The 57671-nt window shown below is 58.6% G+C and carries 50 protein-coding genes (1 of these 50 running past the window's edge); 19 read left to right on the top strand and 31 right to left on the bottom strand.

The features are described 5' to 3' along the window. Window positions 1-693: the end of a hypothetical protein gene (locus tag LAT62_RS03290; protein WP_293378916.1), read on the top strand. 1050 nt of this gene lie to the left of the window's left edge; 693 of the gene's 1743 nt are visible here — the last part of the coding sequence; its start codon lies beyond the left edge, outside the window; it ends in the stop codon at window positions 691-693. Window positions 694-717: 24 nt separating this feature from the next. On the opposite strand, the gene LAT62_RS03285 is transcribed toward LAT62_RS03290, so the two are convergent. The 4 genes from LAT62_RS03285 to LAT62_RS03270 all read right to left on the bottom strand — a co-directional run bounded on the left by LAT62_RS03285 (window position 718) and on the right by LAT62_RS03270 (window position 3943). Then, on the bottom strand, window positions 718-1203 hold the full coding sequence (locus tag LAT62_RS03285) for a GNAT family N-acetyltransferase (protein ID WP_293378913.1): 486 nt from the start codon (window positions 1201-1203) through the stop codon (window positions 718-720). A gap of 33 nt (window positions 1204-1236) precedes the next feature. After that, the gene (locus LAT62_RS03280) at window positions 1237-1944 is read right to left on the bottom strand and encodes a hypothetical protein (RefSeq protein WP_293378910.1); all 708 of its coding nucleotides are present in this window, start codon (window positions 1942-1944) and stop codon (window positions 1237-1239) included. Window positions 1945-1951: 7 nt separating this feature from the next. After that, window positions 1952-2596 carry a SatD family protein gene (locus LAT62_RS03275; protein WP_293378907.1) on the bottom strand — a complete coding sequence of 215 codons (645 nt, stop codon included), beginning with the start codon at window positions 2594-2596 and terminating at the stop codon, window positions 1952-1954. A gap of 123 nt (window positions 2597-2719) precedes the next feature. After that, complete coding sequence (locus tag LAT62_RS03270) at window positions 2720-3943, bottom strand: FAD-dependent oxidoreductase (RefSeq protein ID WP_293378904.1); 1224 nt, start codon at window positions 3941-3943, stop codon at window positions 2720-2722. A 178-nt stretch (window positions 3944-4121) separates the two neighbouring features. On the opposite strand from LAT62_RS03270, the gene LAT62_RS03265 reads away from it, so the two are divergent. Together LAT62_RS03265 and LAT62_RS03260 are read left to right on the top strand one after the other, a co-directional pair. Further along, window positions 4122-4883, top strand: a complete 762-nt coding sequence (locus tag LAT62_RS03265) for a sulfite exporter TauE/SafE family protein (RefSeq protein WP_293378901.1) — start codon at window positions 4122-4124, stop codon at window positions 4881-4883. A gap of 140 nt (window positions 4884-5023) precedes the next feature. Next, window positions 5024-6526 carry a CoA-acylating methylmalonate-semialdehyde dehydrogenase gene (locus tag LAT62_RS03260; RefSeq protein WP_293378898.1) on the top strand — a complete coding sequence of 501 codons (1503 nt, stop codon included), beginning with the start codon at window positions 5024-5026 and terminating at the stop codon, window positions 6524-6526. Between the two features lie 162 nt (window positions 6527-6688). Here the strand turns inward: LAT62_RS03260 and LAT62_RS03255 are convergent, their stop codons facing one another. From LAT62_RS03255 to LAT62_RS03240, 4 genes are all read right to left on the bottom strand, one after another. Beyond that, on the bottom strand, window positions 6689-7432 hold the full coding sequence (locus LAT62_RS03255; RefSeq protein WP_293378895.1) for an enoyl-CoA hydratase: 744 nt from the start codon (window positions 7430-7432) through the stop codon (window positions 6689-6691). A gap of 184 nt (window positions 7433-7616) precedes the next feature. Further along, entirely contained in the window at window positions 7617-8699 is a 1083-nt protein-coding gene (hemH, locus tag LAT62_RS03250) for a ferrochelatase (protein ID WP_293378892.1), read from the bottom strand. Between the two features lie 15 nt (window positions 8700-8714). Beyond that, a complete protein-coding gene (mgtE, locus tag LAT62_RS03245; protein ID WP_293378889.1) occupies window positions 8715-10088 on the bottom strand; it encodes a magnesium transporter in 1374 nt (457 codons plus the stop codon). Between the two features lie 6 nt (window positions 10089-10094). Continuing rightward, window positions 10095-10286: a hypothetical protein gene (locus LAT62_RS03240; RefSeq protein WP_293378886.1), complete on the bottom strand. Its 192-nt coding sequence runs from the start codon at window positions 10284-10286 to the stop codon at window positions 10095-10097. A gap of 507 nt (window positions 10287-10793) precedes the next feature. Here LAT62_RS03240 and LAT62_RS03235 point away from each other — a divergent pair. Then, a complete protein-coding gene (locus LAT62_RS03235) occupies window positions 10794-11498 on the top strand; it encodes an SDR family oxidoreductase (RefSeq protein ID WP_293378883.1) in 705 nt (234 codons plus the stop codon). A gap of 31 nt (window positions 11499-11529) precedes the next feature. Here LAT62_RS03235 and LAT62_RS03230 read toward each other — a convergent pair whose 3' ends face one another. The 4 genes from LAT62_RS03230 to LAT62_RS03215 form a co-directional block, all read right to left on the bottom strand. Beyond that, window positions 11530-11955, bottom strand: coding sequence for a hypothetical protein (locus LAT62_RS03230; RefSeq protein ID WP_293378880.1), 426 nt, complete (start codon window positions 11953-11955; stop codon window positions 11530-11532). A gap of 121 nt (window positions 11956-12076) precedes the next feature. After that, the gene (locus LAT62_RS03225) at window positions 12077-13315 is read right to left on the bottom strand and encodes an MFS transporter (protein WP_293378877.1); all 1239 of its coding nucleotides are present in this window, start codon (window positions 13313-13315) and stop codon (window positions 12077-12079) included. 77 nt (window positions 13316-13392) lie between these two features. Then, on the bottom strand, window positions 13393-14364 hold the full coding sequence (locus tag LAT62_RS03220; RefSeq protein WP_293378874.1) for an asparaginase: 972 nt from the start codon (window positions 14362-14364) through the stop codon (window positions 13393-13395). Further along, entirely contained in the window at window positions 14361-14687 is a 327-nt protein-coding gene (locus tag LAT62_RS03215; RefSeq protein WP_293378871.1) for a hypothetical protein, read from the bottom strand. Before LAT62_RS03215 ends, LAT62_RS03220 begins: the two co-directional genes overlap by 4 nt. 114 nt (window positions 14688-14801) lie before the next feature. Here LAT62_RS03215 and rmuC point away from each other — a divergent pair, with 114 nt between their 5' ends. Together rmuC and LAT62_RS03205 are read left to right on the top strand one after the other, a co-directional pair. After that, window positions 14802-16187, top strand: a complete 1386-nt coding sequence (rmuC, locus tag LAT62_RS03210) for a DNA recombination protein RmuC (protein WP_293378868.1) — start codon at window positions 14802-14804, stop codon at window positions 16185-16187. After that, window positions 16184-16738: a 2-amino-4-hydroxy-6-hydroxymethyldihydropteridine diphosphokinase gene (locus tag LAT62_RS03205; RefSeq protein ID WP_293378865.1), complete on the top strand. Its 555-nt coding sequence runs from the start codon at window positions 16184-16186 to the stop codon at window positions 16736-16738. Before rmuC ends, LAT62_RS03205 begins: the two co-directional genes overlap by 4 nt. A gap of 36 nt (window positions 16739-16774) precedes the next feature. Here LAT62_RS03205 and folE read toward each other — a convergent pair whose 3' ends face one another. Both folE and bcp read right to left on the bottom strand, forming a co-directional pair. Beyond that, window positions 16775-17353, bottom strand: a complete 579-nt coding sequence (gene folE, locus LAT62_RS03200) for a GTP cyclohydrolase I FolE (RefSeq protein ID WP_293378862.1) — start codon at window positions 17351-17353, stop codon at window positions 16775-16777. A 69-nt stretch (window positions 17354-17422) separates the two neighbouring features. After that, the gene (bcp, locus tag LAT62_RS03195; protein ID WP_293378859.1) at window positions 17423-17896 is read right to left on the bottom strand and encodes a thioredoxin-dependent thiol peroxidase; all 474 of its coding nucleotides are present in this window, start codon (window positions 17894-17896) and stop codon (window positions 17423-17425) included. A gap of 187 nt (window positions 17897-18083) precedes the next feature. On the opposite strand from bcp, the gene LAT62_RS03190 reads away from it, so the two are divergent. From LAT62_RS03190 to LAT62_RS03170, 5 genes are all read left to right on the top strand, one after another. Further along, complete coding sequence (locus tag LAT62_RS03190; protein ID WP_293378856.1) at window positions 18084-19529, top strand: Wadjet anti-phage system protein JetA family protein; 1446 nt, start codon at window positions 18084-18086, stop codon at window positions 19527-19529. A gap of 4 nt (window positions 19530-19533) precedes the next feature. Next, window positions 19534-20259 carry a DUF4194 domain-containing protein gene (locus LAT62_RS03185; RefSeq protein WP_293378853.1) on the top strand — a complete coding sequence of 242 codons (726 nt, stop codon included), beginning with the start codon at window positions 19534-19536 and terminating at the stop codon, window positions 20257-20259. A gap of 3 nt (window positions 20260-20262) precedes the next feature. After that, on the top strand, window positions 20263-23925 hold the full coding sequence (locus LAT62_RS03180; protein WP_293378850.1) for an ATP-binding protein: 3663 nt from the start codon (window positions 20263-20265) through the stop codon (window positions 23923-23925). A 220-nt stretch (window positions 23926-24145) separates the two neighbouring features. Further along, entirely contained in the window at window positions 24146-25510 is a 1365-nt protein-coding gene (locus LAT62_RS03175) for a phosphomannomutase CpsG (RefSeq protein WP_293378847.1), read from the top strand. 370 nt (window positions 25511-25880) lie between these two features. Beyond that, the gene (locus tag LAT62_RS03170; protein WP_293378844.1) at window positions 25881-27410 is read left to right on the top strand and encodes a VWA domain-containing protein; all 1530 of its coding nucleotides are present in this window, start codon (window positions 25881-25883) and stop codon (window positions 27408-27410) included. A 122-nt stretch (window positions 27411-27532) separates the two neighbouring features. Here the strand turns inward: LAT62_RS03170 and LAT62_RS03165 are convergent, their stop codons facing one another. The 7 genes from LAT62_RS03165 to LAT62_RS03135 all read right to left on the bottom strand — a co-directional run bounded on the left by LAT62_RS03165 (window position 27533) and on the right by LAT62_RS03135 (window position 36868). Continuing rightward, window positions 27533-28732 carry a glycosyltransferase gene (locus LAT62_RS03165; protein WP_293378841.1) on the bottom strand — a complete coding sequence of 400 codons (1200 nt, stop codon included), beginning with the start codon at window positions 28730-28732 and terminating at the stop codon, window positions 27533-27535. Window positions 28733-28734: 2 nt separating this feature from the next. Then, window positions 28735-30432: a FecR family protein gene (locus LAT62_RS03160; protein ID WP_293378838.1), complete on the bottom strand. Its 1698-nt coding sequence runs from the start codon at window positions 30430-30432 to the stop codon at window positions 28735-28737. A gap of 17 nt (window positions 30433-30449) precedes the next feature. Further along, window positions 30450-31781 (bottom strand): surface lipoprotein assembly modifier, encoded by a 1332-nt coding sequence (locus LAT62_RS03155; RefSeq protein ID WP_293378835.1) that lies wholly within the window; start codon window positions 31779-31781, stop codon window positions 30450-30452. 40 nt (window positions 31782-31821) lie between these two features. After that, window positions 31822-33222, bottom strand: coding sequence for a lipopolysaccharide assembly protein LapB (locus LAT62_RS03150; protein WP_293378832.1), 1401 nt, complete (start codon window positions 33220-33222; stop codon window positions 31822-31824). A 73-nt stretch (window positions 33223-33295) separates the two neighbouring features. Beyond that, window positions 33296-34402 carry a hypothetical protein gene (locus tag LAT62_RS03145; protein ID WP_293378829.1) on the bottom strand — a complete coding sequence of 369 codons (1107 nt, stop codon included), beginning with the start codon at window positions 34400-34402 and terminating at the stop codon, window positions 33296-33298. A 123-nt stretch (window positions 34403-34525) separates the two neighbouring features. Then, the gene (locus LAT62_RS03140; RefSeq protein ID WP_293378826.1) at window positions 34526-36034 is read right to left on the bottom strand and encodes a FecR domain-containing protein; all 1509 of its coding nucleotides are present in this window, start codon (window positions 36032-36034) and stop codon (window positions 34526-34528) included. Between the two features lie 333 nt (window positions 36035-36367). Then, window positions 36368-36868: a hypothetical protein gene (locus LAT62_RS03135; protein WP_293378823.1), complete on the bottom strand. Its 501-nt coding sequence runs from the start codon at window positions 36866-36868 to the stop codon at window positions 36368-36370. Window positions 36869-37111: 243 nt separating this feature from the next. On the opposite strand from LAT62_RS03135, the gene LAT62_RS03130 reads away from it, so the two are divergent. Beyond that, the gene (locus tag LAT62_RS03130) at window positions 37112-37603 is read left to right on the top strand and encodes a Crp/Fnr family transcriptional regulator (RefSeq protein WP_293378820.1); all 492 of its coding nucleotides are present in this window, start codon (window positions 37112-37114) and stop codon (window positions 37601-37603) included. A 22-nt stretch (window positions 37604-37625) separates the two neighbouring features. On the opposite strand, the gene LAT62_RS03125 is transcribed toward LAT62_RS03130, so the two are convergent. The 10 genes from LAT62_RS03125 to gatC form a co-directional block, all read right to left on the bottom strand. After that, window positions 37626-38330, bottom strand: coding sequence for a HAMP domain-containing sensor histidine kinase (locus LAT62_RS03125; protein WP_293378817.1), 705 nt, complete (start codon window positions 38328-38330; stop codon window positions 37626-37628). Then, window positions 38331-39989 carry a response regulator gene (locus LAT62_RS03120; RefSeq protein WP_293378814.1) on the bottom strand — a complete coding sequence of 553 codons (1659 nt, stop codon included), beginning with the start codon at window positions 39987-39989 and terminating at the stop codon, window positions 38331-38333. It lies immediately after the preceding gene. Window positions 39990-40050: 61 nt separating this feature from the next. Further along, the gene (yfbR, locus tag LAT62_RS03115) at window positions 40051-40668 is read right to left on the bottom strand and encodes a 5'-deoxynucleotidase (RefSeq protein ID WP_293378811.1); all 618 of its coding nucleotides are present in this window, start codon (window positions 40666-40668) and stop codon (window positions 40051-40053) included. 5 nt (window positions 40669-40673) lie between these two features. Further along, the gene (locus LAT62_RS03110; protein ID WP_293378808.1) at window positions 40674-41951 is read right to left on the bottom strand and encodes a TRAP transporter large permease subunit; all 1278 of its coding nucleotides are present in this window, start codon (window positions 41949-41951) and stop codon (window positions 40674-40676) included. Further along, the gene (locus LAT62_RS03105) at window positions 41948-42508 is read right to left on the bottom strand and encodes a TRAP transporter small permease (protein WP_293378805.1); all 561 of its coding nucleotides are present in this window, start codon (window positions 42506-42508) and stop codon (window positions 41948-41950) included. Before LAT62_RS03105 ends, LAT62_RS03110 begins: the two co-directional genes overlap by 4 nt. Then, a complete protein-coding gene (gene dctP / locus LAT62_RS03100) occupies window positions 42505-43521 on the bottom strand; it encodes a TRAP transporter substrate-binding protein DctP (protein WP_293378802.1) in 1017 nt (338 codons plus the stop codon). The genes LAT62_RS03105 and dctP overlap by 4 nt, the downstream gene beginning before the upstream one ends. A gap of 22 nt (window positions 43522-43543) precedes the next feature. Further along, the gene (locus tag LAT62_RS03095) at window positions 43544-44416 is read right to left on the bottom strand and encodes a TRAP transporter TatT component family protein (RefSeq protein WP_293378799.1); all 873 of its coding nucleotides are present in this window, start codon (window positions 44414-44416) and stop codon (window positions 43544-43546) included. A 139-nt stretch (window positions 44417-44555) separates the two neighbouring features. Then, entirely contained in the window at window positions 44556-45983 is a 1428-nt protein-coding gene (gatB, locus tag LAT62_RS03090) for an Asp-tRNA(Asn)/Glu-tRNA(Gln) amidotransferase subunit GatB (protein WP_293378796.1), read from the bottom strand. Window positions 45984-45998: 15 nt separating this feature from the next. Continuing rightward, a complete protein-coding gene (gene gatA, locus LAT62_RS03085) occupies window positions 45999-47450 on the bottom strand; it encodes an Asp-tRNA(Asn)/Glu-tRNA(Gln) amidotransferase subunit GatA (protein ID WP_293378937.1) in 1452 nt (483 codons plus the stop codon). A 14-nt stretch (window positions 47451-47464) separates the two neighbouring features. After that, a complete protein-coding gene (gatC, locus tag LAT62_RS03080; RefSeq protein ID WP_293378793.1) occupies window positions 47465-47752 on the bottom strand; it encodes an Asp-tRNA(Asn)/Glu-tRNA(Gln) amidotransferase subunit GatC in 288 nt (95 codons plus the stop codon). A gap of 196 nt (window positions 47753-47948) precedes the next feature. Between gatC and LAT62_RS03075 the strand changes: the two genes are divergently transcribed. From LAT62_RS03075 to LAT62_RS03045, 7 genes are all read left to right on the top strand, one after another. Continuing rightward, a complete protein-coding gene (locus LAT62_RS03075) occupies window positions 47949-48986 on the top strand; it encodes a rod shape-determining protein (protein WP_293378790.1) in 1038 nt (345 codons plus the stop codon). Window positions 48987-49055: 69 nt separating this feature from the next. Continuing rightward, the gene (gene mreC / locus LAT62_RS03070) at window positions 49056-49916 is read left to right on the top strand and encodes a rod shape-determining protein MreC (RefSeq protein WP_293378787.1); all 861 of its coding nucleotides are present in this window, start codon (window positions 49056-49058) and stop codon (window positions 49914-49916) included. Beyond that, a complete protein-coding gene (gene mreD / locus LAT62_RS03065; protein ID WP_293378784.1) occupies window positions 49894-50385 on the top strand; it encodes a rod shape-determining protein MreD in 492 nt (163 codons plus the stop codon). The genes mreC and mreD overlap by 23 nt, the downstream gene beginning before the upstream one ends. Window positions 50386-50389: 4 nt before the next feature. After that, window positions 50390-51028 carry a nucleoside triphosphate pyrophosphatase gene (locus LAT62_RS03060; RefSeq protein ID WP_293378781.1) on the top strand — a complete coding sequence of 213 codons (639 nt, stop codon included), beginning with the start codon at window positions 50390-50392 and terminating at the stop codon, window positions 51026-51028. Continuing rightward, a complete protein-coding gene (rng, locus tag LAT62_RS03055) occupies window positions 51025-52476 on the top strand; it encodes a ribonuclease G (RefSeq protein ID WP_293378778.1) in 1452 nt (483 codons plus the stop codon). The genes LAT62_RS03060 and rng overlap by 4 nt, the downstream gene beginning before the upstream one ends. A gap of 27 nt (window positions 52477-52503) precedes the next feature. Continuing rightward, window positions 52504-56589 carry an AsmA-like C-terminal region-containing protein gene (locus LAT62_RS03050; protein WP_293378775.1) on the top strand — a complete coding sequence of 1362 codons (4086 nt, stop codon included), beginning with the start codon at window positions 52504-52506 and terminating at the stop codon, window positions 56587-56589. Beyond that, window positions 56561-57448: a carbon-nitrogen hydrolase family protein gene (locus tag LAT62_RS03045; RefSeq protein ID WP_293378772.1), complete on the top strand. Its 888-nt coding sequence runs from the start codon at window positions 56561-56563 to the stop codon at window positions 57446-57448. The genes LAT62_RS03050 and LAT62_RS03045 overlap by 29 nt, the downstream gene beginning before the upstream one ends. Window positions 57449-57671 lie beyond the last annotated feature (223 nt).

Genomic DNA, 57671 nt, shown 5'->3' with positions numbered 1-57671 from the left:
TTCGTCACGACCACGGATGACCATATCGTTTGGGCTTATAGTATCGAGGATTCCGATGACCAGATTATCGAGGTGGTGGAAAGCATCGAGAAAGCGGATACCGATCAAGTAGCCGACTATTCGTTGCCGGAAAACCTGGTGATTCGAGACGGCATCGGCAGCATCGGCGAGCCGTGGGTGCACACGTCGGGCAACAAGGTGTTTTTCAACGCAAGCTCCCGGTCTTTCCCTGACCCGGAGGGCGAGACGTTCAGAGCCTACTGGCTGGAGCCTGACGCGGACCCCGATGCACTGAATTATCGCGAGGACCAGAACTGGCGTCTGGCCCTGTCAGACCCGACCATACACCCGGCCGTGGGACTGGCTCGCCAGGAGCGCTCCGAAATATTGGTAGTGGCGCGAGACGAGGACGTCAGCGACAGCTCTGAAGAGGATTTTGCCACGGCGGTGCCGGCCAGCGAGCCCGATGCTGATGGCGTCGAGCTTGGCAAGTATGGAGCAGACGGAGGACCTATAGGTCCGTTCCTGCTGTCCTCTGCCGATTACGGTTTTGGTCCAGGCCGTTTGGCGATGCGCAGCATGACCGGTGGTGAAAATACACTCTACTGGCTGGATGTCCGGCATGAGGACTCCATGAAGCCCATTCTGCGCAATGAGGAAGGGCAGGCCCATCGGCTGCAACCTGGTTTCTGACCGGACACAGTGCCCACCGGTGCGCTATACTCCCTGCGCGAGGCGCTCCAGCGCCTCGCCATCCACTCGATAGCCAATCCATTCCGACATGGGACGGGCCCCCAGCGACTCGTAGAAGGCGATCGACGGCGTGTTCCAGTCCAGTACGCTCCACTCGAAACGGCGGCAGTCCTTGTCGAGCGCCAGTTTGGCCAGGTACTGCAGCAGTGCTTTCCCGGCCCCGTGTCCCCGGTACTCCGGGTCCACGAAAAGATCCTCGAGATAGATGCCCCGCTTGCCGGTCCAGGTTGAGAAGTTGAAAAAATAGATGGCAAAGCCCACCGGCTGGTCACCCATAAAGCAGATCACACCGTGGGTCGTTGCATCTTCGCCAAACAGCGCCTGCTGAATGTCTTCTTCGGTGGCTTCAACCTGATCCTCCGCGTTCTCATAAATGGCCAGAGCGCGAATAAAGCCCATAATAACAGGGACCTGGTCGGGACGGGCGGGGACAATGGTCAGTTCAGACATGGGAGATCGGGTTTCCTTTCAGTTCAATTCAATTCAATGTAGCCGCAGTACCACCTCTGCAATCACGATGGTCAGCAGAGTGGAGAGCAGGGTGCCAATCAGCACGTATTCGGCAAAGGGTCTTTCATCCATCTGGCGGAAACGGGCGAAGCCCTTGGCCGCAATGATCAGGGCAATGATGGTGTAGTACTGGGCAGTGACCACCACCAGATAGATGATCCAGCGCTCCAGAATACCGATGATGCGACCTGCGTTGTATTCCTGCTGGTCAATGGTCGCTGGCTCGTTCTGGTCCGAGGAGGCCTGCATGGGCTCCAGATGAAAGCGCTGAAAGACAACGCGAATCAGATAGTTGGCTTCGTTGGCGAGCAGCAGCCCGCCCAGAACCATGGCCAGATATTTGGTTGCCAGGTCGGGCAGGGCAGCCAGTGGCTCCGTGCTGGCAATGCCGATTGCAGTCCCCGGGATATAGTAGAACAGGATCAGCAGCAGGGCCGACATCAGCAGTGCCAGCAGTCGACTCAGGTTGAGGTGGCGGGCAGCCAGCAGGCGTTCCGGCAGCGCATGCAGGGCAAGAATGCACAGGGTCAGCAACACCCAGCCTGCCGACAGCTGCAGTGTTGCCAGCGCTGCCAGCAGGGTGAGTACCGCCAGCACGGCCAGCCGCCTGACCGAGGCCGGTTTGTCGGGCAGGCCCCAGCGGATCATGACCAGCAGTGTGAAAAACAGCAGAGCGCCCATATGCGGTTCAATCCTTGTGGTCGAAACTGGGTTCAAGCAGTGTATCCAGCAGGGCGAACAACGCCATGATCAGCTCCAGCTCACCATCCCGGATATTCTGATACACCGCCTGAATACTGATTTCCAGTGCCGCGGCGATATCCGCTGGCGTCTGGTCCATCAGCAGGCGGCACAGAATCTCGTAGCGGTTGGCCCGCCACTTTGCGCTCATGCTGCCGATCACCTGCAGCAGCGCGTCGGCCCAGCGCTGGTCTGCGTCAGCCAGTCCGGTGATGGCCAGCGTTCGAGCCTGTCCCTTGAGCCGCTCCATGCCGTCCCGGGCGTGGTAAAAGGCTTTGCCATCCATGCCCAGCGCCTGCTCCCGATTGATGGGTGTGGCTATCTCGCCCAGACCCAGCGAAAAGCGAACCCGCGCCGGCAGCAGTGCTTTCTGAATGTGCATCAGTTCGAACCACAGCCTGTCCGAGCGGGTGCGCACGGCCTGAAACTCATCACCCAGGGTAATGGTATAGGGTGATGCCAGCCCTTCCGGAGCAGGTTTGTTCAGCGTCAGCAGGCACTGCGCCAAGCGACGCTGCAGCTCGCCCCGATCTGCGGCGTCCCGGGAACTGATCAGATCGCCAATCACGACCAGATAGCGTTGCTGGGCCATATTAAATCACTATGGTTTACCTTCAGAAATTAAACAATAATGGTTTAAAAAAAGAAAGTAAACTATTTTGGTTTAATCGACGCACCGCACCGCACCGTGCAGGAAGCAGCTCTTGGTCTGCCGTCAGCCCGCCTGCAACAGCGGCTTCAGGGGCGCACCGGGGTCAGACAGTACCGCCGGATCCGGCTTGCTGCCACCATTGATCAGGCGTTCGCATATCTTGATGTCCCGTGCGATGGCATTGCCCGGCGCCACGCCGGCAGCGCCGGCCAAGGTGCCATCCGCGCGCAGACTGAAGTGCAGCAGCGACCGGTCATCAATCTGTCGCACGACCTCTTCGCTGCCCTGATCCGGCAAGCCGGCAATCTGCAGGCCCAGATCAAACTGGTTGGACCAGAACCAGGGCGCTTTCATGTAGGTCTCGCCCTTGCCCAGCATATTCAGTGCCGCGACTTCGCCCTGTTCCTGCGCACAACGCCAGGACTCAAGCCGCATACGATTGTTGTCATACAGAGGGTGAGGGAAGGAACAGCAGTCTCCGGCGGCAAATATATGCGGGTCTTCCGTCGCCATGCCGGCATCGACTGCGATGCCATTTTCGATCCTGAGTCCGGCCGACTCAGCCAGGCCGGTGCTGGGTGCCGCGCCGACGCCCGCGATAATCATGTCGGCCTGGATGGTCTGACCGTTCGACAGGGTCAGCATGCGCCGGTCATGACGCGTGTTGACGTCCGAGACCCGGGTGGACAGGTGGATATGAACCCCCTGGTTCTGATGTTCCTGGCGAATGATCTGCGCGATGGATGCCGGTACCGCCCGTTTCATCAGTTCATCCTGCAACTCCAGCACATGCACGATGGCACCGTGGCTGCGCAGCGAGGCGGCCACTTCGAGGCCGATAAACCCACCGCCGACCATTACCACATTCAGTCCTTCGCGCATGCGTTCCCGGATACGGTCAGAATCGTTCACCGAGCGCAGTAGCAGTATGGAGGGGTCCGGGACCTTGGGGATACGGACTCTGCGCGCACTGGCGCCGGTGGCCAGCAGCAATTTTTCATACTGCAGCGTTTCACCATCCCGGGTGATCAGTGTCCGGTCTTCGCGGCGAATGGCCTCCACCGTGACGCTGGGCCGGAAATTGATTTCCAGGGCCTCAAACTGGTTGGTTCCGCCAATACTTGTGAGTTTTCGATCCGCACCGGTGAGATAGTCCTTGGACAGGGGAGGGCGCTCATAGGGGGTATGGGGCTCTTCACCCAAAAGGGTTACAGGGCCGTCCCAGCCCTGCTGGCGCAAGGTAACGGCTGCGCGAACACCGGCTTCGCCGGCTCCTACAATCACCATGCCTGATTTCATTTGCTGGGTCCTCCGCTGACAGGTCGGTCGTTTCTGATTATGGCGCCTATTGTCACCTCTCTGGCTTTCGGATGCCACCTGAACAGTCATCATAAAATGATCCCAAAAGCCGGATTGGCTTTGTTATAGTCGGCGCTTTCGCGTGCTGTCACTGCAGGAAGTGCCGATGATCCAGGAGCCGCTGTTTTACCTCTCTGCCTTTTTTGCCGTCATGATTGCCGGTATTTCCAAGGGCGGCTTTGGAGGTGGGGTGGGAGTGATGGCGGTACCACTGATGGCCCTGGTAATACCGCCGTTCCAGGCTGCGGCCATCATGCTGCCCATTCTGTGCATCATGGATCTGGCCGGCCTGAAGGCCTTCTGGAAGAAATGGGACAACCGCAATATCCTGATCATGATTCCCGGCTCGGTACTGGGTATCCTGATCGCCTTTTTGACCTACCGTTGGGTCAGTGACGACCACCTGCGCATCCTGATCGGCGTGATCGCGGTCGTCTTCGCGTTGAACTATTACCTGAATCGGGCACCTGAGGGCAGCACCCCCGCACTCCCGAGTTGGACCAGGGGCACCTTCTGGTCAACAGTCGCCGGCTTTACCAGTTTCTCTGCCCATGCCGGCGGCCCGCCAATGAATATGTATCTGCTGCCCCAGCGACTGGACAAGACCCTGTTTGTGGGTACCACCGTGATGTTCTTTACTGTGGTCAATTACGTCAAGTTGGTGCCCTATGCGCTTCTGGGTCAGTTCGATACCACCAACCTGATGACAGCGCTGGTGCTGGGACCTCTGGCCATTTTCGGGGTTTACAGTGGTTACTGGCTGCACAAGCGCATCTCCATCTTTGTCTTCTACCGTATTTGCTACGCGTTTCTGCTGATTACCGGCGGACGGCTCTTGTACCAGGGCGTGACGAATCTCTGGTTTTGAAATAGCCTGAACGCATCTGTTGCAGATACGGGTGTTCTATAAATCAGACATTGTGTAAAATATTTTGAGTATTTAGATGCAGCCTGATTTTCAGATCTTTCAGGCTTGCAGCCTTCGCGACAGCCAGACAGGTGAAACTGATGACAACATTGGGCAACTATATCAACGGCAAGCGTATCGGCAGCGATAGCGGCCGCACCGCACCCTATTACAACCCTGCAACCGGCGAGGCTCATGGTCAGGTGGCCCTGTCTTCAGCCGACGAGACGCGCGCGGCTGTTGCCGCAGCGCAGACTGCCTTTGAAACCTGGCGCAAGGTCAGCCCGCTGAAGCGGGCGCGCATCATGTTCAAATTCAAGGAACTGATAGAGCGCGACGCCGAGAAAATTGCGACTCGTATTTCGCAGGAGCATGGCAAGGTCTACTCGGATGCGATGGGTGAACTGACCCGAGGCCTGGAAGTGGTGGAGTTCGCCTGTGGCGCCCCGCACCTGCTGAAAGGTGAGCACTCGCTGAATGTAGGTGGTGGTGTCGACAGCTACTCGCTGATGCAGCCCGTCGGTGTCTGTGCTGGTATCACGCCGTTCAACTTCCCGGCCATGGTGCCCATGTGGATGTTCCCTGTGGCGATTGCCGCGGGCAATACCTTTGTGCTGAAGCCCTCGGAAAAGGACCCAACCGTGCCCATCATGCTGGCGGAACTGCTGACCGAAGCCGGTCTGCCGGAAGGCGTGCTGAACGTGGTCAATGGCGACAAGGAAGCGGTCGACGTGCTGCTGACCGATGAACGCGTCGAAGCCGTCAGCTTTGTCGGTTCAACGCCCATTGCCGAATATATCTATCAGACCGCATCCGCGCACGGCAAGCGCGTGCAGGCGCTGGGCGGCGCCAAGAATCACATGGTCATCATGCCCGATGCCGATCCCTCACAGGTGGTCAATTCCCTGCTGGGGGCAGCCTATGGCTCCGCTGGTGAGCGTTGTATGGCGATCTCTGTTGCGGTCTGTGTCGGTGAAGAGGTTGCCGATCACCTGGTACGCGACCTGACCGCCGAAATCGACAAGATGAAAGTCGGGCCTGGCACTGGTCAAAGCCCGGAGCCGCATATGGGCCCGCTGGTCACCCGCGAGCACGCCGACAAGGTGCTGGGTTATATCGGTACCGGTGTGGAAGAGGGTGCCAGCCTGATCGTGGACGGGCGTGATTTCGTGGTGACCGGTGCCGAGCATGGCTATTTCGTCGGCCCGACACTGTTTGACCACGTCAAGCCGGGCATGCGGATCTATGAAGAGGAGATCTTCGGGCCGGTTCTGGTCGTGGTGCGCGTCGACAGCTATGACGAAGCGATCAAACTGGTCAATCGTCACGAATATGGCAATGGTACGGCCATCTTCACCCGTGATGGCGATACCGCCCGCCAGTACACCGAAGAGGTGCAGGTCGGCATGGTGGGTGTGAATGTGCCCATCCCGGTACCTATGGCGTTCCACAGCTTTGGTGGCTGGAAGCGTTCACTGTTCGGCCCGCTGCATGTGCATGGGCCGGATGGTATTCGTTTCTACACCCGCATGAAGACCATCACCGCCCGCTGGCCTACAGGCATCCGCGCTGGCGCCGAGTTCTCCATGCCGACAATGAAATAGGCTGCGGCCCACCTGTAGGCCGTGGGCCTTGGCCTCGCAAAAATCTGTAGGCTGTGGCCCTTGGCCACGTAGGGTGCTTCGGCCAGAATGCGTGAGCAAGGCTCACAGCCTACAGACGCCGCCACATTTGCAGGCCGTGGCCCTTGGCCACGCTTGCGTTGCCTATCGCTTGAAGAACGCGGCGACGCGCTGCTGGAATTCGCGGCTCTGCAGTCGTTCGGCGAACACCTCGGCTTCATTCTCGATGGCCTGCAGGGTTTCTGCCTGTGTCGGTGCCCGCATCAGACGACGCGCCGCCTGCAGGGCCTGTGGGGGCTGTTCGGCCATGCTCTGCGCCCACTCCGTGACCACAGTATCAACATCCTCAGGTGCGGTTACCCGATTGACCATACCGGCCTGCAGGGCTTCCTCTGCGCCGAAAGGCTGGCCGGTGAGTAGCCATTCGGCGGCTTTCGGGTAACCGACCAGGCGCGGCAGTATCAGTGACGAGGCAAACTCCGGCACCAAACCGAGGCTGACAAAGGGGAGTTGCAGTTTGGCCTCTGTGCCCAGGCATACCAGATCACAGTGCAGCAGCAGCGTGGTGCCTATTCCCACTGCATGGCCGTTGACGCTGGCGAGCATGGGCTTGGGAAAAACAGCCGCAGTGCGGAGAAAACGCAATACCGGTGCATTGGCAAAATCCTTCACCCCGGTCATGAAGTCCTTGAGGTCGTTGCCCGCCGTGAAACAATCGGCCTGGCCGGCAAACACCACGACGCGGACTTTATCGTCTGTTGCCGCAGCTTCCAGTTCATCCGCCAGTGTTGAGTACATGGCCTGGGTGATGGCGTTTTTCTTGTCGGGGCGATTGAAACGCAGCGTCAATACGGCGCCGTCGCGCGAGGCAAGTATGGGATCGGTCATAGTGGTTCTGCAGCCTTTCTCGGATGATCAGTTGAGCTTAATCGGGTGCGACGCGGGCGGGAAGGGCAGGAAAGGGTATTGATGACCCTGAGGCAAGAATAGGCGAGTAGGCTGTGGCCCTCGGCCACGCACGGTGCCTGGGCCCGAATGCGTGAGCAAGCCCCGAAATGTCGGACCGCACAGCCTAAACCTCGGCGCCCATCTGCATGGCTTCTTCCCTGGTCGCCGACCGATCCAGCTCAGCCAGCGGCTCCCAGCCTTTCAGGTGCTGTTCCAGCAGGGCGGTCAGCGCATCAACATGGCCCTGCTCTGCGTTCATGCAGGGAATGTACTGATAGTCCTGACCGCCAGCTTCCATGAAATACTCCCGGTTTTCCTCGCCGATTTCTTCGATGGTCTCCAGGCAGTCAGCGGCAAAGCCGGGGCAGATGACCTGTACCGATTTGACGCCCTGGCCAGGCAGTGCCTGCAGGGTATGGTCCGTGTAGGGCTTCAGCCATTCCTCGCGCCCGAAGCGGGACTGGAAGGTGGTCATGTAGTCATCCTTGCCCAGGCCCAGTCTTTCGGCCAGCAGTCGGGAGGTCTTGTGGCACTCGCAGTGGTAGGGGTCACCGCGCAACAGATACTTTTTCGGCACGCCGTGGTAGGACATCAGCAGGCGGTCTGCCCGGCCGTGCTCTTTCCAGTAGGCTTCAATATGCCGTGCCATTGCTTCAATAAAGGGCGGAAAGTCGTGATAGTGATTGATAAAGCGCATCTCAGGCAGCCAGCGGCGTCTGCTGAAATCCTGTGCAATGGCATCAAAGGTCGAGGCAGTGGTTGCACCGCTGTACTGGGGATACAGCGGCAACACCAGCAGCTTGCGCACACCCTGGTCCTCCAGCTTCTGCAGTCCGGACGCGATGGACGGGTTGCCGTAGCGCATGGCGAATTCGACCACCACCTGGTCGCCATAGCGGCCCTTCATATAGGCGCGGATGGCATCGCACTGATCCTGGGTATGAAACAGCAGGGGTGAGCCGCGCTCCGTCCAGACCGTCTGATAGGCTTTGGCGGAGCGGCGCGGGCGAATATTCAGAATGATGCCGTTCAGGATCAGCCACCAGACAGGGCGCGGCACTTCGACCACGCGGGGGTCCCATAAAAACTCTTTGAGATACCGGCGCAGGGCGCCCGGTTCGGGGGCGTCCGGGGTGCCCAGGTTGGTCAGCAATATGCCGGTCCTGGCAGCTGAGTCGTGCCGGTAATTTTCAATACCCTTGAACACAAAATCTCCTGACAATCATAGGGCCGCTGGCAGATCCAGCAGCCAGGTCGCAATACCGAAATAGATCAGTACACCACAAGCATCAATCAGCGTTGTAACCAGTGGTGCGCTGGCTGTGGCCGGGTCCCAGCCAACTCGACGCAGCAAAAAGGGCAGCGTCAGGCCGGCCAGGCTGCCGAAGACGACCACAGTCACCATGGTCATGCCGACGATCAGGGCAATCACCTCGCCACCACGGATGGCGCCGATGGGCGCGATCGCAACGGCCATGGTCAGCCCGAGTGCTGCGGCGATCAGCACTTCACGACCGAACAGTTTCAACCAGTCTGCACTACGCACTTCACGGGTTGCCAGACCACGAATGATCAGTGTCGCGGATTGGGAGCCCGCGTTGCCACCGCTGCCGATCAGCAGTGGAAGGAAGAACACCAGGGCGACCTCGGCGGCAATCGTGTCCTCGAAATGAGCGATGCCTGCCCCGGAAAAGATATTGCCAAATACCAGCAGAACCAGCCACACAACGCGGCTTTTGTAGACAGCGAACAGGCTGGCAGAGCTGAGATTCTGCTCCATGGGCTGCACGGAGGCACCTCGGTGCATGTCCTCTGTGGCTTCCATCTCGGCCACGTCCATGGCGTCATCGTAGGTCACGATACCCACGAGACGACCGCCAAGATCAATGATTGGCAGGGCCAGCAAGTCATAGCGGGCAATCTGATCGGCCACTTCTTCCTGATGCTCATCGACCGTGGCGGTGACCAGATCCGTGGTCATGACTTTTTCCAGACGACCTTCCTTGCGCGCCAGCATCAGTCGGCGCAGAGATACAGTACCGACCAGGCGGCCCATGTGGTCAATGCAATAGATGTCGTAGACAGTTTCAGCTGAAGGCGCCGTGGCGCGGATGATGTCAAAAGCCTGGGCAACCGTGGACCGGGCGGGCACGGCAACATAGTCGCTGGTCATCAAGGCACCGGCTGTCCCAGAGGCATAGCTGGCCAGCAGGCGCAGGTCCTCCCGCTCGTTGCGGGCCATCAGGCGCATAACCCTGGCTTTCAGGCTGTCGTCCAGCAGGTTGAAAAGGTCAGCCCGTTCATCGGCATTCATGTGAGAAAGCAACTCGGCCAGCATGGGCTCTGCCATGTTCAGGGCCAGTTCTTGCTGTGCCTCAAGACCGAAGTAGCCTATCGCCCGGGCGCGCTGTTCGATCGGGAGATAGGCCAGCAGTTTCTCGGTAACGTCCAGAGAGTGCTCACGCACAAACTCTGCAAAGTCGGGCGCCGGCATCTCATTGGCCAGTTCCGCCATGCGCTCGCCGTCACTGGAATCAATGGCGCTGAGCAACTGGGCTCCATGCTGGTCGAACGCAGCTTCAGCGCCATCAGTCATCAGGGATCAGTCCTTGTGGCCGGGCCTGGAGTTGTCGGAGGCCTCTGGTTTGTCGAGGACCTTGTTCAGGCCATAGTAGACGGTGACGAAAAACGAAACCGCGATAATCAGATAGGAGACATGAAACTCGAATTGCACATACATCCAGGCGACCAGAGAAGACAGCGCCGTGAGCAGGACTACCAGCCACAATTTCATTGCTTTTATTATCCTTTTGTTCCCCATACCTGCTCTGCATTAAACCACAGGTGGTGAAGAGTCGGCCAGTCATCGACTGCGTCTGCCGGTCCGGGTCTGCTGCGTTTTGGGGCAGACAGCACCAGTTTGAAACAGCGTACGACCCGGATAGGGAACTTACCTGGGCAGCAAAAATACCTCAAAAGTGGTATAAGTTTATAAGTCATTGAAAACAATAGAAAAACAAATTTTTTCAGCCTGGGTAGCTAACTGGCACGCCACCTGCATTACAGTAGGTGCACTCACCGGATTCAGGATAGAAGCCGGTTCTGATTACGGATAATCATTTGCTGGGCAATCTTTACCCGATGGCTGCATTGCAGCCATCGGGTTCTTTTTTTGCAGCGCCTCCTGTCGCCAGGCTCTCGGGCAGCCTGAATTCACTGCAATGAATTATTCGCTACCTGTCTGGTCTGTGAGCCACTTTCAGTCGTATGCTGTGCGCATAGAATCTATCAGGAGTGCGTCATGATTGTGGTCATCACCGGTGCCGGGCGTCGGCTGGGATATGAACTGGCCAGCCATTTTCTTTCAGCAGGCCACACGGTGGTTGGCTGCTATCGCACGCATTATACCGAGGTGGACGATCTGCGTCAGCGTGGCGCCGATCTGACGCAGGTTGAACTGACAGACCTGGAGGCAGTGGATAGCTGGATTCAGGGAGTTGTCACCCGTTATCCCCATATCAGCCTGTTGCTGCACAACGCCTCTGCCTTTCGGCCTGTCGGCGACGACCCGAAAGCGGAGTTGAAAGCCTTTGCAGAGTACTTTCAGGTGCACATGCAGGTACCCTTTTTGCTCAATGAACGGTGTGCCGATGCATTGCGAGCCTGTCCTGACAGCAAGGGCAACATCATCCATATCACGGATATCTTTACCGATCGACCGTCACCACGCTTTCGCACCTACTGTGCCACCAAGGCGGGACTGGGCAACATGAGTCACGCCTATGCCAGGTTGCTGGCCCCCGAGATACGGGTCAACACCATCCAACCGGGGCCTCTGGAGTTTCTGCCCGAGCACAGCGAGGAGGCCCGTGTTCAGGTATTGCAGGAAACGCCGTTGCAACGCATGGGTGGGTTTGGTCCGGTGGTGCAGACGGTAGACTATATTCTGGCCAATGATTATCTGACCGGGGCCAGTATTCCGGTCGATGGCGGGCGTTCGCTCTAAGTTGTGTCCACATCGCCTGACCAGCCTGCGGTCAGTCTTCCTCCCCGTAGCCGCGCACCGGTTGTGCCACCCACCAGCGGTCATCCCGTCCATGGCCGGTCAGTTCGCCGGGTTCACGATCGCCGCTGTAGCGATACAGCGGGCGGCTTTCATAGGCCCATTGCAGACGGCCGTCCGGGCGCGTGATCACGGAAAAACCTTCAGGCGGAAACTGCCGGTGGCGTGCTTCGGCGACATGCGGCGGGAACTGAACGGCGCATTCGCCGGTGCATGCCGAGGATTCGGGACGGTCACGGCTGTAGGTATACAACGTCATGGCGCTGTCATCGGTCCAGACCAGCCCCAGCGGGGTTTGTCTCGAGGCCAGCGGGAAGTCGTGGTCGCTGGTTTCCCAGGCCACTGCTCCCAGAGGCAACAGCAGGGTTGTCATCAGCACAAGGACGCGCGGGTAGATCATGGATACCGCCAATTGGGTAAAGCCTCTGTGTCTATTATCTGCACCGAGAGTCGATACTTGAAGTGTCTTTGCGCTTTTGTTGCCGGAAAGGCAGGGTGGCGGTCCGAACTGTCTGTTGGTTTCAGGTCCGCTGGTGGCGTTCATGTCCGCATTGCCACAAGGCCAGTGCAGCCACCGTCATCAACAGGACATTGACCAGAAACACCGAGCCATAGCCGCCAAACTCTGCCACTACGCCGCCCAGCCCGGCGCCCAGCAGGCTGCCCACCTTGATGGCATTGGTATACAGCGTCGACGCCATGCCAAGTCGATCAGGCATCAGCTTCTGGAATACACTGATGCCGACACCGGCGGCCAGCCCGATCAGCACGCCATTGAAGATCTGCAGCACGGCCAGCATGGTGACTCCGGAGAACAGGAAAATGCCCAGATAAAAGGCCGTACCCCCGGCAACCGCAATCCACAGCGGGCGCAGCAATGGCCAGCGATGCGCCATGGCCCCGCCGGCCACCATGATGGGAATCTCCAGGCCGGCGGCCAGTCCCATCAGCAGACCGGGCACGATGCCGCCAATGCCCAGCGTTTCGCGCACATACAGCGGCATATAGACGATGTACATGGTATTGGCGGCGAATACTGCCAGAATCATCAGGGCCAGCCACTTGATGCGGCGGTTGGTGGGCAGGCTGGCACCGCGGGTGGCCTGCACCTTGCCGTCCGGCAAACCGGGCAGCAACAGCAGGCAGAGGCCAAACATGATGGCGACCAGCCACATCAGGCGGGTAAAGCCGATCAATTCGAACAGCAGATAGGCCAGGGGTGGCCCGACAATCCAACTGGCGGAAAAACAGGCGCGCAGTACCGACTGAAAGAGGGCAGCCTCTTCCTCCGCCACTGCCTCGCGGGCCATGGCGAAAATCTGCGGCTGGGCGGCCGAAGACAGCCCGAACCAGATCATCCCGGCCACCAGCAGCCAGCCATATTGAGTGATGTAGCCCAAGGCCAGTGAGCCCACCATACCCACGGCAGTGGACACCCAAAGGATCAGTATGCGCCGCAGGCCCTGGTCCGAGGCTTTGGCCAGACTGTGGCTGACCAGCACCCCAGCCGCCGTATTGACCGCAAAAAAGACCCCGATCCACAGCGGCGAAATACCCAGGCCGATGGCCAGGTGTGTACTCAGAACCGGAAAGACACCGGCACCGGCCAGCCCCAGCAACAGGGCCAGTGTGAGCAGGCGCAGGCGCTGCGGCTCGAACCAGAAGGTGGTCCAGGAGCCGGCGCGGGCATCGGTCTCGGAGTAAGCGCTTTCATCCTGTTCCCAGGAAGACGACGACGAGTGCTGATCAGGTGAAGCCATAGGGTCTCTTGGTCAAAATTTGGGCGTTTGGACAGGGGCGCGATAGTCTACTGCCCGGACGCAGCAGAGACAAGGCTTCACTTGGGGGCCGGCAGTTCTTCTGTCCAGGGTGTTAACAGGTGCTGTGCCAGATCCACATTGTCCTCGAACAACGTCAGCAGCACATGCAGCTTGCCCGTCAGCGCTTCCAGGGTCATGGTTCCGGCGCCGACCAGCCCCCCTTCCCGCAAGGCAGAGGCGGCCTCGTAGCGGTGCATATCCACATTGGCGCGAAAGCACTGGCTGCGATTGATCAGCAGCGTGCCCTGATCGGTGGCATAGCCCAGCAGGTCGCGCAGTTCCTGGGTGTCAGGCGCATTGCCGCTGCCATAGGTCAGCAGAATCAATACTCTTGGCCGGGTCTCGATCAGAGCGCGCAGGCCGCGCAGCGGAGTGCCGGGCAGATAATGATAGAGCTCTACGGCCGCTTCACTGACCGGGATCATGCGTGGTTCCGATTCGGGTTCAGGCAGTTCATTGCCCAAATGCACGCCATGTGGCGCGGAAAAGGCTTTCAACCGGTCGGTGTTGGTCTTGGTGACATGAGCCCCGTGATACAGCTTGTGATCAAAGGCCAGGTAGACATCCTGCAGGTCCTCCCGGGCTGCCGACTGCAAGGCCAGCATGACGTTGTCGAGACCGTCCGTGGTTTGCTCCCAGACTGGAATCTGGCTGCCTGTCAGCACCACAGGCTTGCGCGTGCCGCGCAGCATGAACGCCAGCGCAGAACTGGTATAGGCCATGGTGTCGGTGCCATGCAGCACGACAAAGCCGTCATAATCCGCATAATGCTCAATGATATCTCTGGCGAGCTGATTCCAGTGCTGGCAGGACAACTGCGAGGAGTCCAGCAGTGGGTCATATTCCTGCCAGGTGACCTCGTGAGGAAACTCCATACGACGCAAATGCTCTCGTATGCGGCCTTCCAGATATCCGGGCTGGGGGCGCCAGCCTGTCCCGGATGGCACCATGCCGATGGTGCCGCCGGTGTAAATGATTAGCAGCTTCATGAAATCAACTGATGAATGGTGCGCAGCAGAGGTTGAATTTCCGTTGTGGTGTCCGTCCTTCTGGTGACCCGACTGAGGTTGTCGTTCAGCCAGGACAGTTGCGGAATGATCGTGCGCAGGTTTTCGCCCACCGGTTCATACTTGTAGTGGCCGTCCTGTATACTCACCTTGTGCAACTCGATCAATTCGTTGGTCAGCACGCGGCTGATGTTGAAAATGACATCTTTGTCCGCAATGTCGCTGGCTTCCCAGTACACATCGTCCAGAGCGCGAATAAACTGGTCCAGAGTCTCTGTGGCCATCAAAAGAGTGGTACTCGACATGATCAGGGTCCTGCGTTTATCGGGTTGTGGACGTGCCACGGCAAAAGCCGTCAAGCGTTCTGCTGTGATCAGAAAAGATAGCACAGCGCCGACCAATAGGGAGACTTTCCGGGCGTGAATTCTGTAACCGAACTTGTTCTGACCAATCCGCCGCTGTTTCTGGCCGCCCTGGCATTGTTCATTGTTTTGACACTGATACTGGCCACTCTGCTATGGCGCCAGGTCAGACGGCAGCAGGATCTTCAGGTGCAATTGGCTGAGCTGGATGAAGCTCGCCAGGAGCAGGCGCTGCAGCTTGCCCGCCAGGAAGAAACCGTCAATCAACAGGCGCGGCAACTGCAGCAGCAAAGCGAGACGCAGGACAGTTTGCGTCAGCAATGGCATCAGGAGCAGCAGGGTCGGCTTGACGCAGAACGCGCGCTGGAACTGGAGCGCCAGCGGCTGTCTTCAGAACGACAGCAGTGGGATGAGAAGAAGAAACTGCTCGAAGATACCGAAAAACGCCTGCAGTCCCAGTTCGAGAATCTGGCCAATCGCATTTTCGATCAGAAGCAGCAGCATTTCTCGCGCACCAGTCAGGAATCTTTGCAGAACCTGATCGCTCCCATGCGCGAGCAGCTGAAGGATTTCCGCCAGCGCGTGGAAACCGTCTATGAAAAGGACACGGAAGACCGGCGTAATCTGCGCTTTCAACTGGAACAGTTGAAGGGCATGAATGACAACCTGACCGAAGAGGCCAGACGCCTGTCCAATGCATTGAAGGGCGAGAAGAAGACCCAGGGCAACTGGGGCGAGATGCTGCTGGAGCGCATTCTGGAAGAAAGCGGGCTGCGCAAGGGGCATGAATACGATGTTCAGTTCAGCGCCAAAGGGGAGCACGGGCAACGATTGCAGCCGGATGCCATCATCCATCTGCCGGATGAGAAGGACATCATTGTCGATGCAAAGGTGTCATTGGTGGACTTCGAGCGTTACGTCAATGCGGAAGACGATGTGGAGCGCAGCGCGGCCCTGAAAGCGCATGTCGATGCCGTCAGAACCCAAATGAAAAACCTGTCGGCCAAGAATTACGAACAGATCGACAGTCTGCGCACGCTGGATTTCGTGCTGATGTTCGTCCCCGTCGAGGCGGCCTTTCTGGTGGCGGTGGAACAGGACACCATGCTGTTCCGGGATGCCTTCGAGCGCAACATTATTCTGGTCAGTCCGAGTACTTTACTCGCCGTTTTGAAAACCATTCACAATATCTGGCGTAATGAACAACAGAACCGCAACGCAGTCCAGATAGCGGACGAGGCGGGGAAACTCTATGACCAGTTTGTGTTGTTTACCGAATCGCTTAAAGACGTACAGAAACATCTGGGCAAATCGCAGGAAAGCCTGGACAAGTCGATCAAGCAATTGTCTGAAGGCCGCGGCAACGCGGTACGTCGGGTGGAAAAACTGCGCGAACTGGGTGCAAAGAACAAGAAGCAGCTTTCACTGGATGATTTGTCATGACCCAGCGCCACTACTATTTCGCCATTGGTTCCAACATTGCGCCTGAACAGCATGTCCCCCCGGTAATAGACGCCTTTGCCGGGGTGTTTGGAGAAGTGGTGCTGGGCCGGCTATTTCGCACGGAGCCGGTAGGCGTGGTGTTGGAGAAGGGCGCAGCGGTGAGCGAGCCGGTCAGTTCGCGCTTTCTCAACGCCTGTTTTGCCGTGACCGTAGATGAGATCGAGTTGACGCGGGACTGGTGCGTTACTCTGGGCAAGGTAATGGAAATTCAGCACGGCCGTCCACTGGACCAGCCAGACCGGCGGCACAGCAGCCGCACCGTGGATATAGATTACCTCTTCAGCAGCGCAGATGCCTATCAGGCGCAGGCCAGGGAACTGGAAGTCTACAGCAGCCTGGACCTGGATCGCCTGTTGAATCACTTCGAGGGGGAGGTTCCCTCGGGACTCACCAACGCCGATAACTTGCTGGAGGAGAACTCCGTCCATCTTGAAACCGGCCTGCAGCCGTTGCATTTCAAACAGCAGCAGAGCATCCGCTTTCTCTGGTAACTGACACCACGTTGGCTGGCCGCTCAGGCCAGCCAGTCAGTCCCGGCCAAAAAGACCGCCATTACCACGCGCCAGGTTCAGGAATTCGGCGCGGGTGGCTTGGGATTCGCGAAAGCTCCCCAGCATGACTGAGGTCATCATGCTGCTGTTCTGCTTCTGCACACCGCGCATCATCATGCACATGTGCTTGGCCTCCATGATAACCCCCACGCCCCGCGCTCCGGTCACCGACTCGATAGTCTGCGCCACCTGTCGGGTCAGGTTTTCCTGGATTTGCAGACGACGCGCAAACATATCCACGATGCGCGCAAACTTGGACAGGCCCAGAACCTTGCCGGCCGGCAAATAGGCAATATGTGCGCGGCCGATAAAGGGGAGCATGTGGTGCTCGCACATTGAATAGAATTCGATGTCCTGCACCACGACCATTTCATCCATGTCAGACTCGAAAATGGCCCCATTGATAATGGTGTCGAGATCCTTTGTATAGCCTTCGGTCAGAAACTGCATGGCTTTCGCCGCTCGATCGGGGGTGCCGACCAAGCCTTCGCGCTCCGGGTTTTCGCCCACGCCGCGCAGAATAGCCTCGTACTGCTCACTCAAGGGTATTGTCATCAATCGTCTCTCTTTCAGAGGGCCAAAGGATAGTGAGTCCGACCTGGCGGCTCGCGTTACCGGTGCTGGTCAGAGACCATCCAGGGCAGCCAGGACATCGTCATGATGTGTCTTGGTTTTTACTTTCGGCATCACGTGTCGGATCACTCCCTGTTCATCAATAATGTAGGTGACCCGGTGCACACCGTCGTATTCCTTGCCCATGAATTTTTTCAGGCCCCAGACACCGAAGGCGTTACACAGGGTGAGGTCTTCATCGCTCAGCAGGTCGAAATTCAGGTTTTCCTTCTCAATGAACTTGATCAGCCGCTTGGGCGCATCCGGGCTGACACCCAGTGCAACCGTGTTGCGATCGGCCAGCTCTTTCTTGCTGTCACGCAGTCCGCAGGCTTGGGTCGTGCATCCTGGTGTCATGGCCTTGGGATAGAAATACAGCACTACCTTCTTGCCTGAAAAGTCTTTCAGCGAAACCGTTTCACCCTGTTGATTCAGTGCTGAAAAATCAGGGGCCGGCGTGCCCGGCTCAAGCAGTTTTACACCCATCGATTGTCTCCTTGTTGAGTTGTCCTGAATCGGGCGGGATGGTAAAAGCTTCGCCCGGCGACGTCTATGCTGTGTATTGAATACGCATCAGACTGGTTTGCGGCTCACCGCGATTCAGGTTCAGCCTGCGCCTGTGATAAACTTCCCCGCTTGCTCGGATCTGCTCCAGGGAGGTGCCTGAATCACGATGTTTTTCGACCGCCACAATCAGTTCTTCCGGCCCTTGGTCAGCAAGTACAGGGCACAACTGGTCGAGTGCCTGACCGCACTCTATCAGCGGCTTTATGGTGCCGAAGCCGACTATGGTCAGGCGGTTACGCGACAGCAGGTGGTTGAAACCTTTCAGGAAGCCCTGGTGCGTGCCCCTGAGCTGCAGGACAGCGTGGATCAGGACCCGGGAGAACACGGCCGCTTTCGTGACAGTCGTGAGCAGGCCGGCTACCTGCTGAACCAGTTGCTGGACGCCGGCTGGCTGGATCGGCAGGTGGACGAAGCCACGCTTGAAGTCTCACTCAGTTTTACCCGTGCCGGACGCCGCTTTACCGAGGCCTTCGCCGATGAGCAGCGGCGGCAGGGCAGTGCGCATCGCTCGCGTCATCGCAATACACGCAATGTGCGCAATGCCCTGAGCAGTTTCTGCGACCATGGCGAGGTCTATGACCTGCTTGATGCCTGGGATTACTCCGAGCGCATTCTGACCGACTTTACCGATGTAATCGAAGAGCTGAACGAGCGCCGCCGCGCGCTGGTGCGAGAGATGGAAGGTGCCTTCAATGTCGACCGCGCCAGTGCCGAGTTTTTCGATTTCATGGAGCAGCGATTTCAGCCCGATATCGCCATCCGCCTGTCGGCAGACAGTGTGGAAAAATACCGCGAACAGATCAGTGATGTCATCGCCCGCATCCGCCGACAGCCGAAAGCCTTCAAGGCCGAGGCAGAGCAGCGGCTACGCGAGCTGCTGCCTGATGAGATAGAACCCGGGCAGTCGCTGCTCTGGAGTTTCCTCGATGGCATTGATCGCCGGGTGCTTAACGCCGCCGAGATCATGCTGCCGGCACTGCGCCGCTCGCTCCAGCACTTCACCAAGCGGGCGGATATCATCATCCGCCAGATGAACTATCTGTCATCACGACGCCATGCCGATGTAGCTGCCGTGGCACGTCGACTTGGCGCATTGCCTGAGGCAGAGCAAAGCCGCCGACTGGCGCTGGCCGCCGACGCCATGGCGGCGGTGCAGGTCGGGCTGCCCGACCCGGAACAGATTCGTTTGCACGAGCGGCGAGCGGTGGAAGTCACGGATTACAGCCTGGGTGAAGATGTCGAAGACGATATGGGCTCCCGGCGCAGCGTCTATATCGACCAGGTCGAGGCACAGGCGTTCTACATCAGTCAGCAGAAGCTGCAACAATATATCCTGCAGCGCCTGGCCGGCCATGATGAACTGTCGTCGGCCGAACTGCCGATTGACTCGGCGGAAGATTTCATGGCCGTGGCACACCTGATCAGTGCCGGCCAACTTGATGATTGGACAGTGGCCCCGACCGGGCGTGTGCTCAGTGATACCTATTTCAGTCAGCGTGATGAATTTGTATTGTCCCGCCGTCAGGCTGACCCGATGCGGGCAGGAGAGTAACCCCATGTTGCATGAGTTGGAGCAGCAGTTGGCTGCCAAAGATGTCACCCTGGCCGAGTTTTCCGACCTGTGCCTCAGGCTGCTGGATTACAGTGTGCTGAGCCGGGAAGACAGCCAGGTCGAGCAGCACCTGTATGACCGGTATGTGCGCTGCGAAGCCGAGGTCCGTGATTATCTGTCTGTGCTGCATATCCGTCTTTTGCATGACACGCAGTTTCAGTTTATCCGCGTCTATCCGCCCGGTGCCGAGGTGCCTGGCCAGGCCAGCGATACCGACCTGACCGTGGGCACCCCCCTGCGTCAGCGCCTCAACCAGCAGGAAGTGGCCGTGGTTCTGGTGCTGCGCACCCTGTATGACCAGGGTGTGCGCGAAGCCCGGGTGGATGAGCAGGGTGCTGTCAGCACCACGGTAGAAGACATCGGCATTTCCATGCGCAATCTGCTCGGGCGCAGTCTGCCCGAGAACCTGACTGAGCGTCGCGCCCTGTGGCGACGCCTGCGCCAGTGGCGCCTGATTCGCCACAATGACAGCGAAGATGCAGAGGCCAGCGCTGCCGATCGTCTGGTGCAGATCAGACCGGCCATTGTCAGTCTGGTCAGCGACACGGTTCTGCAGCAACTGGAGCAGCCCGAGCAGACAGCCAAGGCCGGTACAGAAGTAGCAGACGCCACTGATACCGACACCATCGAACCTCTGCCGCAGACCGAGTCCGTCACGGAGACCCCCTGATCCATGTTTCTGAAAAAATTCATCTTCATCAACTGGGGCAATATTCCGGCGCAGGAATTCGAATTCGGCCCGATCAACCTGTTCAGCGGGGGCAATGGGTCGGGCAAGACCACAGCGGCCGATGCCATCCAGACCATCATGACTGCGGCGCACGATACCCTGTTCCAGTTCAATCCGGGGCAGGAAGAGGCCACCCAGCGCGGGCGCGGCAAGCAGGTGCGTACCCTGGCCTCCTATGTGCTGGGGTGTGATGACGGTAGCTATGCGCGCCCCGAGCCATCAGTGGGCTATCTGGCGGCGGTGTTCCACCCCACCCAGGGAGAGGGCGGTGAACCCTTCACTGCGATTATTGCCCTGTCGGCCCGCATCGAAAAGAACGGCCAGCAGCAAACAGCGCGCTTGCACGATCAGCAATACTGGATTGTCCCCGGTCATGCGCTGAGTCTGAACGACTTTACCCAGCAGAAGGTGGGCGCCAAGGCCGGTCACGAAGAGATTTTGCCGCTGAAGGCGCTGGGCAAGCAGCTGCAGAAAAAGCTGGGCCACACGGTGGCCGAGAAATACGACACCAAGAAGCAGTACCTGCGCCGCCTCTATGCGGCCCTGAAAGGTCGGGACGATGCCGTCTCCGAGCGCGAAGCCATGAACGCCGCGCGCGCCTTTTCTCGCTTCATGGCCTATAAGCCGGTGCGCAGTATCCATGAGTTTGTCGCTGGCGAGATACTGGAGCCGCGTGATCTCGGTGAGGCCATCCGCAGTGTGTCCGACCTGATGAAAACCATTCATGCCATGGAAGGGGAGGCCAGTCGTCTGCATGGTGGCATCGAGCGGTTGCGCCAAGGCCAGGGGCTGGCCGATGGCTATGTCGAGCACTGGATTGAACGGCACATACTTGCCTACACACTGGCGCAGGCGCGCTATCAGCGCGACCAGCAGGCCTATGTCACGGCCAAGCAGGCACAGACCGACCTGCGGGACCAACTGGCCGAACGCACCCGCAGCCGCGAACTGGCAGAGAGCCAGCGCCAGCAGGTGCGCCAGGAGCAGGTGACGCTGGAAGCGCGCCGCATGGGTATCCATGAGCTGAAAGACAAGGCGGAACTGGAACAGCAACAGGCTTCGGCCAGCACCGCACTGCAGCAGCAGACCCAACAGTTGCTGGCCTTGGACAAGTCTCGCGTCAGCCTGGCGGACCATCTGGACCGGATCGCCAACGAGGCACCGGAAGCGACCGCGCTGCTGGCCGATGATCCGGAAGGCGCCAAGTCACTGCAGACGGCGCTGGCGGAACTGCCCGATGCGCGCAAGGCACTGGACAGCCTGGGCGATGAACTGGCCCGTCTGCTCAATCGCGACTGGGTGGATCTGGAGGCCATGGAAAACAGCCTGCAGCAGACCCTGGGGCTGGAAAACCGCATCAACCAGTGGGTCAGACACTGGCAGGAGCCAGGGCGCTACGTACCCGAACTGAGCCTGCGTGACTGGCTGGCCCGTTTGCTGGACCGGCGTCAGCAGAAAGCTCGGCAACTGGAGCGCCAACTGGCGCAGCAGGAGCAGGAGGTCAAGGCGCTGGCGCAGGCCCAGGTGTCCTATCCCGGTTTTGTACGCGAAGCACTGCACGCGATTGCCGAGGCCTTTCCGCACGCGGAACCGCAGGTGCTCTGCGAACATGTCACCGTCACCGAACCCGAATGGCAGAATGCCATTGAAGCCTATATGGGGCTGGCGCGTTTCGGCATCATCGTGGCCCCCGAGTATGAGGCAGATGCCGCCCGACTGGTGCGCAGCCTGCCGGGCCAGGGCGCCAGAGCCCGGGTGATACAGGGTGCTCGGGCGGCCGAGGATGCCGAACGGCAGACCCTGAAAGCCAGCTCGCTGGTCAGCGTGCTGGACTTCACCCATGCCACCGCGCGGGCCTATGTCAGCGCCAGTTTCGGCGCGGTCGAGCGTGTGGGCTCGGTGGATGAACTGCGTCGCACACGGCGCGGCATCTGTCTCGAAGGCGTGGGCAGTGGCGGCTACGCACTGTACCGCTGCGAGCTGCCGGAAGCGGATCTGGTCTTTGGTCAGGGCGCCCGCGAACGTGCCGCCCAGGCCCGCCAGGGCGATCTGCAGCAGCAGCGCGACAAGCTCGTGGCGCTGACGCAGGCCGTGCAGACCCTGCATGCCCTGTGGCAGGCGGTGGATGGCCTGAGCGGACTGATCGTTACCGAACCCTACCGGGCGCTGCTGCAGGCCCAGCGTGACCTGCAGAGTGCCGAACGGGCCCTGGCCGGGCTCGACATCGAGCAGTACCGGTCGCTCGACGAAGAACACGAGAGACTGCGCGTCAGAGCCGATGAACTGGACAACCAGATCCGGCAGCTCGACGCCGAGCTGGGGCGCATCGAAGAACAGCTCGCCCAGTGTGATCAACTGTGCAATCGTCTCAGCGAGGCTCAGGAAGTCACCCAGGCGGCTGTTGAAGACCATGAGAACCACCTGGAAGACCTGACTCATATCTGGCCGGAATTCGACCTGCAGGAGCAGTTGCAGGCGGCTGATGAAGAGGCCCGCACCGCCGACCCCATGGCGCTGGAGCAGCGTCATGCCAATGGCCTTAATGAACTGAACCGGCTGGCTCATGATCTGGAGCAGACGGTTGTCGAGCACAATCAGCACAGCCAGCCAGGTGATGCCATGGTGTTTGCGGCCGATTTCGGCGATGCCCACAGCCTGGACTTCTTCAGCCAGATTGCCGGGCTGAGCCATGAAATTCAGCGCATTCACAACCGCCTGAAAAACAATGTGCTGGTGGAGAAGATGGGTCAGTTGGGTCGTCTGCGCGACAGCTTCAACGATACCTTTGTCACCAACCTGTGCCATGCCATCTACCACGCCATCAATGACGGCAAGCGGGTTCTGGAAGACCTGAACCGGGAACTGGAGCACCACCGCTTCGGTGCTGATCGTGAGCGCTACTGGTTCGACTGGGCCTGGGTGCCGGAATTCCAGGAGTACTGGCAGTTCTTCGAAGAGGTGACGCAGGCACCTGGGCTGGGTGAGAAGCAGACCCTGTTCACGCTGCAGCTCAGCGCGCGTTCGGAAAAGGTGCGCGACCGCATTCTGTCCATGCTGCTGGATGACGACGAGCACAAGGCGATGCGCGAGCTGGAGCGTATTTCCGACTACCGGAACTACCGCAGCTACGACATCTACAAGCAGCCGGAAGGCAAGGAGCCGATCGCGCTCAGCCAGTATGGCACCGGTTCCGGCGGGCAGTTGGAGACACCGGCCTATATCATCCGCTCGGCAGCCATTACCAGCGCCTTCCACTTCAACGAGGGCGACACCCACCTGCGCATGGTGCTGGTGGACGAAGCCTTCTCCAAGATGGACGAGGCGCGTTCACGCGAGGTGATTCAGTACCTGACCGAGAGTCTCGGGTTGCAGTTGCTGTTCATCATGCCGACCAGCAAGTCAGGCCCCTTCATGGACCTGATTTCCAATCAGTTCGTGTTCTCCAAGATACCGCTGCTCAGCGGGCAGCGTATCGGCGAGCTGAACTCGCGCGTGCTGGTGGACCGCCAGGCGTGCAACCAGGACCAGGTGAAGGAACTGTGGGCCAACCACCGCCGCATCATCCGCCATCAGGCCGAGCTCGACTTTATGGATGCGTTTGCCTGACTTGAAACTACCGCGCACGTTTGTATACGTTGCGCAGGAGACTTGCCGCCTGGCGGCAGCACCATAATTGCCTCCGTAGGAGGCCAGCCCCCTGGCCGATTATTCAAGGGGCCTGCGGCCCCATCGCGCACGGGGTGCGCTCCTACTAGGTCTGAAAGAAAATTACGGTTAGACTAGTCGCAGTTATCGCGCCATTTGATAGAGTCAAAAGGGAGTCACCATGACCACACTCACCTGTTTCAAGGCCTACGACATCCGCGGCCAATTGGGCACGGAGCTCAATGAAGAGATCGTCTACCGCATCGGCCGCGCCTATGCCCAGTTTCTGCAGCCGAAGAAGGTCTGCGTCGGTGGTGACGTGCGCGAAACCTCCGAGGCGCTCAAACAGGCACTGGCGCGCGGCCTGATGGATTCCGGCGTGGACGTGGTCGACCTGGGCCTGATCGGTACCGAAGAAGTCTATTTCGCCACCAAGTTTCATGGCCTGGATGGCGGCATCATGGTCACCGCCAGCCACAACCCCATCGACTACAACGGCATGAAGATGGTGCGTGAAGAAAGCCGCCCCATCTCCAATGACACCGGCCTGCAGGACATTCGCAAGCTGGCCGAAGCCAATGAATTTCCGTCACCGGCGCGGCGCGGCGTCATGACCCAGATGGACAACTCACAGGCCTATGTCGATCACCTGCTGAGCTATCTGGACACCGAAGACCTGCAACCCTTCAAGCTGGTGATGAACGCCGGTAATGGCGCTGCCTGCGACACCATCAACCGCATCGAAGCGGCCATGCAGGAGCGGGGTATTCCGATCGAGTTGGTGAAAATCCACAATACCCCGGACGGTGCCTTCCCCAATGGTATCCCCAACCCGATTCTGGCCGAGCAGCAGCCGGTCACCGGCAATGCCGTGCGCGAGCACAAGGCCGACATGGGTATTGCCTGGGATGGCGACTTCGACCGCTGTTTCCTGTGGGACCACGACGGCCGCTTTATCGAAGGCTATTATGTGGTCGGCCTGCTGGCGGAAGCGTTTCTGGTCAAGAACCCGGGCTCCAACATCATCCATGACCCGCGTCTGATCTGGAATACACAAGACGTCTGCGCCAAGCATGACGGCAAGGCCATCCAGTCGCGCACCGGCCATGCCTATATCAAGGAAGTGATGGCGCAGGAAGACGCCGTCTATGGCGGCGAAATGAGCGCTCACCACTATTTCCGCGATTTCGCCTACTGCGACAGCGGCATGATCCCCTGGCTGCTGGTGGTCGACCTGTTGAGCAAGAAGAAGCAGAGCCTGTCCGAGCTGGTCAGCGAGCGCATGGAGCAGTTCCCGTCTCCGGGCGAGATCAACAGCAAGGTGGATGACGCGGATGTGGCCATTCAGCGTGTTCATGATGCCTTCAAGGCTGAAGCGATCGGTGTGGATGAGCTCGACGGCGTGTCGCTGGAATTTCCCGAGTGGCGCTTCAACCTGCGCAAATCCAATACCGAGCCGGTGGTGCGGCTGAACCTGGAAACACGCGGCGACAAGGCGCTGATGAAGGAAAAGACCGACGCCATCATCAAGATTCTGCGCGCCTGACGGCGCCTGCGTTCCCATGCGTGGCCAAGGGCCACAGCCTACAAATGTGCCTCCGCTGTAGGCTGTGAGCCTTGCTCACGCATTTTGGCCCAAGCCCCATGCGTGGCCAAGGGCCACAGCCTACAAATGTGCCTCCGTTGTAGGCCAACGACGTAAGTCGTGCCCCGGCGGCGCAGCCGCCTTCACCAAGGGACCTGCGCATCCCTGCACGTCAGCGGCACCTTGATTCAATTCAGAAGTTTCTTCCTCGATACTGCCTTTTGTAAGTGATCTGTAAGCCAGACCTGCTAGGGTGGGTTACTGACCCTTCCAGAAACCTTCTGCGCAAGGGGACATTCAAGCAGCAACAAAAATGAGGGAAGGTAATCCCATGAATATCAGCAAACTGGCTCTTATACTCGCCGGGGCTGCAGTCGTCGCAGGCTGCAACAGTTCCGGTTCTTCTTCGGACGACGCGGATGAAATCGGCGGTATTCTGATCGCGCCTGAACAATCGGCTGACGCCGACGCAAACCTCCTTGAGCGAGCCCGGCTCATGGGTCGTTCGGATGACTCGTGTGACGGCAGCGTGCCCTCTGGCTACGAACGTATTGCCAACACAGATATCAGCTTTCTGGATGATGGAGGGTCGCAGGTTGGTGAAGACATAGCCTCTGATGACTGTGGCATATTCCGCACTGAAAACAGGCCGGATGCATCCCGTCTGGTTGCCGAGCCCGAAGGCCGTCGTCCGATCAGCACTGATGTCAATATGTTCCGTCGCTCAAGTGGAGACAGCGATGACGACATGGCCATCGTCAGCACCATATCGGAAGATGCGGAGTACGAAATACGTTCTCTTTTCCGGCAGAGTGATGGCCGTCTTGGCTTCACTGTATCGGATACCGAAACCGGGCGTCCGGTGATCGGCTTGCCGAGAGATGCGTTTACGCTGACTCATGAGTCGACTGATGTCCGGCTGGCTAATGTGACTTCGGCCCGACAGAGCCGCGAGGATGCATCGATCATGCTGGTGCTGGATGCCAGCGGTTCAATGAAGCCACCAATATCCGGCATTGTTTTCGAAGATGATGACGGCAACGACTACACTCGTTATCACGTCGCGCATGAGGCGTCGCATCTCTTCCTGAATGAAAAGAGCTCAGGTGATGAAGCGGCTGTCATGATATTCGACAATGAGGTTGACATTGTTAATGATAGCCTCCTTGAGGGAATGGATCTCAGGGACAGCGATGACGAGGAGACAGAATACACTTTCTCTGAGTCAGGGTTCACCAGTCAGGAAGAGGCACTGAGATTCGCTGTTGATCTTTATCTTCCCTACAGCAGCCTCTATCACAGTCCGTTTACCAACGGCACTGACTACCAACCCGAGCCACATCCGGCAACACCTGATATTTCCATTGCGAGCTCATACAACTGGGACGGTGCTACCGCCCTGTTCGGCGCTGTGGATCAGGCGGTGGATGCGGTTGCTGCTCGTTCCAACAGCCGCAAGGCTGTAGTGACAATGGGTGATGGGGAGAATAATCGGGCACCGCATAGTTCCCAGATCCCCATTGACAATGCCAGCAGCAAAGGGATCCCGGTTTACTCGATAGCTCTGGGTGTGACAGAGGGGTCGGGTGGTTACAATGACCTGAAAGCTCTGGCCGAAGAGACCGGTGGTGATTTCGTCCATGTCGAAGATGACGGTGCCGAGACTGAGCTCCTGAATGCCTTCGAAAGCATCCAGATCGGGCTGGTCTACCAGTACCTGGCAACTCTGGCCGACAATGACGATATCCAGGCCGGGGATCAGGTTGTACTGAAGCTTGAGTACAACGACCTCGAAGCCGAGCGTGCTTTCACTGTACCTACAATCGATAGCAACGGTGATGACGATGATGATGACGACTGATTCTTTCGGTCGATAGCAGCATCGTTATGAATGGGGCGCCTTCGGGCGCCCTTTTTTGTCTCTGGGTGCAGCCCTGAGTCCGACGTTTCGGCGTAAGCCATGCTCGGCGGCGCAGCCGCCTCTCACATCAAGGCACAGATCTCGTCGGCTATCTCGGCCATGATGGCAACCCCATCCGGATACTCGCTGATGATCTGCGCCATGCGCTGTGCTCCCTGCTGCCAAGGAGCGTCTTCCAGCATTTCCTGCAGCACCGTGAACCACTGTTCGCTGGTCCAGGCAGGATTGATCAGCCGACCACAGCGCTGTTGCACCAGACGCTGGGCCAGCATCATCTGCTGGTCGAATGGTGGCAACAGCAACAGCGGTTTGCCGGCGCGCAACACCTGGGCGACAAAGGCGTTGCTGGCATAGTTCAGGCCGATATCACAGGTCTCGGCGCCCCTCTCCAAATCAAGTGGCTGGTCCACAATCCGGACCCGCTCCGATGTCCAGCTTTTGCACTGAGCTGCCGTGCTGCCTCCGACATAGACCAGTGCCCGCACCGGCAAAGCGGACAGGCTTTGCAGCACGGTATACACGGCCGGATAGTCGGCGCGCAGATAGCCCAGAATTTTAGGACCGTCGCCCGCTGGCCAGTCGGGCCAGTAGCCTGTCCCGGGACTGAGAGGAAACCCGGTATAGTGTTCACCCTGCGGTCGTTCAGGATATTCATCCAGCTCGGGCATTGTGGTCAGAAAACGCCGTGGCCCTTCCAGCAGCGCCGAGACACTGTCCAGCGCCGGCTTCTGATGATCTGCCAGCAGGTGATTGACACTGCTCAATACCGCCCGTTCAACCTCGCGTAAACGCACCCGCGGCGGCGAGGGGCGCCACCACTTGAACGGTGGCATGGGTCGGGACAGCGGAGGCACATGAAACCCAACCCCGATCGGGCAGGCGGGCAGTCCGGCCAGGCGAGCAGCCAGCATGGCCGTCGGGGCGTGGTCGGCAATCAGGCAATCCGGTTTGATCTCGCCGATTTGGTCCAGCCAGGGTTGTACCGCAGCCGGCAAGGCAGTGTGATCGTCGTAGCCCAGGCCGCGCAGCAGATCTGCATAGTTGTACTGTGGTGCTTTGGGCGGGTCACGGTCAGGACGGGCCGGTGTTTTCGGGGCCGGCTTTACCGTCCACTGGCAGGCCATGGCGTTTGCTACCTTTGGTTCCCGAGCGCTGATCATCACTCGACAACCGCGCGCCATCAGTGCCTCTGCCAGAGACTCCAGGCGACGCACATGGCCCAGATTCAGACCCAGTTCCCAGACCAGCAGGACCGTGGGCATGGTCAGTTGGCCGGGCCATCTTCGGTGGTAATCAACTGGTTGCCCAGCAGCGTATCGATGACATCGCCATCTTCAAGCTGATCCAGCGTGAAGTAGAACAGAAAGCCATCCGCCGTTTCACCGATGAACTGGCCATTGAGCAGCCCTTCGAGATCCTCGGTGTTGGTGCCGTCCGTCCAGGTGCCTTCAAGGGGCAGTTCGAACAGGAACAACGAGTCCACGCTCGTCTGCGCCGTGTCGACATTGTAGGAAATCAGGGCCGTGACAATGTCCATTTCCACACCCGCTTCTATCGCTGCGAAGTCTACGGTCAGAACCATGGTCCATTCAATCAGGTCCAGTTCACCGTTCTGCGTGCTAATGATGAAATCCGGCCCCTGAAACTGGTCATAGGTCACGGTGCCATCCAGCGCCTGTAGTTGTTCGGGCGAGGTCAGGTCTTCACTATAAAAGAAAACAAAGTCGGGTTGGTTGGGGCTGCCGCTAAAGTTGATAGAGCCACCCTCACTGACGACATCGAAAAGGCCCTTGTTGGAAGATGTCCAGCGACCCCAGTCGACCGTTGAAGTGCCATCGAGTGAGGTCCAACTGCCTACACCTACCAGGTCGGCATCGGTATCCACGATGACGCTGTTATCGTCGTCGAAGAAGGCTTCGGTGACACTGCTGTCTGAAAGCGTGAAATTGCCTTCGCTGACCTCACTCTCCCGAATCAGGCCGGAGACTGTCTGAGTATTGCCATAGGCGGTGTAGGCAAACAGCCCTGACATGACTCGCGTTACCTCAGAGGGGTCTGGCTCATCCGGCTCAGGATCATCGCCATTGCCCGGCTCTGGCGTATCGCCGTTGTCATCTTCACCAATCAGTCCTGAAGTATCGAGGCCCGGCGTGATCAGCAGGTCGCGCTCGAGAGTGAGCTCCGATGGGTCATCCTCCAGTTCATCCGGCGCTTCGGAAAAGTCTTCCTGCCCTACGAGGTCGTCGTCCTCTCCATCGCCATTTTCGCCCCCTTCACTGCCGTTCAGAACACCTGGTGGAGGCCGAGGGATTGGCAGTGCAGGCGTATTCTGATCTGCCACGCCGAAAAACTGACCGGACTCGAAGTCCGCAGTGCCCGTCAGGTTGGTAACCGTAATGGCACCGTCGTTGACGCGGCCATACAGGCCTTCACTACCACCTGCCTCGATGCAGGCGGCCGCACAATATTGCAGTGCATAGTCGGTGCCGCGGATACCGATGCTGGCCGGTGCCGTATCCATCTGATAGCGATCACCGGCTTCCTGACCGATGCGGCCGCTGATGGTGCGCAGCGCACCGCGGGAGAACTCCAGCACCGCACTGCCTGGGGTCTCCTCGGTCGCTTCGGCATAGGCCTCGATATAGAGTTCGGAGTCGGGGCGCAGATCGAGCAGACCGTCGTCCACAAAGCGGATCTGCGCGCGTCCGTTGGCACCGGTGACCAAGGTGTCACCCACCAGAACGTCACTGCGCCGTTGCAGGCGACGCTCGGTTGCATCGGGGCGGATGGCAATGACTTCGCCAACGACAGAGACCACACGGCCCACCAGTTCTTCAGCCACAGTGGAGGCCGGCAGGGCGGCCAGCAGCCAGGTCACCAGCAACCAATGGCGCAGTTGTCGTCGATAGCCGGCGGCCGCAGTAGCAGCGCTGGCGGGAGTCGGAGCAGGATAGGGTATCATCAGGGTCGATCCTCCACTCAGAGCCGGTACTGGGCCTGAAGCTCAGCCACTGCGCGGTCGTAGGTATACAGGTCAAGGTTGCTGCGGTTGGTTCGATACTCCGCGCGCGGCGTCACCTGAACGCGTGGCATGGGCTGCCAGTCGGCTGCCAGGCTGAATTGCAGAAAGTCATCCACCCGTCGGTCGTTGTCGAACAGCGGATTGCGCCCACTGTATCGACTGTGGCGATACTGCACAGCGCTGGAAAGCCGCCAGGAAGGGTTGAGCTGCAGCCGACCCTGCACATTCAAACCGGTCTGCCAGCGATCCGTATTGGCCTCGGCGGCGGTGGTGGATCGACGCGCATCGACAACACCGGCAAACACCGAGGCATTGACCAGAGGAGACAGCGGGGCTCGCCAGGCATGAACCAGACCGACTGACCCGGATGCCAGATTGGCATCACTGTCGGGGCTGTCATCATGGCTCAGGTTGGCCAGTTCCAGGCCATAGGTAGCGAGCATGAACGGCGACAGTGACTGGTTCAGGCTGGCTGAGATACCCAGCAGATCCTGAAACGCATCGCCATCCAGATAGAAGCGCTGCGCCCGCAGCGCCACCTGTGGCACGATGCCGTCTCCCTGCCAGCGCCCACCCACGCGAGTGCCCAGACGCAGGGTATCGAAATCCGATTCATCCGGCTGCCGCCGCGCTGCCGCCTCGATCTGGCCAAACACCGTCCAGCGCTCGCCGACCGGATGGTCCACACGGCCATCACCGCGCAGGGTCAGAAACAGGTCGTCTTTTGCCTGGCTGTCGGCATCCAGTTGCAGATCGGCATCGAGTCCACCCAGTGTCACGCTGATCTGGTCACTGGAGGTGGCACTGTTCACATTGGTGTCATACCCGAGGCCGATACCCACTGACCCGCTGAATCGCGTTTCGCGACGAGCCGAGCGCTGCTCGATGCGTTGCAGATAGCGGTCTATGATCACGGATACAGTGGGGGGCGGGTCCTGCGCCTGCACCATTTCAAAATGGTAGGCAGCGCGGTCGAGGTCTCCGGCGAGAAAGTGGCCCCTGGCCAGTTCCAGGCGGGCACGGGCGAAACCCGGCCTCTGCATGACCACCCGTTCCAGCGCGAAAACCCCCTCGCTGAAATGGCCGGTTTCGATGGCGGCCATGCCATAGTACAGATCGAACTCTATCTCGCCTTCCCGATCAAACCGATGGTCCAGCGCCAACGCCCAGGCCTCGTCAAAGCGCTGCTGGTTGACCAACTGAGCGAGATCGCCGGTCACCGCGAATGCAGAGGAACCGAGCAGGCCTCCACAAAGAAACAGACAGAGCATCTGCTTTCGAATTGTCATCTTTGCTGCCTCGGCAGGGCGGGGCGACGGCCCCGAACAATCACCAGATATAGGCGGCGGTCAACTGCACTACGGGGCCGCTGTTATCATAAAGATCCAGGTTGCTGCGGGTAATTCGATAGCCCACGCTGGCCTGGGTGTACAGCCAGGGTTCCGGCAGCCAGATCGCATTGGGCAATACCGTGAAGCTGATATCGCGCCGCCGGTCTTCGTCACCAATTACCTGGTTGAACGGGTTGTCTTCCAGCCACTGGGTAATGGACAGGGACGGCGTTACGCCCAGCGTCCATTGCGGGTCCAGTACATACTGAAAGCGGTATTCCAAAGTGGTGTTGAACAGGTCACTGCGTTCTGCAGTAGTGTTCTCCGCATTTGATCCGGAGCGCAGGTTGTAATAGTGCTGCGCGGTGATCGTGCCCCGGTGACGCATCTGCCCGCCGTTGAACTGGGCACCGGCCGTAACCCGATTGATCCACTGTTCGTTGATCGGGCCATCCAGCGAGAAAATGGGCTCATAACGCAGAAAGCCCTGCACCGACTCGGCCAGCTCACGGTTGCCCTCGATACGGCCACGCAGTGACTGGCTCAGCAGGCGCACTTCCACCCCGGTGCTGAAGCCCCAGGTGGTGCGAGTGTAGTTGCGGAAGGCGCGCAGACCCAGATCAGGGTCGGCGAAATCCAGATCGCCGTTGGCTTCCAGACCACCGGACACCCGAATGCCCACACCATTGGTCACAAAGTTGCTGCGCCGGAATTCGCGTCGTACATCCACCTGACCGATAAGCCGGTAATCGCTGGCGTCATCAATACTGAAGCTGCCACCACCGAAGTCGACATCATTGCCATAGCTGCGACTCTGGTAGAGGCCCGTCAGGCTGGCGGTGCCGCGCCAGGCACCGGCCTCGTCACGCTCCCGCTGTTCGATGGCAGTCAGGTAGCGATTGATATTGGCCTGGACACTGGGGGGCGGACTGGAGGCCTGGACGCGCTGAAACTGGCTGCGGGCATCGTCCCAGCGGCGCAGTTCATAATAGGCCCGACCCAGTTCCAGCCGCGCGCGGCTGTTGGCGGGTTGCATGATGACCACACGCTCCAGCGGATAAACTGCGGCGGCAGGGTCATTATTGGCCAGGTTGACCAGGCCATATTGAAGGTCAAATGCCGGATCGCCTTCGTATTCGGCGCGCAGGTCTTCAGCGACCAGTGTCGCCTCACGCCAGCGGTTCTCTCGGGTGAGCTGCTGCAGACCTTCGAGGTTGCGCAGTTCCGGATCAACGCCGCTGATGGAGGTGGGCGCAGTGCTCAGGGTCGACTGACCCATTACAGGCGCCGCCCAAAGCAGCGCCAGAAAAACAAGGCCGAAAAGGGCGCACCGGCCCAGCGCGTGCGCTGGCCGGTGGCCAAACTCGGTGGGTGGTGCATTTGTGATGAGTAATTTCATGCAACGGCTTCTTTTTTATGTTCATAACAGGCCCCTCCATGGGCGCGTCTCTTCCCTTGGGTACTGCAAGTTATCAGTTACAGCTGGCCTGGCCGTTGTTCATCTGGGCCCAGGAGCTCTGGCCCTGACATACCTGTGATTGGTCGGACCGGCCGGTGATGGTTACTTGTTCACTCTCTGGGTCCGGGGAGTCGATCAAATTCGGGAAGGTATACACCAGCTCATTGTTACCACTGCGGATTTTCATTTCTCCCGCATGGGGGTAGCCAGGATCCTGAAAAGCGGCAAAGTCCTGAGTTGTTTCGATGGTCAGGCTGCCAGTCAGCTCGGAACTGTCGAAAGTGAAATCGACGGAACCCTCAGTCAATGGATTGCTGGCATTCGACTCATCAAGAGAAACCGAGAAACCGAAATTGTAGAAACCGAACCAGTCACCTTCTACATTTACGAAGAAATAGGGGCCTGAAACAGAGCTGCTGGTTGTTTTGGCAGCACAGTCCTCATCGGCAGAGAAGGTAACATCAGCTGCTATAAATACCGATTCAACTCGGTTGCCGCTGCCATCGTAAAATCTATACCAGAGGTCATCGGCTTTGAATGTGGCGCTGATACTTTCGTCCGTGCATGTGTCCGAAATGGCGTTATCAAGGTTGCCGCTGGATGCAGCTACACTCAGACCGCCAGTGATCCGAATTTCGCCCTCGCTCCCCAAATCTGTCCTACAGTTGCTGAAGTCCAGGCTGACCAATGTGTCTGTTTGGCTGTAGCTAGCGCTGCCAGTCTCACATAGCTGTTCGAACATGTCCCCAAAATTGGGCTCTTCTCCATTGCGTGCATACAGATTGCGTTGACGTTGCTCATTGACCAGTTCGATCTGCGTCATCAGCTCGGTGAAAAGGACGCCTGCGTTGTTCGAGGGCTGACTGCTCCGAGCTTCGAGTGTTGTAGCAACTATTGGTAAGTCGCCGACACTTGATCCTCCGGGCAGATCACCGCCAAGACTCCCGGCAAAAAGTTGGCTCAGCTCGGCGGCATCAGTACTGGGATTAAGTTCCATTCCACTGCGTGCCGATGTTCTTTTTTCAGGGGAGTTTGAACCGCCGGAGCCGGAGTCACTGTTACAGCCGACAATGGCTACTAAAACGGCCCCAGAAAGAGACATTAGCGCCAATTTGTTCATTGTATCTTCCTCTTGATATGCACAGGGTCCTTCGACCCGATTTCCATAGGGTGCTATCGTAAGGCCTGATCGATAGCGTTATAAAACGTGTTGTCCAGTCTGGTGCCGTGAGGCGAGACTGAGTTATGGGCCCTCTGGGGCAATAATAATGCCGCTCGCAGAATGTCCGTCGGGATCATCTGCACTAGCTGAGAATGTCCCGAGAAAGTAGTAGCCATTGTCAAACCGAAATACGCCACTTACATCTCCTGTCAGGTCATATTCTTCGGGTCCTAATTCCCAGGTCCCGGCAAAATCGTCGATATTCAGCGTGCCGGCATCAATAAGTTGGCCGCCGCCAGAAGTCATGCTCCAGCTCAAATCGCCAGTATTGATTTCCAGAGTTCCAAATTGCACTTCTCCTGTGCTGCTGATGCCCATCTCCAGAAGGCTATTGCTCAGTAACTGTGTCCCATCCATCATGGTGCCCATGAATTCGCCAGACTGAGAGCTGAAAAATATCTCCTCAGTAAAGCCGTCAATCGAAGTATCCGCCGGCACCTGCATGACCCAGAGCTGATCAAGCTCTTCATAGTCATCCCTGACAGCGACTTCCAGCCCGCTGTCCCAGTAACCCCAGAACCAACCCTGTGTATTGCCTTCAGAGTCGCAAAAGATTTCTGGATCTTGTAAGCCTTCGCCACAGAAAACTATTTCCAACTCTGGGTCGTCCGAGAATCGAATGACCTGAAACGCCTCTTCATAGCCGTCAGACAGGTCCGGATAGTCGGGGTAGAGCAGGGCATAGATGCCGTCTTCCGGAGTGTTGGCGAATAGACCGAACTGGGAACCGAAAGAGCCAGAAGCTGCCGTCAGAAACACCTGTGACTCGACGGCAGCCTCTACAATAGCCTCCGGCAGCCGGGCATCGGTCAGCCCGTTCTCATCGACATCGCTTTCCGAGACGCTGTCATCGCGCAGATCGGCCAGGCTGACATCACCTGTGATAGTCTCGTCGTCCGGGGTGGTCGAAGGCGCCGGTGCGGACGAGGCGGTGTCACCTTCGTTGTCTGCCGTGCCTTCATCAGACTCTTCATCGTCGTCTTCTTCGCGCACCAGTTGTTCATCCAGCAGGGCCTGACGAAGCTGTGGTGGTGGCGTCAGCAGTCCCTGCGGGGGCAAGTTGTCCTGCGCCTGGCCGTGGCGAAAGGCTTCATCGGTGCCGAGCGGAATAGAGCCGCCATCCGAACCCAGATTTATCGCACCGGAATTGATGGAGGTGTAGGTGGTGTTCGAGCCTTCTTCATAGAGAGCGGCATAGCCGGTGCCGCGAATACCGATGGAGGCATTGCTGGTGCGCAGCTGGTAGGCGTCTTCATCACTGTCCCCAAAGCGCCCGGTCAGTGTGCTCAGGGTGCCGCCAACCAGTTCCATCAGTACGCGGGATTCTTCGTCATCCAGATCGTCCTGATAGATTTCGAGCACTATGTCGGTGTTGCTGCGCAGGTCGAGCAGAGCGTCATCTACCATGCGCACCTGCAGGCGGCTGTCCGGGCCGGTGCTCAGCTGGTCGCCAAGCATGACCTCGCTGCGGCGCGCCAGCTCGCGCTCGGTGCCGTCTTCGCCGACAGCGATCACATCACCACGGCTCATGATAACGGTGCCAATGCTGGTAGCCTGTGCGAGGGGAATCAGGAACACAACCAGCATTGGCAGAAGGGTTTTGCACAGCATGCCGGAGCGACAGCCGCTCGGCTGGGGGACAGGAGAGCTCCCTGATCGATGGGTGAGCGGCAAGACGACATCCTCCAGAAAACACAATTCTTACTGTTTTTATTGCGGCTCTGCCTTGCGGCTTGGGGTGCAATACCTGTATCTAAGCACAGAGCGCTTACAATTGACTTACATTTTAAGGTGAATTTGTAATTTTTTGCATCGTTTTCATTGCTCAGGGCATCAGCGCTAGTGCTGATGCCCTGATGCGTTTCAGTCGGTACACTCCGCGGCACGGAAGTTGGCCGGATCAATGTTGACTTTGGGACCGTATTCCTCTTCCCAACCGTTGCCATAGTCCATGATCAGGCGGTTGTTCTCGAAGCGAGCCTCGAACTCGGCGAAAGACATATCGCTGTAGAAGGTGTTGCCACCCCGATGTTCTATCTCGTCCCATTCCCAAATGTCGTAGCAGTTTGGCCCCTGATGATAGCTGTCGCCCTGGTAGTCATGTTCCCAGACGGTGCCATCGGCGGCGATTTCAATATAGATCTCGTCGATAATGCCGCCACCTTCATCATAGAAGTCTTCATAGACGCCGACGATATCGCTCAGGCTGGTGATGTTGCCACTTACATTGATTGTGGCACCACCACTGACGCCTCCACCTCCACCGCCGCCACTTGAATTGCCATTGCTGCTGTCATCACAAGCCGTCAGCAGACACAGTGCGGCCCCGAGCAAACCAATTGGTAAACCCTGTTTCATGTTCATCGTTTTGTTCTCTGTTCCATTAGGTAGGTGCCGGTTCGCATGATCGACGACGCCGGTACGTCGGGCGGGGATCAGTCATTTGGCTATTCGATTACAGCACCGGCGACTTACAGATGACTTACAGTTTTGACGTATTTCGGATTTTTTTTGCGGTGATCGCAGTATTTTGTGAAAACTGTCCGCTTTACGGGCAATTCAGGTGCTAGACTTTCGGCAATCAGCAGCGGGAAGAGGCGCATCATCATGCAGGTTGTCGATCACCTGAGTCGTGAAAAGCAGTTGGAGATATTGGCCAAGGCGGACTTTTTCTCCCGGTTTTCCGATGACGAGAAGAAGATTCTGCTGATGCATGGCCCTGAGCTGCTGGCGTTCAAGGAGGGTGAATGGATCATCATGGAGGGTGACGACAAGGACTCTTCTCTGTATGTGGTGCTCAACGGGCTGCTGAGTGTCTGGAGCGAAGGTGAAAAGGTGGCCGATATTGGCCGAGGCCATTGCTTTGGTGAGGTGTCCTTCTTGCGTCCTATACCCCGTACCGGCTCGGTACGCTGTGAATCCAGGGCGGCAATATTCCGTCTGAAGCGCGAGCATATGAACCGATTGCCGGTCACCGCGCGGGAAAAAATAAAAGACAACCTGATTGCCATACTGCTGAACCGGGTTACACAGGGCGTTCAAACCGGGGAACCCGCCAGTGCACCCGATGGGAAGGACCTGTGGGAAACCAAATCCTAGAATTCGACACTGCTCTGAGCCACTAAGGCAGCCAAAGAGCAAACCGGGCCCCGCCACCTTCCTTGTTGACGAGTTCGATGCGACCCGTCTCGCCCGTGTCCGAGTTATGGTGCAGGCGGGCTATGCCATCGGCAAAATAGATACCCAGCCCGGTGCTGCTGGTTCTGACACGCAGACTGGCATCCGGCTCAAGACAGTTGAGCAGGGCATCGGGATAACCACTGCCGTTGTCGTCAATGGCAATGCACAACTGATCGTTTTCCACGCGGGCAGATAGCCCGATCCAGTCTTTGGTGTAGCGGATGGCATTGGTCAGTATGTTGGTCAGTACATGATCGGCCAGGCTGGCATCCATGACCCAGGTCAGCTCTTCGTCTTCGCAGTCGATGTCGAGAGTGATCTTCTGCTGTTCCAGATTGCCTGCATAGCGGGTAGCGGCCTCTTCCAGCACATCCATGACCAGCGTCTCTTCCAGACTGGGGTGCAGCAACTGGTTGTCGATGCGATAGACCCCCAGCATATGGCTCAGCCCGCTGTTGATGCGGTTGCTTTCCAGCAATATGCGGTTCAACTTGTCGGCAGACCCGGGGTCGGTATCGCGCAGGGTGGCGGTAACTTCTTCAATCTGCGCGCTGATCAGGCCCAGGGAGTTTTTGACATCATGGACAGTGGAGGCCAGAACGGCCGTCATGTCGAGCGGGTCTGCAGGCTTCTGTGGGTCGGCCATTCAACTGTTCTCCTTGAGCAGGTCCAGGCGCTTGCACAGCGCCTGGTAGCGGTCGTACTGATAGTGGTCCTGCGGCAGATAGGTCAGACGCCGCAGATAATGCTCCATGTTGTAGATATGCTCGGCTTCCGGCTCGGCGCGATACAGCTTGAAATAACCCTGCACGATATTGAGGATGAGTCCGGGATGCCGCGGTGAATACTCGAGAGCACGGGTAAAATGTTTCAGTGCATCCCGGAACTTGCCATCCCGGTAGGCCTCGTTGCCGGCCTTGTTGTGCGTAGCCGCGCGCTTGCGGGATTTTTCCGACACCGGTTCGCTTTGCAGCATCAGCAGTTTCTGCTGGAAGGGCAGGTCGGTTTCATGCTGCTTGCGCAGCGCATCGACCCAATCGTCGCCCTGTTTCTGTTTTTCGAAGCGATAGAATTCACTGGCGACTTCCAGGGCGAAGGGCTGCCTGATGTCTTCGATATGACGCATGGACAGGTCGAACACCTTGTCGATCTCGACATCACGCGCTGTTTCGAGGCCCTGAATGTCCAGTGATTCCGCCTGAATCAGACGACTCTTGATCTGCAGGGGCACATTTTCCGGAAACCGCTGGGTCAGCCGCTGTGCGACCTGCTGCGCCTGTCGCGAGGCATTGCGCAGATCCTTGTCGGCGCCGCGGCGGGCTGCCGTGTTCAAGGTGTCGGCGAGGTTGATGTAGTTGTCCGGTGTATCGTGGCGGGTATTGCTGGCCAGGGTGAGTGCTTCCCGATAGGCCTTGGTGGAGATCACATAGTCATGCTGCTCCTTGCTGATCTCGGCCAGACGGCGCTGACGCTCGAGACGACGCGGTGACACTCTGACCGCATTCAGCAGCGCCTGCTGGGCTTTCTCTGTCTGCCCCAGTTCCATATAGCAATCGGCCAGACTGTCATAGGCCGCGACATTGTTGGGGTTGGTATTGACCACCTCCATCAGCAGGGCAATGGCAGGATTGTAGCGGCCATGGTGCATCTGGATGCGGGCTTTTTCATACAGGGCCCAGTCTTGCTGGCGTTTCTCCAGCACTTCATCCAGCAACTGTTCGGCGCGCGTCAACTGCTTTTGTTGAATAAGGGCATTGATCAGTATGCGTCTGGCCCAGGCCCGGTAACGCGGCTGGGTTTCGATGACCCCTTCACAGGCGGCCAGCAGGGCGCTGTGATCATCGGTGTCCATGGCGCTCAGCAGGGGTTCGAGTTCGTTGATCCGCCGCACCAGCTTTTCCAGGCGCAGCTTGAAAGTATCGAAAGCAAACGGCTTGGCGAGGTAGTCGTCAGGCTGGTATTCCACTGCCCCCATCACCATGTCACGCGATGTTTCTGCCGTGATGATGATCCACTGTGTCATGCGGGTTATGGCGCCGGTGGTACGCATTTCCTCAAGCAGTTGCTGGCCGTCCTGGCCCGGGCCGAGGTTGAAATCACAGATGACCATGTCGAACTGGCGGTCTTTCAGCAGTTTTTTGGCCTGCACGGCGTTGGCGGCTTCAAAGATGTTTTCGATGCCGAGTTGGGTCAGCATGGTGCGCACGGATTTGCGGGCGCTGGGGAAATCATCCACCACCAGAAAAGTCATCTTGTAGAGCGGTTTGAGCTTCTTCGATTTTTCTGCAGGCAATGTTTCAGTCAAGGGTGCAGCTCGCGGTTCGGTGAGTCAGGGTCAGTGTAGGCATTGGGTGGCGGTATTGCCGCTATTTTTTCAGTCCAATGGAGCGATCATGGTAGTTGAGCATGTCATCCAGGGTCAGGGTATAGGCTTCCACGAAATGGCTCATGAAATAGTCGACCTCCGGAGCGCCGGTATCCCGGATGCGGTTTTCTATCTGCGTGAAGGCACTCGAAAATTCGGTGTTGCCGGCCCTGATTTCGGCCTCGCATTTCAGATAGGCACTGATCAGGTCCGCATACTTGACGATGCGCTGCTGTTCTTCCGGGATATTTTCGTGCAGCAGCAGGTTTCTGAAGTCGGGCTGCAGTGATTCGGGCAGCATGCCGAGAATATCCCGTTCGGCTTCTTCTTCGATGGCCTTGTAGGCCTGGGTGATGGTCGGAGAGTGATACTTGATGGGCGTCGGCATATCACCGGTGATCACTTCACTGACATCATGATACAGGCCCAGCACGGCAATACGCTCGGCATCCAGATTGCCGTCAAAATGGCGATTGCTGATCACCGCAAGCGCGTGGGCAATGGTGGCCACCTGCCAACTGTGCTCCATCACGTTTTCTTCCACCACGTTGCGTTTCAGGCCCCAGCGTCTGATCCAGCGCAAACGGTTCAAGTAGGCGAAAAAATGACTCAGTTTCATAAGCGTCAGCGTACCAGAACGAGACTGAACCAGGGTACATAGGTAACCAGGAGCACTACAGCCAGCAAAACCAGCAGGAACGGCCAGGTAGCCCGGTACAGCTCGGTAATGGGTTTCTTGAACCGGTAGCTGGCAATAAACAGGTTCATGCCTACCGGCGGAGTAAAGTAGCCGATCTGCATATTGGCGACGAAAATAATGGCCAGATGAATGGGGTCGATACCGAACTGCATGGCAATCGGCAGAATCAGCGGGGCCATGATCACGATGGCGGCAAAGATATCGAGAAAGGCCCCCAGAACCAGCAACAGCAGATTGAGCAGCAGCAGAAACAGCAGTGGGCTGTCGACATGGGTGCTGATCAGCTCAAACAGCATCTCCGGGATGCCCAGGTCGATCAGCAGATTGGTAAAGGCCATGGCCGCACCCAGAATCAGCAGAATGCCGCCGACCATGATCATGCTTTCCCGCATGGCGCGGACCAGTGCTTTCCAGCCTACTTCGCGATACACCAGCGTCTCGATGATCAGGACATACAGGGCGGTGATCGCAGCCGCCTCCGATAGCACCAGTACACCACTGAAGATACCGCCCAGGATGATGACTGGAATCAGCAATTCCCAGAAGGACTCCTTGAGCGCCTGAATGGCCTCGCGGGCCGCAAAGGGCGTCAGCTCAATGGGCTGTGCCCGATTGGCCCAGAGACCATAGCCATACAGCGCGAATATCATCAGCAATGCGGGAATCAGTCCAGCCAGGAACAGGTCGACGATATCCACTCCGGGAATGTTCATCTGCTGGGCAACAATACCGAACAGAATCAGCGGAATGGCGGGCGGCAACAGAATGCCCAGGCTGCCCGACGTTGTGACCAGCCCGAGGCTGAAACTGTCGTCATGATGGCTTTCTTTCAACGCCGGGTAGAGCAGTGCACCCAGAGCGATGATGGTGACCCCTGAGCCCCCGGTGAGCATAGTGAAAAAGGCACAGGCCAGCAGCGCAATCAGAATCATGCCACCCGGCATCCAGCCCAGAATGGCGCGGGAGGTCCTCACAACCCGTTGCGCGGTATTGGCTTCGCTGAGCAGGTAACCGGCAAAGGCAAATAGCGGCAGGGCGACCAGCACGGTTGAGTCGGTGAGCCGATACAGTTCTATGCCGATGACGATCAGATCCAGATCAGACAGCGAAAAACCGACACCGGCCACAGTCAGCAGAACAAGAAACAGCGGCATGCCAAGGACAGCAATAATCAGAACGCCGAACCAGATGGCCATATTCATGGAGCCGGATTCCTCTTGTCCGTGGCCTGAATAGCATCCTCAGTGGGCAGGGCAATGGGCACCAGAACCGGAAACAGCACCATCCAGGCATAGCGCAACGCCATGATGCCAAAGGCTATCGGCATGATGATCTGTACCACCCAAACCGGTATGGAAGCCACGGTGGCCGCACTCCAGGCACGCTCGTCTTCCACCAGACGCCAGGTATGCCAGCTCAACAGGGCCAGAAGCACGCTGCTGCAAAGCGCAATAAAGCGTTTCACCAGCCGGCCCAGCCAGAGCGGGAAAAACTGCGAAGCCAGATCAATCTTGATGTGATTGTCTAGCCGGGTGCCTACCATGGCACCGAGCAGGGCTATCCAGAGAACAGCAGCACGGTTTAACGGATCTATCCAGGGCAACGTATAGCCCATCACATTGCGCAACATAATCTGGTAGACGGCCAGCACCATCATGCCGAGCAGCACCAGCACCAGGGCGCCGTCTTCCAACCGATATACCCAGCGCTGAACAATGCGCAGCAACGCGCGCGCTGTGTGCAGGTGAGATGAGTTCATCGACTGTTCTGGCGGAAGTCTTCCAATGCCTCGATCAGCCGGTCATGCCATTCACGGCTGAACTGCCCCTCGCGAATCAGCGCCGTGTGCGCTTCGTCAGCCTTATCTCGCACCGCCGCTCTTTCATCATCGGACAGTTCCACTTTTTCGAGGCCCTGGTTGAGCAGCGCATCGAAGGCGGCTCGGTTGTTCTGGCGGGCATTGTCATCTATGCGCCGTGTGGTTTCGCCCAGCACACGATTGACGACTTCCTGGTCTTCGGCAGACAGGCGAGACATATAGCGATCATGGATGTAGAGGGTGGCAAAGGTATAGATCAGCGGCATGTCGGTGACATAATCGACGCGGGAGAACCACTGTAGTGTCAAGGCTGCGGTAGGAGGAGCCATAATGGTGTCAACCACCCCGGTTTGCAGCGAGGTCAGCACTTCCGAAATGTTCAGGGTTGTGGGCGATACGCCAAAGGAACGTGCCACCTGGATGGAAAAGTCGTCGTTTGCCGGCAGCCACACCCGGGCCTGCCGCAGATCTTCTACTGAGCGCATGGGCTGCTTGCTCATGACATAGGCAAAACCACCGTCGATAAAGCCGAAGGTATGCAGCCCCTGGTCACGCAGACCCTGTGCCATGTCGTCTTCGAAAACGTCGCGCAGGTGGTCGACTTCTTCATAACTCTCGATGATAAACGGTACATTCAGAATCTGAACATCCTGGAAAGAGCTCGCCAGCGCGCCAGTCTGCACCAGTGCACCATGCACCTGGCCGGCCCGTATGCGCCGCTCGACCGCCAGATCATCGCCCATGACACCACCCGGGAACAGGCGCAGAGAGACGCGCCCGTCGGTTTCGGCGCTGAGCTGTTCGCTGGCCTGACGCAGTGCCCGCACTTCGCTGGTGCCGTCAGGCAGCAGGGTCGATATGCGCAACTCCATGGCCAGCAGGCCAGCGGACGTCAGGAGCAGGCTGATGAACAGTGCCGTACTTGCAACAAAGGTCGGTAGATTCTTTTTCATGCCGGAGTCTCCTCGTCCATGGTCAGAAGAAATAATCATTACTGGTCGCCAGCAGCTCCCTGGCCAGCGATTGCGCATAAGCGTTTTGCAGTGTCAATTGGCCCTGACTGGGGTCTGCCGCCAGAACCTGCTCCAGCAGGTCGTCATGCAGCTCCTGATCAAACATCAGGCGGGCGTACTCCTGAGCATAGAACACTTTGACGATCAGGTTGCGTCCGCGTGACAATGTGATGGCTCTTTCGAAGTATTCGCGTGCCACTTCCGGCTGCCCGCCCAGAGCCGGTGGCAGAATGCTGGCAATTACGCCCAGGTAGAGTTCTCCCATGGCATGATTATAGCCAGGGTAGAGTTTGACCTGCTGTTCCAGCAGACGCTGTGCCTTGGGCAACTGCGCCACCGCATTCCAGTCATCGCTGTGCGCCTGGATATAGCCGGCCCAGATGGAGCCCAGCAAATAAAGCATCGGGGCATCACGTTCGCGGTCTATGCCGTCAATTGTCTGCTCGGCGACACTGACCCGTTGTTCGCGAATGTCGCACAATGACCTGATTTCCCGACACGCTGCGCGGGTTGCCAGGTCGAGCGCCTTGGCGCTGTAGCGCTTCTGGCGCTCTTCGCTTTCCATGAAGACACCGGCATAGGCACTGTTGAGTTCCGCTGCAGTGCTCAATACCCGGACGTTTCGAGGGTAGGTTCGGACCAGGCCATCCATGGTGAGCAGATAGGTCGGAAGGCCGTCTTCGACCAGTTCAAGGTCGTCACTGCTGAGGATCTCGGCAGACAGATTTGAAGGAATGCGGAATGTCGCGCACCCGGTCACAAACAGAAGCAGGATCAGAGCTAACCCGAATCGTTGCAGCACATTCGCCTTCCTGAATGCTCGTCTATCATCCATGCTGTCCCACCGGCAGTCCATTGTGGACGGCTTGCACCGTCTGGTGTGACTACTATCCCTGATTCACTGTGAAATAACCCGGCCACTTCCAGGCCGGGTTGTGGTTTCAGTCTACAGTGAACCGAGGGTCCTGTCGTCGTTATAGTTTCTTCTTCAGCAGATCGTTGACCACACCGGGGTTTGCCTGCCCCTTGGAGGCTTTCATGACCTGGCCGACAAAAAAGCCGAACAGCTTGTCTTTGCCACCCCGGTACTGTTCTACCTGCCCGGGGTTGTTGGCGATGACCTCATCGATCATGGCTTCTATAGCGGACGTATCACTGACCTGCTTGAGGCCTTTCTTTTCTATGATGGTGTCCGGATCACTGCCGTCCTCCACCATGCCCTCAAACACGGCCTTGGCCATCTTCGATGAGATTGTATTGTCGGTTATACGAACAATCAGCTGTCCCAGATTCTCTGCGGATACCGGGCTTTCGCTGATCGGCGTGTTGGACTTGTTCAGCACCGCTGCCAGTTCCACCATGACCCAGTTCGCCGACAGCTTGGGTTCCTGGCTCTTGCTGGCCACAGCTTCGAAAAAGTAGGCCATGTCCTGAGTGCTTGCCAACACGGCGGCATCATATTCACTCAGCCCGTACTCGGACTGGAATCTGGCCTTCTTGGCATCCGGCAGCTCGGGCAACTCGCTGCGCACTGCTTCGATGTAGCTGTCGTCTATCTCCACCGGCAGCAAATCGGGCTCCGGGAAGTAACGGTAGTCGTTGGCCACTTCCTTGGAGCGCATGCTGCGGGTTTCATCCAGCTCCGCATCATACAGTCGGGTCTCCTGCACTACGGTGCCGCCATCTTCGATCAAGGCAATCTGGCGTTCTACTTCGTGATTGATCGCGCGCTCCACAAAGCGGAACGAGTTGACGTTCTTGATTTCACAGCGCATGCCGAACTCTTTCTGCCCCTTGGGGCGAATAGAGACGTTGGCATCACAGCGCATCGAGCCTTCGGCCATATTACCGTCTGAAACGCCGATGTAGGTGACAATACTGTGAATTTTTTTCAGGTAGGCCACCGCCTCTTTGGCGCTGCGGATATCCGGCTCGGAAACGATCTCAAGCAACGGTGTGCCGGCGCGATTCAGGTCGATGCCGGTCATGCCATGGAAATCTTCATGCAGTGACTTGCCGGCATCTTCCTCGAGGTGCGCCCGGGTGACGCCCACCAGCTTGGTGGTGCCGTCATCCATCATGATCTCGACCTGACCCTTGCCCACGATGGGGTGGTCCATCTGGGTGATCTGATAGCCTTTGGGCAGGTCAGGATAGAAGTAGTTCTTCCGGTCAAAAGCCGAATGCTGCCCGATATTAGCATCTATCGCCAGACCGAAAGAGACGGCCTTGCGCAGGGCGTTTTCATTGAATACCGGCAGCGTCCCGGGCATGCCCAGATCAATGCCGCAGGCCTGTGTATTGGGTGCCGCACCAAAGCGGGTGCTGGCACCAGAGAATATCTTGGTGTTGGTCGAGAGCTGGACGTGTACCTCCAGCCCGATCACGGTTTCCCATTCCATGTTCGTCGCTACCTCTTAACCGAATGCCGGAGTCTGTTGATGCCAGTCAGTGACCTGCTGGTACTGGTGTGCCACATTGAGCAGTTGCGCCTCGGCAAAGTAGTTGCCGATCAGTTGCAGGCCGACGGGCAGGCCGTCGACCTGACCGCAGGGCACGGACATGCCCGGCAGGCCGGCCAGATTGACCGACAGGGTGTAGATGTCTTCCAGATACATGGAGACCGGGTCATTGCTCTTGTCGCCCAGTTTCCAGGCCGGTGAAGGCGTGGTGGGACCGGCAATGACGTCGACTTCTGCGAACGCACTCTGGAAGTCGTCCTTGATCAGACGCCGCAACTGCTGCGCCTTGTTGTAGTAGGCGTCATAGTAGCCGGCGCTCAGGGCGTAGGTGCCGATCATGATGCGGCGCTTGACCTCTTCGCCAAAGCCTTCGGCCCGGGTGCGGGTATACATGTCCAGGAGGTCCTTGGGGGCCTCGCAACGATAGCCGTAGCGCACGCCATCATAGCGCGAGAGGTTGGTGGAGGCTTCTGCCGGCGCAATGATGTAGTAGGCCGGAATGGACAGCCGGGTGCGCGGCAGGCTGATGCGCTTGACGGTGGCACCGAGTTTTTCCAGCTCTTTCACGCCAGCCTCGACCCGGGCAGCGATGTCGCTGTTCAGGCCTTCGCCGAAGTATTCCTCGGGCAGACCGATGCGCAAACCGTCGAGTGGCTTGTCGAGATCGGCGGTATAGTCCGGAACTGCAATGTCCTTGCTGGTGGAGTCCTTGTGATCGAACCCGGCCATGCCGTTGAGCAGCAGGGCCGCGTCTTCCGCTGTGCGGGCAATGGGTCCACCCTGGTCGAGCGAGGAACCATAGGCAATCATGCCCCAGCGCGACACCCGGCCATAAGTCGGCTTGAGGCCGGTCAGGTTGCACAGGGCCGCAGGCTGGCGAATGGAGCCGCCGGTGTCGGTGCCAGTGGCGACCGGGGCCTGGCCGGCGGCAACGGCTGCTGCCGAGCCCCCTGACGACCCCCCGGGAATCACCTCGGTGTTCCAGGGGTTGCGTGTCGGACCATAGAAGGAGCTCTCGGTAGAGGAGCCCATGGCGAACTCATCCAGATTGGTCTTGCCCAGCATGACCATTCCGGCGGTGCGTAATTTATCCGTAACGGTCGACTCGTAGGGCGCCGTAAAATTGTCGAGCATTTTTGACCCGCAGGAGGTTCTCACTCCCTGGGTGCAGAAAATGTCCTTGTGTGCAATCGGAATGCCGGTCAGCGGGCCCGCCTTGCCCTGAGCGCGCAGCGCGTCGGCCTCTTTGGCCTCGGCGCGCGCCTGGTCGGCGGTGACGGTAATGAAGGCATTCAGGTCACCGTCGGTAGCGGCAATGCGTTGCAGATAAGCGTCGGTCAGTTCAGCGCTGGTGAACTCTGCCTTGGCCAGTCCTTCGGATAACTGCTTGAGCGTACTGTTGATCATCAGGGAATCCGTGTTCATTCAATGACTTTGGGAACGAGATACAGGCCAGCATCGGTGGCCGGAGCTATGCTCTGAAAATGTTCGCGCTGGTTGTCTTCAGTGACATTGTCGGCGCGCAGACGCTGCACCGAATCGAGCGGATTGGCAAGGGGCGTGACGCCAGATGTATCGATGGCCTGCATTTCATCGACCAGATCCAGGATGCTGGACAGGGCATCGACATAGCGCGGAACATCCTGCTCGTCGATTTTCAGGCGTGCCAGCATGGCAATATTCTCCACTTCCGAGCGGTCAAGGCTCATGCGCTTCTCCAAGGTTGACTATCGGGCGGGCCCGTAACCGGCAAAAACCGAACACGGGCAGGATCAGAAAGGCGCTAAGGTACCATATTTGTGCCTTGCTCAAAATCCCCGCCACTGATACATTGCAGCCTGATCAAGGCGCGTGCACAGCGGTTATCACGGCGCCTTCACGGTTTTGGTTAACGGACGGGAATACATGTTTAAGAAACTCAGAGGTTTATTCTCCAGTGATCTGTCAATCGATCTGGGAACTGCGAATACCCTGATATATGTGCGCGATCGGGATATCGTGCTGAATGAGCCCTCGGTGGTAGCGGTTCGAGTGCGCGGCAATCAGAAAGAGGTTGCTGCGGTGGGCACTGAAGCGAAGCGGATGCTGGGCCGTACTCCAGGCTCCATTACCGCCATTCGCCCTCTGAAAGACGGCGTCATTGCCGACTTTCAGGTGACTGAAAAGATGTTGCAGCACTTCATTGCCAAGGTGCATGAAGGCTCATTCTTTACACCCAGCCCGCGGGTACTGATCTGTGTACCCTGCAAGTCGACTCAGGTGGAGCGCAAAGCGATCCGCGAGTCTGCCTATGGCGCTGGTGCCCGTCAGGTGATTCTGATTGAAGAGCCCATGGCGGCAGCGATTGGTGCGGGTCTGCCCGTCGATGAAGCACGCGGTTCCATGGTGGTTGATATCGGCGGTGGTACCACCGAGATCGCCATCATCTCGCTGAATGGTGTGGTATACGCCGAATCGGTACGGGTCGGCGGTGACCGGTTTGATGAGGCCATTGTGTCCTACATTCGCCGTCACTACGGCAGCCTGATTGGTGAGGCGACCGCAGAGCGGATCAAGATGGAAATCGGCTGCGCTTTTCCTGGCGACGAGCGTCGCGAGTTTGAAGTCCGGGGCCGTAATCTGGCCGAAGGCATTCCGCGCAGCTTTACCCTGAACAGCGATGAAGTGATTGATGCACTTCAGGAGTCCCTGTCTGCCATCGTGCAGGCAGTCAAGAGCGCACTGGAACAGACACCGCCGGAACTGGCTGCAGATATTGCAGAGCGGGGCATGGTGCTGACCGGTGGTGGAGCTTTGTTGCGGGATATCGACAAGCTGCTCAGCGAAGAGACCGGGTTGCCGGTACTGGTCGCTGAAGACCCACTGACCTGTGTTGCCCGTGGCGGCGGCCGGGCTCTGGAAATGATGGACGACAAGATTTTCGAATTGGCTCACGACGGCTGAAGTGGAGTTATTACTGAACTCCGGAGTGGTTGACCGTGAGTCCTTCGTTGCCGCAGGCACTGGTCATTCATGAGCACCTCCCTGTTTCAGGAAAGGCGTGTATACGGTAAGCGGTTTCTCTGGATTCTGCTGCTTGCAGGCGCGCTATTGCTCGCCGATTGGCGGTTTGCCCAGCTTGAGTATGTGCGGCAAGGCGTTTCGGCGACTCTGGCGCCTATTCGTCTGGTCGCCAGTATTCCTTCTTCCATTGCCGACTGGGCCTCACGCTCAGTCGCCAGCCGTGCTTCGCTGATTGAAGAGAATGCGCAATTGAGGGCACAGCTGTTCGTGCTCGAACGGCGCTCACAGCAGATGATCTCCCTGGAAATCGAAAACCGACGCCTGCGTCAGTTGCTGAATGCCACTGAAGTGCTCGAAGACCGGTTTATTTCTGCGGAACTGATCGGTGTCGACCCTGATCCCTTTACGCATCATGTCATTCTGAACCGCGGTACACGCGACAATGTGTATGTCGGCCAGCCGGTGATCGATGCCAACGGGCTGGTCGGGCAGGTGATAGAGGTGGACCCCTTTACCTCACGGGTCTTGCTGATTGGTGATGCCAACCATGCGGTGCCGGTTCAGGTGAACCGCAATGGTGTGCGTACTACGGTCACTGGAACCGGTGACCTGACAGAGCTCAGCCTGATGTTCGTCCCCGAAACCGCCGATATTCAGGAGGGTGATCTGTTGGTCACCAGCGGGCTGGGCGGGCGCTTCCCGATGGGTTATCCGGTGGCGGAAGTCAGCCGGGTAGAACGCATTCCGGGTGCACAGTTCTCCGAAGTTCGGGCCAGGCCGCTTGCGGAACTGGATCGGACTCGACATGTGCTGCTCGTTGATACTCAGAACAACAACAGGAATCGGCGTGGAGATACCCAAGGCGAATAACCTCTGGGTGCCTTATGCCACCCTTGTACTGGCCATCCTGCTGAGTACCTTTGGCTTACCCGGCTGGGCGGCCTATGCAGCCCCTGAGTGGGTGGCTCTGGTGGTGATCTACTGGGTGCTCGCCATTCCCTATCGGTTCGGTATCTTGTTTGCCTTTCTGGTCGGTGTGGTCATGGATGTTCATGGTGGCAAGCCACTGGGCATGCAGGGCGTTGCCATGGCTTTTGTCGCCTTCACGGCACTGGCACTGCACCAGCGGATACGGATCTACCCACCGGTGCAGCAGGCGGGCATGATACTGCTGATCATTGGTGCCTATCTGGTTATCAAGCAGGCGCTGCGGGCGCTGTTCGGGGCTGGGTTTGCGCCCGGTGGTCTTTATCTTCTGCCAGCCCTCAGCAGTGCGCTGCTGTGGCCTTTGATTTACCTGACCCTTCGTGGTCTGCGTATCCGATACCGGGTAAAATAGAAAGATGACACTGATTCTGGGTTCTGCCTCTCCCCGGCGTAAAGAGCTGCTGGAACTCTTGGGAATACCTTTTGCCGTCCAGGCAGGTCATATTGATGAGACGCCGCTGGCGGCAGAAAGCCCTGCCATTTATGTTGACCGCATGGCCATCGAGAAGGCGCGGCACGTACAGCAATTGCTCGATGCACCGCACGATACCTGGGTACTGGGCGCCGATACCACCGTGGTCAAGGACGGGCAGATTCTTGGCAAGCCCCTGGATCAGGCGGATGCGCACCGTATGCTGCGGGCCCTGTCGGGCGCTGAGCATGACGTGCTGACTGCCGTTGCCCTGTGCAGCCCGGATGGCTTGGTGCGCCACCGGCAAAGCGCTACCCGGGTCTGGTTTCACCCTCTCAGTGTTGATGACATTGCGGCCTACTGGGCGACCGGCGAACCGGCCGACAAGGCAGGGGCTTATGGTATACAGGGTGCAGGTGCCCGCTTTGTGCAGCGCATCGATGGCAATTATCATGCAGTCATGGGATTGCCGATTGATCTGACCGCACAGTTGCTGCAGGAAGCCGGTTTCGATCTGCTGTCCGCCGGTTCACCCCGGAACACTCACGACAATGGATCACACAAAGGACAACGCCTGACATGAATGCTGAGATACTGGTCAATGTGACACCGATGGAAGCCCGTGTCGCCCTGGTGGAAAACGGGGTAGCCCAGGAAGTGTTCATCGAACGGACCCAGTCACGTGGCATTGTCGGCAACATCTATCAGGGCAAGGTGGTGCGTGTGCTACCGGGCATGCAGGCGGCGTTTGTTGATGTCGGGCTCGAACGGGCGGCCTTCATCCATGCCGGTGACATTGCCCCAGGCAGTGAGACCATTCCCGGTATCGCTGAGCTGGTGCGGGAAGGCCAGCCACTGATGGTGCAGGTGGTGAAAGACCCTATCGGCACCAAAGGCGCTCGCCTGACTACCCAGTTTTCAGTGCCCTCACGTTATCTGGTGTATATGCCGGATGCCGACCATGTCGGCATCAGCCAGCGCATCGAAGGGGAGGAAGAGCGGGAGCGATTGCGCCATCTGGTCAGCAGTTTGCAGCAGGAACTGGACATCAACAGCGGCGGGTTCATTCTGCGCACCGCGGCCGAAGGGGCCGGCGAGGCGGAATTGCGGGCCGATATGGCCTACTTGAAGCGTTTGTGGGCTGCCCTGCAGGAAAAGACCCGTGATCGGACGCCCCCGCACATCGTTTATGAAGACCTGCCGTTGTTTCTGCGCGTCGCCAGAGACATGGTGCGCACTGATGTGGAGAAAATCCGCGTTGACTCGCGCGAGACCTATGCTCGAACGATTGAGTTTGTGCGCAAGTACAACCCGGAAGTCGAGCCGGTTTTCGAATATTATCCTGGCGAACGACCGATTTTCGATCTGTTCGGCGTAGAAGAAGAACTGGAACGGGCCCTGTCGCGCAAGGTGGACCTCAAAAGCGGAGGCTATGTCATCTTCGATCAGACAGAGGCCATGTCGACCATTGACGTCAATACGGGCGGCTATGTCGGGCACCGCAACCTGGAAGAAACGATTTTCAAGACCAACCTGGAAGCCGTTGCCACCATCGTGCGGCAACTGAGGCTGCGCAACCTGGGCGGGATCATCATCATTGATTTTATCGATATGGCAGATCCGGAACATCGTCGCCAGGTACTGCGGATGCTGGAGAAAACACTGGAGCGGGATCATGCAAAAACCAAGGTGACCGGCGTGTCCGAGTTGGGCCTGGTGGAAATGACCCGCAAACGAACACGCGAGAGTCTCGAACATCTGCTCACCGACATCTGCCCCGCTTGCGGCGGGCGGGGCAGGATGAAAACGGCGCAGACGGTGTGTTACGAGATATTCCGCGAAATCATGCGCGAGGAACGCGCATACGATAACCGCAGCTATATGGTGTTGGCGTCACAGTCTGTGGTTGATCGACTGCTGGATGAGGAATCTGCCGCAGTAGCCGATCTGGAGGAATTCATTGGCAAACCGCTCAAATTTCAAGTGGAATCACTGTATCAGACTGACCAGTTTGATGTGGTTCTGCTTTGATCCACGCGGGTGGAGGGCCGAGTCAGTATGAGCGCCCGCACCACGCTGTTCAACCTGCGCCGCGCCGTGTGGCGTTCGATGGCGCTTTTGGCGCTGCTGATGGTGGTCTATGTGATTGCCGGGCGGCAGCTTGCGCCCATGGTCGAGCGTACCACACCTACCCTCGAGAGCTATTTTTCCGAGCTGCTTGAACAGCCCGTGTCCATTGCCGGTATTCAGGGCGAGTGGCGCGGGTTCGGGCCGGTATTCACAGTGCGAGGGCTGTCGATTGGTGATTCGTTTGAGCTGACCAGCGTGACGCTGGAGCCGGCACTGCTGACGTCGCTGGCCAAGCAGAATGTCATTTTCAACCGTTTTCAGGTCAATGGCGGCCGCGTCGAGGCCGTTCAGGACGGTGACCGGTGGCAGGTGCCTGCCTTCGCCATCCTGGAGCGGGATGTACAATTGCGAGAGGTATTCGAAACCGCCTACAATCAGTTGCTGGAGCAGGACGCCATTCGTCTGCGTGACATGGTGCTCACGCTGACCAGTGACGATGAGAGCCTTGATATTCTGCTGGCGGACGCCCTTATCATTGGCACTCACGAATACCACGAGCTCAGTGGCGAGCTGATTTTCGATCCTGAAGGTCAGGCAGTCACTGCCGGCTTGCAGATAGAAGCCCGCGACACTCGCAACAACCCGGATGTGTATGCCTATCTACGCCATGACACGCTCGATCTTTCCCCTTTCCGTGGAGCCCTGCCGGATCTCCCCGACTTTGAACTGAATCAGCTCGAGCTGGCGGCCAACTGGTGGCTGCGCTGGCGTGATGGTCGCCTGCAATATCTGCAGGCTGACCTTCAGCAGGCCAATCTGCGGTTCCGGGCGCCCAATGATGAGGCCGAGCAGAGCCTGCAGGACTTGTCTGCCGCATTGCACTGGGAGCCGGGTGGCGAAGACGAGCACCGAGTCCGGTTGCGTGACATCAGTTTCAGCTACAACGATCAGACCTGGTTGCCGTCCAGTCATGATATTGCACTGAGCCCGGACGGCCTGACCGTGGACACCAGCCAACTGTCCGTGGTGACTCTGGGTGCCATGGTGGAGCCCTGGCTGCCGGTGGACCTGTTCACGCGGCACAGTATCCGAGGGCAGGTCAATGATCTGGCCCTCCATATACCGCGCATAGAGGGTGACTGGGACCTGGAGGGCCTGAGCGCCTCTGGTCTTATTCGCAATGGCGAGTTTGGGCATCTCGGGCAGATCCCGGGTTTTGATCAGGTCGATGCCCGATTCAGCGCCGGGCTGCGCCAGGGGGTGGTGTCTGTGGAGCCGGGCCCGCTGCAGGTCAGGTTGCCCAATTCGCTGCCCGAACCCATTTTGATGGACGTCCGTGCAGGCTCCGTCGCCTGGCATCTGTCAGAAGATCTGAAACTTCAGATCGCCAGCTCCGAAGTTGATTTCGACTGGCGGGACAGTGGTCGGGTACTGGGGCGGTTTGCCTTTTCCACGGCCATGGACCCGGAACGAGAGTCGGCTGCTGAGACCATTCTGTCCTTGGCCCTGGCCGGAGAACGGCTGCACACCGAAAGCCTGTTCAGTGGCCTGCCGATTCAATTGCCGGCCAATATTCTCGACTGGATGCACACTCGTTTGCAGGATGTTGAAGGCGGCCCCTGGGCAATCGCCATGCCCAACATCTTTGCCGATGACCTGCGTACGCGTATCGGCAAGATTGGCGCTGACGTCGCCTCGGCCACCATCGAAATCGATGAAAACTGGCCCGAGTTCGAGCAGGTTGGAGGTAATTTCTTTCTTGACCACAATGGCATCAATGCGCGCCTGGACACCGGCCAGTATGCGGAACTGACCCTGGATCAGGGCCGCCTTCGTTTGCCCTTCGTCGAAAACACCTCGGTTTTTGTTTCCGGTTACAGCGAAGCAGAGGGTCGCGATGCCTGGCAACTGGTCACGGATTCTCCAGTGCGCGACATGGTGCCGCCGGAAATACTGAACTGGCAATTGGATGGCCGGGTTTCCGGTGATTTGGATCTGCGCATCCCCCTCTTTGACGCGCCGGTGGAACTGGAGCTGGCCATGACGGTTCAGGACAGCGAACTGGTCATGCCGACGCAGAATCTTCGCTTCAACGAGATCAATGGCCCTCTGTTTCTGTCCACCCAGCGTGGACTGCGCTCACCTGGCCTGCAGGCTGAGCTGTTCGGCGGGCCACTGGCAGCGTCCATGCAGACTGAAGTACTGCCAGATGGCGCCTGGCGACTTTATTTTCCCGGTCAAGGGTTGATACCACTGGCTGAACTGGGCCTCTGGCTGCAGGACCCCTGGCTGGCCAGCCAGTCGGCCAGTATCGACTATCAGGGTGAATTGTCGGTGCAGGAAGGGAGCATAGATTTGCAGGCCAGCTCTGACCTGCGCGGCCTGGCACTCGACTTTCCGGAGCCCCTGGGCAAGCAGGCCGCTGAGGGTCGGCCGCTGGACCTGCAATTGACCCTGAGAGAGGGCGATCATCGTATCCGCGCAAACTATGACGACGCGCTTGATATCGACTTGCGCGCCGGCGCTGACTGGATTCCGAGAGCCGGCGCCATTCAGTTGGGTGATGGGGAGCCGGGGTCTGTGCCCGACAATCATATTCAACTTGGCGCTCAACTCCCCGAAATCAATGTACAGGCCTGGGCCGAGGCCTGGGCGCAGATACAGCCCCTGTATGCGCTGCCCGGCCCGCTGGCTGCGGCCACTTTGCCGCAGGCAGAAGGGGAGGGTATCGAGCCCGAAGTTGAGGGGCCTCCAGTGCCAGTCGAGATTGTCGATCTCGCTCCAGAGTTACTCGCGCCCTCTGGCCTTCGTGCCCTGCTTGATGCACTTGCAGATACCCGTCTGCATGAGATACGGGCGCAGACGGACAGTCTGCTCCTTGGCGATTATCAAGCCGACGGTGGCACCATGACGCTGGAGAGAGAGGCAGAGCAATGGGTCGCCCGTGTCGATTCACGGCGTGTCGGTGGCACACTGTCAGTGCCTGACCAGCAGGGTGAACCAACCCTGCTGGCTCTGGATTTTTTGCACCTGGGCGACCTGGTCCGGGTCATTCTTCCTGCGGTTGTGGAAGATGCCACTGCATTGGACGACGAGCCACTGTTACTCGCCGACGTGCGCCGTCGTCGTGATCCATACCAGTATGACCCGGACCAGGACTGGCTGGCACAGCTTGACCCGACCTGGTTGCCCCACATGGAAATCGAGATCGACAATCTGACTTACAATGCGGAATCTTTCGGCGAGTGGGCGTTTGCCCTGAGTCCGCGCGCCGAAGGGTTGCGTGTGGACCGGATCAACGGAGACGTCCGGGGTGTCAATCTTAACGGCTACATGGAATGGCAGACCCCCCTTACCGGGCAGCATAGCTCCAGCATGAATTTACGTGCCTCGACCGGTGACCTGGCGGATGTATTGGTGGCCTCGGGTCTGACACCGGTGATCACCAGCAACCGTGCCCAGGGCTCGGCAGAACTGAGTTGGCAGGGCAGTCCGCTGGCCTTTGACGGCCGTGGTGTGCGGGGCCAGGTTGGCTTCGATGTGCGTGACGGCAACCTGCGCGAACTGGAAGATTTTGATGCCATCCGGGTGATCGGTCTGCTCAATGTCACCCGCATTTTCCGTCGCCTGGCCCTGGATTTTCGGGACGTGTTCTCGGCTGGTATTTCCTACGATCGTATTCGCGGTGATCTGCTGGTAGAAGAGGGTCTGGTCAGTGTGGGCGAGCGCTTGTCGCTGGATGGCAGTGGTGCCCGCATGTTCTTCGGTGGTGATTACGATATGCTGCAGGATGAACTGGATGCCGAGGGCGTCGTCATCGCCCGGGTCAGCAATACTGCAGGTCTGCTGGCGCTGGGGGCCGGCTTCTCGCCACCCGTGGCATTGATGGTCATATTCGGTGAGCGGGCTTTCGAGCGCGAACTGGAGCGCCTGTTCAGCGTGCGCACCGAGATCAGCGGGCCGCTTGCCCGGCCGGACGTCAGAGCCAGCCGGCTCTTTGACAGTGATATCAGGGGCAATGAAGCAACCCTGGAGGAGAGAATGCGTGAGCTCTTCGGACCTGATGCCCGATAAATCTGCCAGCCCGACGGCGGAGCAGAACCCGATACTGACCGTTGCCGGTGTGCAGATGACCAGTGGCGGCACCGTTGAAGACAGCCTGGCGGACGCCGCGCAGGGCATAGAGCAGGCTGTGGCCCAGCAGGCCCGTCTGGTGGTGCTGCCGGAGAATTTTGGCACTCTGGGTACAGGCGCTTTCGACACGGTGGCGCAGCAGGAAGCGGCCGGCGATGCAGGCTCGATCAGTGACTGGGCCAGCCAACAGGCCAGAGAACATGGCATCTATCTGGTGGCCGGCACGGTGCCGATTCACGATGAGAAGACCGGTAAAAGCCTGGCCGCCAGTCGGGTGTTTGGGCCCGACGGCCGTCAGATCGCGCGCTATGACAAGATTCATCTGTTCGACGTGGATGTGGGCGACGCCTATGGCAGCTACCGGGAGTCGGACCATTACGCGCCGGGGTCTTCGGTGGTAACCTGGGATATTCCGGCCGATGATGGAGAGCCGCTTCGCGTCGGCCTGACGGTCTGCTATGACCTGCGTTTTCCGGAACTCTATGATGCCCTGCGCCAGCAGGGTGCCGAGCTGATACTGGTGCCTTCCGCCTTTACCCACAGCACCGGCCAGGCGCACTGGGGTTTGCTGCTGCGTGCCCGAGCGGTGGAGCAGGGCTGCTATGTGCTGGGCGTCAATCAGTGCGGCTGGCATGACAGCAAGCGCCGCACCTGGGGCCACAGCCAGTTGATAGACCCCTGGGGCGACGCCCGGGCCGCCCTGGCCTCCGAACCCGACGTGCTCATCGGCCGCATCAGCCGCGACTACCTCAAACGCATCCGCACCCAACTCCCCACCCACCAACACCACCGCCTGTAGGCCGATGAGGCCACCTCCATTGTAGGCGCCGGCCTTGGCCGCGCTCGGCGGCGCCCGGAACCGTACCCCATGCGCGGCTCCAGGCCCTGCACCCCCTCCGTAGGAGCCCACCCCGTGGGCGATACTCTGCATTGGACTTGTTGCCTGAGGCCAAACCGGGCCAGCAGACCGCGAACAGTGGTGCCTTGTTTCCGCCGCTCACTGGTCCCGGTCGGGCGGGCCA

The organism is Natronospirillum sp., from assembly GCF_022565775.1.
Lineage (GTDB): Bacteria > Pseudomonadota > Gammaproteobacteria > Pseudomonadales > Natronospirillaceae > Natronospirillum.
Note: the sequence above shows the minus strand (reverse complement) of the source record. Positions and strands in the feature narration are given on the sequence as shown.

Excerpts from the sequence above, each read along its gene's own strand:
- LAT62_RS03285 (WP_293378913.1), bottom strand. The coding sequence starts at position 1,203 with ATGTCTGAACTGACCATTGTCCCCGCCCGTCCCGACCAGGTCCCTGTT.
- LAT62_RS03280 (WP_293378910.1), bottom strand. The coding sequence starts at position 1,944 with ATGGGCGCTCTGCTGTTTTTCACACTGCTGGTCATGATCCGCTGGGGC.
- LAT62_RS03275 (WP_293378907.1), bottom strand. The coding sequence starts at position 2,596 with ATGGCCCAGCAACGCTATCTGGTCGTGATTGGCGATCTGATCAGTTCC.
- LAT62_RS03270 (WP_293378904.1), bottom strand. The coding sequence starts at position 3,943 with ATGGTGATTGTAGGAGCCGGCGAAGCCGGTGTTCGCGCAGCCGTTACC.
- LAT62_RS03265 (WP_293378901.1), top strand. The coding sequence starts at position 4,122 with ATGATCCAGGAGCCGCTGTTTTACCTCTCTGCCTTTTTTGCCGTCATG.
- LAT62_RS03260 (WP_293378898.1), top strand. The coding sequence starts at position 5,024 with ATGACAACATTGGGCAACTATATCAACGGCAAGCGTATCGGCAGCGAT.
- LAT62_RS03255 (WP_293378895.1), bottom strand. The coding sequence starts at position 7,432 with ATGACCGATCCCATACTTGCCTCGCGCGACGGCGCCGTATTGACGCTG.
- mgtE (WP_293378889.1), bottom strand. The coding sequence starts at position 10,088 with ATGACTGATGGCGCTGAAGCTGCGTTCGACCAGCATGGAGCCCAGTTG.
- LAT62_RS03240 (WP_293378886.1), bottom strand. The coding sequence starts at position 10,286 with ATGAAATTGTGGCTGGTAGTCCTGCTCACGGCGCTGTCTTCTCTGGTC.
- LAT62_RS03235 (WP_293378883.1), top strand. The coding sequence starts at position 10,794 with ATGATTGTGGTCATCACCGGTGCCGGGCGTCGGCTGGGATATGAACTG.
- LAT62_RS03230 (WP_293378880.1), bottom strand. The coding sequence starts at position 11,955 with ATGATCTACCCGCGCGTCCTTGTGCTGATGACAACCCTGCTGTTGCCT.
- LAT62_RS03225 (WP_293378877.1), bottom strand. The coding sequence starts at position 13,315 with ATGGCTTCACCTGATCAGCACTCGTCGTCGTCTTCCTGGGAACAGGAT.
- LAT62_RS03220 (WP_293378874.1), bottom strand. The coding sequence starts at position 14,364 with ATGAAGCTGCTAATCATTTACACCGGCGGCACCATCGGCATGGTGCCA.
- LAT62_RS03215 (WP_293378871.1), bottom strand. The coding sequence starts at position 14,687 with ATGTCGAGTACCACTCTTTTGATGGCCACAGAGACTCTGGACCAGTTT.
- LAT62_RS03205 (WP_293378865.1), top strand. The coding sequence starts at position 16,184 with ATGACCCAGCGCCACTACTATTTCGCCATTGGTTCCAACATTGCGCCT.
- folE (WP_293378862.1), bottom strand. The coding sequence starts at position 17,353 with ATGACAATACCCTTGAGTGAGCAGTACGAGGCTATTCTGCGCGGCGTG.
- bcp (WP_293378859.1), bottom strand. The coding sequence starts at position 17,896 with ATGGGTGTAAAACTGCTTGAGCCGGGCACGCCGGCCCCTGATTTTTCA.
- LAT62_RS03190 (WP_293378856.1), top strand. The coding sequence starts at position 18,084 with ATGTTTTTCGACCGCCACAATCAGTTCTTCCGGCCCTTGGTCAGCAAG.
- LAT62_RS03185 (WP_293378853.1), top strand. The coding sequence starts at position 19,534 with ATGTTGCATGAGTTGGAGCAGCAGTTGGCTGCCAAAGATGTCACCCTG.
- LAT62_RS03180 (WP_293378850.1), top strand. The coding sequence starts at position 20,263 with ATGTTTCTGAAAAAATTCATCTTCATCAACTGGGGCAATATTCCGGCG.
- LAT62_RS03175 (WP_293378847.1), top strand. The coding sequence starts at position 24,146 with ATGACCACACTCACCTGTTTCAAGGCCTACGACATCCGCGGCCAATTG.
- LAT62_RS03170 (WP_293378844.1), top strand. The coding sequence starts at position 25,881 with ATGAATATCAGCAAACTGGCTCTTATACTCGCCGGGGCTGCAGTCGTC.
- LAT62_RS03165 (WP_293378841.1), bottom strand. The coding sequence starts at position 28,732 with ATGCCCACGGTCCTGCTGGTCTGGGAACTGGGTCTGAATCTGGGCCAT.
- LAT62_RS03160 (WP_293378838.1), bottom strand. The coding sequence starts at position 30,432 with ATGATACCCTATCCTGCTCCGACTCCCGCCAGCGCTGCTACTGCGGCC.
- LAT62_RS03155 (WP_293378835.1), bottom strand. The coding sequence starts at position 31,781 with ATGACAATTCGAAAGCAGATGCTCTGTCTGTTTCTTTGTGGAGGCCTG.
- LAT62_RS03150 (WP_293378832.1), bottom strand. The coding sequence starts at position 33,222 with ATGAAATTACTCATCACAAATGCACCACCCACCGAGTTTGGCCACCGG.
- LAT62_RS03145 (WP_293378829.1), bottom strand. The coding sequence starts at position 34,402 with ATGAACAAATTGGCGCTAATGTCTCTTTCTGGGGCCGTTTTAGTAGCC.
- LAT62_RS03140 (WP_293378826.1), bottom strand. The coding sequence starts at position 36,034 with ATGAGCCGTGGTGATGTGATCGCTGTCGGCGAAGACGGCACCGAGCGC.
- LAT62_RS03135 (WP_293378823.1), bottom strand. The coding sequence starts at position 36,868 with ATGAACATGAAACAGGGTTTACCAATTGGTTTGCTCGGGGCCGCACTG.
- LAT62_RS03130 (WP_293378820.1), top strand. The coding sequence starts at position 37,112 with ATGCAGGTTGTCGATCACCTGAGTCGTGAAAAGCAGTTGGAGATATTG.
- LAT62_RS03125 (WP_293378817.1), bottom strand. The coding sequence starts at position 38,330 with ATGGCCGACCCACAGAAGCCTGCAGACCCGCTCGACATGACGGCCGTT.
- yfbR (WP_293378811.1), bottom strand. The coding sequence starts at position 40,668 with ATGAAACTGAGTCATTTTTTCGCCTACTTGAACCGTTTGCGCTGGATC.
- LAT62_RS03110 (WP_293378808.1), bottom strand. The coding sequence starts at position 41,951 with ATGAATATGGCCATCTGGTTCGGCGTTCTGATTATTGCTGTCCTTGGC.
- LAT62_RS03105 (WP_293378805.1), bottom strand. The coding sequence starts at position 42,508 with ATGAACTCATCTCACCTGCACACAGCGCGCGCGTTGCTGCGCATTGTT.
- dctP (WP_293378802.1), bottom strand. The coding sequence starts at position 43,521 with ATGAAAAAGAATCTACCGACCTTTGTTGCAAGTACGGCACTGTTCATC.
- LAT62_RS03095 (WP_293378799.1), bottom strand. The coding sequence starts at position 44,416 with ATGGATGATAGACGAGCATTCAGGAAGGCGAATGTGCTGCAACGATTC.
- gatB (WP_293378796.1), bottom strand. The coding sequence starts at position 45,983 with ATGGAATGGGAAACCGTGATCGGGCTGGAGGTACACGTCCAGCTCTCG.
- gatA (WP_293378937.1), bottom strand. The coding sequence starts at position 47,450 with ATGATCAACAGTACGCTCAAGCAGTTATCCGAAGGACTGGCCAAGGCA.
- gatC (WP_293378793.1), bottom strand. The coding sequence starts at position 47,752 with ATGAGCCTTGACCGCTCGGAAGTGGAGAATATTGCCATGCTGGCACGC.
- LAT62_RS03075 (WP_293378790.1), top strand. The coding sequence starts at position 47,949 with ATGTTTAAGAAACTCAGAGGTTTATTCTCCAGTGATCTGTCAATCGAT.
- mreC (WP_293378787.1), top strand. The coding sequence starts at position 49,056 with ATGAGCACCTCCCTGTTTCAGGAAAGGCGTGTATACGGTAAGCGGTTT.
- LAT62_RS03060 (WP_293378781.1), top strand. The coding sequence starts at position 50,390 with ATGACACTGATTCTGGGTTCTGCCTCTCCCCGGCGTAAAGAGCTGCTG.
- rng (WP_293378778.1), top strand. The coding sequence starts at position 51,025 with ATGAATGCTGAGATACTGGTCAATGTGACACCGATGGAAGCCCGTGTC.
- LAT62_RS03050 (WP_293378775.1), top strand. The coding sequence starts at position 52,504 with ATGAGCGCCCGCACCACGCTGTTCAACCTGCGCCGCGCCGTGTGGCGT.